We start from the raw sequence: 57,529 nt of genomic DNA on the forward strand, positions 1-57,529 counted from the left end.
CCAGCGTCTATGAACGCACAATGGCAGAGAAAGAACTTATCGTCGTGTCCGAAATTACTTGACCACTACAGTTATTCTCCTGATGCATTCGAATTCCTCGCGCTGGATTTGGCCCGTCGAGCTTGCCCCAGATGATGGCTAGACTGAAGCATCTTTTTATAAGAGCAAGGTGCCGGTTGGATGTTGCTGCGCACTTCTGCACACGTAACCGGTCATGGAACTGCTGAATTGCGTGGCTTGTGATTTCAGCGAGTTTGAGATCACCGAATTCGGGAAGGATGTTGCGCATCCGTCCTTCGTCGTCCTTGGCGCTGCGCTTGGTGGCGTACGCGTGAGGCAAATAGTCCTCGATCACAAATGTTCGGAGCGTCAGTTGTGATACGGCTGCGATCTCGGCCGCTTCTTGCGGATCGGTTCCGTTCGCGATTTGGCTGCGGCATTCCAGCGCACGCTGCCTAGCGTCGGCCACGTCCATCTGCGGATAGTCGCCCAGCTTCATGCTGCGTTTGGAGCCGCCAAACGAATAACGCAACAGGAAGTACTTCCGGCCGCGTCGGTTGACGATGATGCGAAGTCCCGCGACCTCGGTATCCGAGTACTCGCTTTCCTTGGTCTTGGCGTCTTCGGGATGTGGGGGCAGGGCATCGATAAGCTTTTTGTTAAAGCGGAATTGTCTGTTCATGCATTGAAAGTCCTTGTGGGGGGGTGATGCGCTGATCGGGAGCGCGGAAAGCGTTACGGGAAGTTCGAATCCGTGTCTCAGGCCGTGGCAGAGGAGTTCACGGTCCAATGAGCGAGGTCTGGCGATGCACATCAGTTGGTCAGGAACCCTAGCGCCGAGATCGCTGAGCCGTCCGGTCCATTTCCGGTCGTCGTGGCAGTTGGCAAGGACTTTTTGCACAGAGCAAACGGCGTGTCCTCCACACCCGGCACATCGGGAACATCTATTGATGGGAACGGTGAGGGAGCTGCACGCTCAGTACACCCGGCACACTTGTTGATGGGAAGGCGGCGAGGCGGCCAGCACATCCAGCAATCCCATTTGAGGCGAGGGAAGGCGAGCGGCGTGCGCACCCTGCACAGTCAGCACACCTGTTGAAGGACGGTGCGGTGTTGGGACTGGCTAGGTCGACTGAACCAGCGACGCAAAATTTCGCTGCAAGAGACCAGGGCTTCTCGAAGGAGCCCCAGAGGTCGGTGTCAGATCCGGCTGAGGTCAGCTGGCCGAAGATATTTACCGCGTCAGCGTGCTTTGTGGTTAGTGCGGGTTTGTGAAGACCGAAGGGTTTACGAATGTCGCGTTTTCTCTACTTCGGGATTCGACCCATTGCGGACGTGAATTAGCGCCCTCAAGCTGATCGCGTCTGGAGCCACTTTGCAGCGCTCATTCAAATTTTTCTGGACGCTTGTATTGCTGGCAAGCGTATGAGAGGCGCCGACCCCGTCCAGCTAGGTAAAATGGTCGTCTTAACCTATTTAGACCAAATTCTGTGCAACCAATCGAACTTTGGAAGATGCCTGCGCCCCAATTTAACAATTGGCGCGCAGATAACGACATCCCGGCGCTCTTCGAATGCTTTGAGTCCGTGCTACCACTATTTAAAGAGTGGATGGCATCGACGGGCTTAGCCGAGGCTCAGCTTCATCGCTTTGTCCCTTTAAGTGATCTTTTCAAAGGCGATGTAGTCAAGAGCTACTTCCGCAATCCTGAGCCCGAGTCTTTCGGAAACGTCTACCAATGTGTAGAAGACGCTCAGACGCTAGCGCACAGGCTACGCCAGGTCGGCAGAGACATTGTGATCGAAGGACACCTCGAACCATACTTTCATTGGCTTCGCCAGCGCTCCGACACGCAAGGCTATTTCTGCATCGATAAAGTTAACTCCCAATACACGAATACCTTTGTCTATGGAGGCTGGGCAGGCGGCAATGTTTTAATCTCGCGAGCGCTCCTGTTCAGAGGGTATCCTGTGCTGAAGCTCGGAGGGATCGAGCTACCGTCATACACCTCTTTTGACGCACGCAACTTGGATTTCTGTGATCTCGATGGCCTGCAGATTACAGGAGAATGGATCGGCTCAAGAATGAAGCCGATCAACTTCTCATCTTGCCGACAACTGCTGGTGAAAGACGCGGATGCAAACTTCTTTGACCTCTACAAGTGTGTCGTCGAGGACCTTGTCGCTAAAGACTCGAAGTTGTATGGTTGGAACTTTATCCAGTGCTTTGCAGGCACCATGCGTTTTGAGAACTGTACGCTCTCAACGATCACATTCGATAGCACGCATGTCGCGGCGGTCTTTGAACGGTGTCAGGCCCATCAGATTGACTACAGGCCGGATTCGACGGATCGTCGATACACCGCCGACGCTGGCGCCTACCGCGCTATTCGCGCATTGTTCCAGAGTCTAGGAAAGACAGCCGAAGCGGGGCGTTTCTTTTACTTGGAGCAGTGCGCTCAACGCAAGGCGCTTTCGGAACCGTACCTGCAGTTCCATAGCGAATTCCCTGGCCTCCGCATTCCCATGGAGCTCTATCCATCAAATGCCCCGAGGCTCGGCGGCAAGCCCGTGCGAGAACCTCTTATAACGCGCTTGAGAAGGCGTATAGCGTTCCACTTCGAGGCTTGGCTAAGTCCGCGTTATGCCCGCACTACCTTGAGGTTCAAGTTGAAATGGGCCGTGTCGATGATTGACTGGCTCATTTGGGGATACGGCGAGAGGCCTGCTAGAATTTTCAGTGCAGGACTAATGATTGTTCTGGTCTACGCAGCCGTCTTTTTCTCTATCAGGGACCAGATCAGTTTTGGTGAAGGCGGGGCAAATAGTTCTATGAATTGCCTGTACTTCTCAATGGTGACCTTCAGTACGCTGGGTTACGGCGACATACTACCGAAGACATCTCTTGCACGGCTACTCTGCGGCTCTGAAGCCCTACTTGGAGCGTTTACCATGGGATTGGTCGTCGCAGGGTTCTCCAATCGCAATCGCTACTAGGCCTTCTATTCGTTCTTAGATATGCTGCTTGGGACGAAGAAGGCGAATTTGTACGAGGGATAGAGTTGCCACTAGTACACAAAGGCAGTCGAAAGGTCGTTACCGAACGGCGGTTTCGACCGAACTCGGAAGTTCGCCATGACTCAGTGTATGAGAGCGGTTGCCTGCAGGCAAGTTGTAGTTTTCTAGTCGTACGAGCGTGGCGGAATCAGGCCGGGAAGTCTGGTCGTGACGGACCATAACAGGCGTACAAAGTGACTGAAGCAAAAGCGCGTCTTAGAGGTCGCAGGCGGCGAAAGACGAGGGAAAGCTTGGATGGATTACCGGGCCCATTCGGCGCAATTGGTCAGCTCGTCAAACAGGGGTGTTTTTCGCGCGCTATGCCCGATTTAGACCCTGCTAGTTAGAAAATTTTCGACGTCCGCTTGCTCGACGGCGCTCTGCACACCCTGCACACGCATTTGTACGGTGATTCGCCCATCATCGAACTTGGTAGGCCTATGCGGCAACTGCTACCGGACGCGCTGTGTAAGCGATCATTTCGGATGGGGCGACGTTCTTCGCTAGTCTAACCATTTCGGGCAGGGGAAGGACTTTCGTGCCTGTCCATTCCTTAGCCGGCAGCAGCGCTCGGACTGGAGCTTCTGGACCGTTATAGATGACTGATGCCGTGTTTGCCTCGAAGTCTATCGCGAAGAAGAGAAGGTATTCGGCGCATCCCCTGCCCGGTGTAAATGCTGGGCCGGACGTCGGGTTCCCGGTTGCCTTTACTTGGACAGTCTTTCCTAAACGAGTCAAGGCATCGACGCCTCCTATGCGCTTCGACGGAGGCTTCAGGTCGAAGTGGTCGAGTGCCAAGGCTTCGGCGATATCGCCCACCAAGCGGCCATCGAGCGTGAACTTCAGGCCGGTGTCGGCGTAGTGCTTTGCCAGGGCCTGTTGTGCGGCCCAGAGGTCCTTAATAACTTCGGGCAGCGTTAGGGTAATGGCCGTGTCGGACATAATCTTCCTGTTAGTCGAATGGTTGGCTACCACGCAATATATTAGAGTAGTTGCGTTTGTGGCAAGAAGAGTTGCTACCCATAGCGTGGCTGGGTGTGTCAGGATCAGTAGCTAACAGTGTTGAGTGAAACCCTGACCAGATGCCCAAGTGCGTTTTAGCGGTTCTAGATGGGGAAAGACGAGGGAAAGCTCAAACGGATCATAGGGGACCCTTCAGAGCAATTGATCAGCTTGTCAAAGTGGGTCATTTTCCCTGTGCTAAGCCCGATTTAGACCTGCCTAGTCAGAGAAAATCCCGAAGTCCGTTGGTCTCAGAACTAGACGTCTTTCCAAGATGACCAGAGAGGGGTCCAGAAACACAAGGTGTCCACGAACCGAAATTCGCGGGCACCTTGGGAATGCTTGGCAGGCCGGGGGGCGAAAATTAAACTAGGAAAATTTTGATTTATTTTAATTTCTCTAGCTAGATGGGATAGAGCCGAATTAAAAAACTGGGTCTATCCCTTTTTTGACTGCCGCTTGAACTAGTCGATCGTAATACGCGCACACTTCTCTACCCTTATGGGCAATCTCGCCTGCATCCTCATGGATGCGATTGGTGTCGTATTCGGGCGGGACTTCATAGTCACCTATTGAACTTCTTGAACCGTAACTCTTACGTGCCAAAGTCCGAGATAACATTTCTGCTGAAGCTCTCAGTGCTCGACTCATCTCTTCCATCTCGGCATCTTCAAATTTTGCATATGGAGAAGACCAAACGAACGGTAGCGCATGAATTTCGTTGACAACGTTTGCTCTGATAATTCCTAAAAACGATGCTTGCCTAAGGTCTGAAATCAACTGTTCGCTAATTTTTAGCTTTAGATAGTTGTATGCTTTCTGATCTACTGCGCTGGCATGTGATTCGCGAGTATTCAATTTTAGCTTATACAGCCTCAATGCTTTTCTGTCGATCTTGTTTTCATGTGCTAACGTATGATGCATTTCACATAGCAGAATTAGGTTTTCGGGGGCATTGTTTTCGCGATTGTGATCGATGTGGTGTATTTCAAGGCCAACAACTATAGGGCAGCGCGAAATGGAACAGCAATGGCCGGCTTCAACCCTTATCTTGCGATCGATATCAGCAGGGATGTATGGGCGTGGCCCATCGTATTTTTTATTTGCCACATCACACCCTTCTCTTGCAGTAGTGAAGCACTAGTAATCAAATTGACCGGAGACTAAACGTATTTGGGAAATGCAGTTGAATGGTATTCAAATTCCAAACCTATGACCAGGACAGGCAAAGGCTGGATCAAAACTCCGATTTAGAGGTCGTCGTTTGGCGTCGTTTTAACTCGATCATAATAAGGATCGAATTCCTTGATGATATTTGGACTGTAAAACTTCTTTTTCAACCCAGATGGATTCCCTGGGTCGAGCAACCGTTCTCGGCAAAACTTAAGATCAGATTCTAGGGATTTTCGGATTTGATGATACTGGGCATTCGCCTTGAAGTTCGAATAACGCAATGATAAGCGCTTTGATAAGTTGTCGTAGCTCCAAGGATGTGTGTCTCGGATGTCTTTTTCTTCGACACGCATTGCAATCGCATCTGGATCTGCTGACATATTAAATTTCGCACCTTCGGAAGTTTTCGTTCGCTTCATCGAAACTTCTATTGTAAGCGCGACATCGAATGAACGATCTGTCGATACACCGGGGGCTTTCTTCTGTTCAGCAAGAAAAGTCATCAGTTGACGTTCTTCTTGGCTAACTCCGAGGCCATCAGCAATTTTGCTGTTGGAAAGGAAGGCCAAAGGCATAAGAAACATACCTTGTGAACTGATATCTACGCCGAACCATTGCCTCACTGATAGTACGTAGTTTTTTACGGCTGCAGTTCCAATTTCATGAATGGATCGAGCAAAGGTAAAGTCTTTGTTGACAAAGTGGACTGCATTATCTCGAATCTCGACAATTGCTTCTATGTTCGCCTTTAGTGCAGGGCTTAACGGTTCACCATATTTGTTGGCTAGTACGTCAATAGCTTTAAATAAGCCGATTGTAGAAAAATTACCTGCGCGATTCTTTTTTCGATAGAGTTTTTCGGAAGCGGTGCCATCTATTTTTGTTCGATACTCGTAGACTAACAACGTAGATAACTTATTGGAAGCGAGTTGAAGCAATCGCGCTTTAAGTAATAATTCCCAAGCATTTGTTGTGAGAATTGCGAACGATTCTTCTCTATAATCAAATACCGGTTTGTTATATATCTCTATTGCCGCGAGCATTGCGCCTATAGACTTGTCAAGAAAGAGCCTTGAACGTGGTCGCATGTTTTGAATATATTAATTTATATAGCAAAAAGATTGTGGTGCGATCCCACTGGCTAGTACTGAAGATAACTCTCGAGGAGTGCGATATCTGCGCACCTTCTTTACCTTTATTGCGTGAGCAATCTCTTTTCCTTGGAAATACTCGTTGAAGAAACGCTTGGAAATTCCAGAGAGAGTAGCGGTTTCGCTCCAGATGTTACGGGGAGTGTCGCTTAATATTTCAGCGATATCAAACTCTCCAACTATTTTTCCAAGTGGCAGGGTCGCGTAAATAACAACGGTTTTTAGTCCTGGTGCTTTCGGTAGCACTTTTCTGAATTCGTAATGCTTCTGGCCTTGCAAGATCTTTTCCGCGAATTCTGGTTTAATAGACAATAAGACTTTCATTAACTTGACCTCTGGAAGCTATATTGTGAAATTGTTGTGGAGTTAAGCGCAGTATTCCAAAGTACGCGTTTTCGTTAAGGCCACATTCGTCAATCATCGTTCCACGAGTAACACGACGGGGAAGGGCTATGTTGTAGGTAAAGCGGAATACGTATGGATAGCGGCGGCTAACCCAAAAGTTTATCAGTTCTGCTTGGTCGAAAACGCTGTATGGCCGGCAATAGGAGACAAACTCCTCTTGAGACGCGAACGAATTAATGTTGCGGTACTCTTCCACGACGCAAACTGAGGTCGCGACAGAGCGATAACGTGCCGGGCCTTGGTTATCGGTAGTACGGTAAATCAGCAGCACATCCCCAGGGCGGAGCTCTTGTACTCCTTGCATTGCTGCTAAGTACACTTTATGGATGCTGTTGGTGTGCGAAATGTCTTGCACGATACTGGCATCTTCATTGCGCAAAATTGAATCGGGTAAGAGGCGGCTATGCCACTGTGGCATCAGCGAAAGTAAGTAAATGTTATGCCCTGCTACTTGAACCAAAGGATAGCTTTGCAGCGTAGTGGGCCTTAACTCGCGCATGCGCTTTACTAATACCTGCTCAACTCCGTTTGCTGTTGTTTTTGTGGATACAGCAATGAATCCGTAACGGGTTAACAAGGCGATGAGCCCAGCGTGTGCCGCAAAAACCGTCACGTAGACCTCGGAAACGCCTTCCGAAATCGCGTGGTCGAAGATCTTCTTTACAAATCGTTCCCCAAGCTTGGTTCCGTGGGCGTTGATCTTTAGGGTGCCAACCTTAACTCTGCGGGCTGGTGGAAGAGGGGGAACCGTATCGTCAACCGCGCCATCTTCAATTTTTAGATAGAGGAAACCATCGATTGCACCGTCGTCGTCCTGAAAAACATAGGCAGCATCATCCGATGCAGCCTTCTTGGCAAACCAATGAGAAAATTCAGCGTAGTCTGCTTTAAGTGAATCGAAAAACGGATCTGCAAGGTTGATGTTGCCGAAAACTTGACGAGTAAGATTCATATTATCCCTTGATTCGCTGCAATGTTTGCTGCTGACGTTGGGGGATGTTATTGCACTTTTAGTCATAAGGAAAGACTTTGAGTCGATGCACACCAAAATATTTCCTTTGCAAGCTCATCGGTCAACACCGTGCGATAGACTGTGTTTTTGTACAGTATATCGAGGTACTTAAGATATGCCTAGTGGCCTGGGAGCATGGTGTACTGTCGAGTCCAGAAGAGGGGCCGAAGCTTCCGAAGCGACCAGAGAGAGACCAGAACGCAAAAAGCCCCCGCACCGAAATGCGGGGGCTTCCTGGTAATTCATGGTAGGCCGTGCGGGATTCGAACCTGCGACCAACGGATTAAAAGTCCGCTGCTCTACCAGCTGAGCTAACGACCCGAAGAAGCAAGATTATAGGGCGCTGCGGTCCCGCTGTCAAATGTGCGGCGGCCGAATGTTGCCGCCGGGCTTTACTTCAGGACGGCGAGGCGGTCCTTGGCCGATTGGGCGGCTTGCGAATCCGGGAACTTCGAGACCAGGGTCTGCAAGGTCTTCTTCGCTTTCACTTTATCCTTCAGCTCGGCGTAGCTGGTGGCGATGTTGAGCATCGCGTCCGGCGCCTTGGCGCTGCTGGCGTAGGTGCTGGTGACGACTTCCTGGGCGGCGATCGCGTTCTTGTAGTCGCGCTGGGCGTAATAAGCGTTGCCGAGCCAGTATTGGGCGTTGGCGGCATAGGCCGAGTCCGGGTAGCGCTTGACGAAGTCCTGCAGGGCGACCGCGGCGGTCTTGTAGTCGCGCGCGGTGAAGTTCGCCATGGCGGCGTCGTAGGCCTGTTTTTCGGACGGCAGCACTTGCGCGGTCTCGCCGTCGATGGTTTCGGCGCGCGGCTCGAGCTTCTTGATGCGGGCGTCGAGATCGGAGTACAGGGTGCGCTGGCTGTTCTGGGCCTTGCTGACTTCGTTGGCCAGCACTTCGATCTGGCCGCGCAGCTTGGCGATCTCGGCCATGGTCTGCTCGTGCTGGTTCAGCATGTCGAGCGTGGCGGTCTTGTCCGCCTTGGCGTCGAGGCGGGTGGTCAGGTCGCGCGCGATATTGTCCACTTTCGAACGCAGGTCGAGGATGGCGCGGCGCGCTTCGTCGTCGTCCAGCAGGCCGGCCGAGGCTTGCAGCGGCAGCACGAGGGCCAGCAGCAGGGCGGCGAGGCGGGACGGGGTCGGTTTCATCATGTCGAACTCTTTCTGGGCCGGTAGGGCATTGAAAAACGGGGCGGTAGCAGTCTGCACTGCTACCGCCCCGCTGTCAATTCACTGAAGCTTAAGCCTAAGCTTCGGTTCAAGGATTACTGATAGACGATGTCGGCGCGACGGTTTTCAGCCCAGGCGGCTTCGCCCGAACCGGTTGCCTTCGGCTTTTCTTCGCCCAGCGACACGGCTTCCATCTGGCTCTCGGCCACGCCCAGGGTCGACATCGAGCGACGGACGGCTTCGGCGCGCTTCTGGCCCAGGGCCAGGTTGTATTCGCTGCCGCCGCGATCATCGGTGTTACCCTGGATCAGGACCTTGCGGGCCTTGTTCTGGTTCAGGTAGTTCGAGTGGTTCGACACGACCGGCTTGCCGTCTTCACGGACGACGTAGCTGTCGAAGTCGAAGTACACGCTGCGGTTGGCCAGCACGCCTTTCGGATCGTTCAGCGGATCGACGGTGGCGGTTTCGACTGGACGGATGTCGCGGGTGTCGGCGGCGGCGGCCGGGGCTTCCGGGGTGCGCTCGACAACGGTCGGCTCGGCGACCTTGACTGGCGATTTGCAGGCTGCGAGCAGGGCTGCGGTAGCGATGATGAAGGACACACTCTTAACGTTGCGCATTGGTTTCTCTCCTGGTTCTGGTTGGGGTTTACTTAGGGACTAAGTTCTTTACTTCATGAAGGGGCCCCAGCTGGGCTCCCGAATATTTCCTGCGTTGGTGGTCAGGCGCTGCTTGACCCGGCCATCGGTCGACACGACGGCCAGCGAGGCACGCCCGCCGCCCTTGTTCGCATACATGATGTATTTGCCGTTCGGCGAAAAACTCGGTTCGGTGGCCCCATCGGCCAGGCGCAGTTCCTGGCCGCTGGCGAGGTCCTTCGCGTAAAGAGAGTAGCCGCCGCCCTGCTGGGAAATCCAGGCCAGGGTTTTGCCGTCCGGGGAGACACGCGGACTGATGTTGTAGTTGCCGTTGAAGGTGACGCGGGTGGCGTTGCCGCCCGAGACGCTCATCTTGTAGATCTGCGGGCCGCCGCTGCGGTCGCTCGTGAAATAAATGCTCTGGCCGTCGGCCGAGAACTGCGGTTCGGTGTCGATGCCGTTGCTGTTGGACAGGCGGCGCAGGCCGGAGCCGTCGGCGTTGACGATGTAGACCTGGTAGCTGCCCGACTTCGACAGGGCGATCGCCAGCTTGCTGCCGTCCGGCGACCAGCTCGGCGCCGAATTGCTGCCTTTTTCGTTGGCGATCACGCGGCGCTTGCCGGTGACCAGGTCCTGCATGTAGATGACCGGTTTGCGGTCTTCGAACGATACGTAGGCCACGCGGCCGCCGTCGGGCGACCACGATGGCGAGATGATCGGCTCCTTGCCATGCACCGCGACGATCTCGTTTTCGCCGTCGGCGTCGGCCACCGCCAGCGCGTAGTTGCGGCCGGCGCGGTTTTCCTTCACGTAGGCGATGCGGGTCGAGAAGATGCCGCGCACGCCGGTCAGCTTTTCATAGACGTCGTCGGCGATGCGGTGCGCCTGCAGGCGCGTGTATTTCGGCTGCACTTCGCCGCCCAGCTGCGACAGCTGGCTGCCCTTGACGGTGTCGTAGAGTTTATAGCGCACGGCCAGGCGGCCGTCCGGCTGGCGCTGCACGCTGCCGACCACCAGCGCGTCGGCGCCGCGGCCTTTCCAGGCGGACGGATCGATGCTGGCGCTGTCGCTGATGACCTGGCCGGCATCGATGACCTTGAACACGCCGCTGCGCTCGAGGTCGGCACGGATGACGGCCGAGATCTGGCTCGGGGCCATCGACTCGTCGGCAAAGGCGGCCACGGCCACCGGGATCTGGTTGCTGCCGACGCCGGCGATTTCAATTTGCAGCTGGGCATTGGCCGCCGACCCGATCAGGAGGGTGGCGCTGAAGAATAGGTAATGAAGTTTTTTCATGCGTTCTTTTCTCGGCAAAGATTGTTCAGCTCAATGTTCATTCTTGGTCAGTCCAGGTCTTTCATGGAGAAATTGACCACGAGGTTGCGCTCCACCGTACCATCTTTCTTCTTGGGGAGCGGTGACGATTTGTTAATGCCGCGTTCCACCGCTTCGTCGAAGGCCGGCACGCCGCTGCTCTTGCTCAGGCGTACCGACAGGATATCGCCGGTCGGCAGCAGCTCGACCTTGAACACGGCTTTCGGATTGCCCGGCACATCGGTGCTGCCGGCGAAGGTCGTATTGCTCTTGATGAGCGCCGTGATTCGCGCGACATAACCGGCGTCGATCTTCGGCGCGCTCGACTTCTGCGCACTGCCGCTGGTGCCGGCGGCGCCGGTGATGCGATTGAGTTCGGCTTCGCGCAGCTTGTCGAGCTTGGCCTGTTCGGCGGCGTCGGCTTTCGCCTTGGCGGCTTTTTCGGCGGCCAGTTTCTTCTTGTCGGCGGCGGCTTTTTCGGCGGCGAGCTTTTTCTCGGCTTCTTCTTTCTTGGCGAGTTCCTTCTTCTCAAGTTCCTTCTTCTCGCGTTCCTTTTGTTCGGCGAGTTTTTTGTCGGCGAGCTTTTGATCGGCGGCTTTTTTGTCGGCCAGTTCCTTGGCCTTCAGCTCTTCGCGTTCCTTTTTCTCGGCGAGTTCGCGCTCACGCTCTTTCTTTTCCAGCAATTCGCGTTCGCGCTCTTTCTTTTGCGCAGCCAGCTTCTTCTCGCGTTCGAGATTGATGTCGGGCGGGGCCGGTTTTACCGGTTCCGGCTCGGCCACTTTCGGCGTCGGCGGCGGTGGCGTCGGGGCAGGAGTCGGCTCAGGCTGCGGCTCGGGTTCGCGCACTTCGGGCGGTGCCGGCGGCGGCAGCGCCGGTGCAGCGGCCGACTCGACCTTCATGTCCCACACTTCGGCTTCGACCGCGGGCGGGGTCGGGTTCTGCCAGCTGATGCCGATCCACAGGAACGCCAGCAGCAGGGCGTGCACCGCCAGCGCCAGCGCGATGGCAGGCAGGCGGTTCGGTTCCGGCGGCAGGGTGTATTGGGCGCCGTGGGTGGCTGGCTTCATTGGTGACATTACTTGTTGATCATTTACTGGGTCGCGAGACCGACGCGGCTGATCCCCAGCTTCTTCGATTCGGAAATCAATTCGATGACGTCGGCGTACTTGCTCTCGCGGTCGCCGGCGATCATGACCGGGTAGTCCGGGTTGGTATCGTGCAGTTCGCGCAGGCGCGCCAGCAGGGCGCGGCGGTCCGGCATCGTCTCGGCGGCCACGGTTTCCTTGCCGCTGACGCCGATCGCCAGCGTGGCGTCCGGCTTCACGGTGATGTGGATATAGGTGTCCGGCGGCAGCGACGATTTTTCCGCGCTCGGCAGGTTGACCACGTTCGGCGTCACATTGGCCGGCACCGCCATGAAGATGATGAGCAGCACCAGCATCACGTCGATGTAGGGCACGACGTTGATCTCGGACTTCAGTTTGCTGCGGCGGCCGCCGCGCATGCTGCTGGAAAAGGCCATGATGGAATCCTCCGGATCAGCGCGACTGGCGCTGCAGGATGTTCGAGAATTCCTCGACGAAGCTCTCGAAGCGGGTCGCGAGGCGGTCGATGTCGTGGGTGAAGCGGTTGTAGGCGACGACGGCCGGGATCGCGGCGAACAGGCCGATCGCGGTGGCGATCAGCGCTTCGGCGATGCCGGGGGCAACGACGGCCAGCGTCGCCTGCTGCACGCTGGCCAGGCCGCGGAAGGCGTTCATGATGCCCCAGACGGTGCCGAGCAGACCGATGTACGGGGACACTGAACCGACCGAAGCCAGGAAGTTCAGGTGCAGGTCGAGGCCGTCGAGTTCGCGCTGGAAGGCGGCGCGCATGGCGCGGCGCGAGCCGTCGAGCACGGCGCCCATGTCGAGCGCGTCGCGCGAGGCTTGCTTGCCCTTGATGAATTCACCCATGCCGGCTTCGAAAATGCGCGCCAGCGGACCGCTCTGGTCGCGCTGGGCCGAGGCCGACTGGTGCAGCGTATGCAGGTTGCCACCGGCCCAGAAGCTGCGTTCGAACTGCTCGGTCTGGCGGCGCGCGGCGCGGATGGCGAACAGTTTGCGGAAGATGTACGACCAGCTGACCACGGACAGCACGAGCAGCAACAGCATGATGAGCTGCACGATCAGGTGCGCGTTGCTGATCAGAGCCAGGAAGGAGAGGTCGTGGGTTGGTGTCATCGGGATTGAAATATTGTTGAATGGATCAGGCGGCACGCATTTTATCAGCGACGTCGGCGGGGAGCGAGCGTGGGCGTACGGTGGCGATGTCGACGCAGCCGACTTTGACGCCCGCTTCGACGAGCAGCAGGTCGCCTTTATAGGCTTTCTGGGCGAACTGGACCGAGGCGCGCCCGAGCTTTTCGATGGTGAGCGTCAGCGTGAGCACGTCATCGAGGCGGGCAGGGGCGTGGTAATCGATGGTCGCGTTCTTGACGACAAATGCGGCGCCTTCACGCTCGATCAGACTTTGCTGGTCAACGCCGGCGGCACGCAGCCATTCGGTGCGCGCGCGTTCGAAAAACTTCAGGTAGTTCGCGTAGAACACGATACCGCCCGCGTCCGTATCTTCGTAATAGACCCGTACTGTCCAGGTAAAAGGCGAAGGCATCTGATCTGCCATAAATGATAATGGGGAAACATTTTACGCTATCGCGTATATGTACGCTAGCAGACACACCAGCTGGGGCAGCGCAACTGGGGCGGACTCGGTTGAAATGCTGTCAACGCGCGTAGTAGACGAGAGCGGACGCTGTCAGGACAACAACTGTAACACTTTCTCACAATTATCGAAGGCGGGGCGCACGGCGATGTATGCTCGGGAAATTAACGCTGATGCCGGTGCTTGACCCGTGAGGTGGGCGGGTCTTCCCGCCCACGCGTTCAACCAGTGTCGGCATGAAGGAAAACCGATTTCGCATACGTGCGTTGAACGCGTGGGCGGAAGATCCGCCCACCTTACGGGTATGGTTGCAAACGCCGCGTGCTTACACGCGCTTGATGTTGAACGGCGCGAATCCCTGGCAGGTCGGCATCATCTCGATGCTGTTGACGTTGATGTGCGCCGGCAGCGTCGCGATCCAGTACGCGGTCTCGGCGATGTCCTTCGCCGTCAGTGGCGTGGTGCCTTCGTACACCTTTGCCGCCGCCTCGTCGTTGCCTTTAAAACGCACGTTCGAGAACTCGGTGCCGCCGCACAGGCCCGGCGCCAGGTTGGTGGCGCGCACGCCGGTGCCGACCAGGTCGGCGCGCAGGTTCAGGGTAAATTGCTCGACGAAGGCCTTGGTTGCGCCATAGACGTTGCCGCCAGGGTAGGGGTAGTGGCCCGCGACCGAACCGAGGTTGATCACCAGGCCGCTGCCGCGCCCGACCATCGCCGGGAGGAGAGCGCGCGTCATCGTTACCAGGCCCTTGCAGTTGGTGGCGATCATGGTTTCCCAGTCGTCCAGCGGCGCTTCGTGCGCCGGCGCGGTGCCGAGTGCGAGGCCGGCGTTGTTGATCAGCACGTCGATCTGGCGCCAGGATTGCGGCAGCATCGCCAGCGCTTCCTCGATCGAGGCCTTGTCGGTCACGTCCATCTCGACCGGCAGTGCGGACTCGCCCAACTCGGCGGCCAGCGCGTCGAGGCGGTCCATGCGGCGCGCCGCCATCACGACCTGGTGGCCGTTGCGAACGAAAGTGCGCGCCATTTCGGCGCCGAATCCGGCGGAAGCGCCGGTGATGAAAACGATCATGGTGGAAGTCCTCGGGTGGAAGTAGCGTCAAGATTGTAGCCGAAATGACCATCTTGCCTCCGGCTTGCGGCCGTTGCCGGTCTGGCAGGGGCTTTCCTTGCCCTGAGCCGGCAGTTCACATACAATCTCCAGTCCATTTATGTCTCACGTAACTGGCGAAAAACTATAACGCCCACGGCGTTACAGGAAAGGTGGATACCCACCGGGGAACGTGAGACTTCATCCGCCGTTCGCCTGGGCAGCCGACAATGGTTCGCATGCATTGCATCGCGGGCCGGCTGCATTCCGGGCCGCCTGCCGATCCAACACTGCCGTTGTCCGGTTTTCCTTTATCGATTGGAGTTTTGTTCATGTTTGCAAAAGATCACACGCTGGCCAAGGTCGACCCGGAACTGTGGGCCGCCATTCAGAAGGAAAACACCCGTCAGCAAGATCACATCGAGCTGATCGCGTCCGAGAACTACACCTCGCCGGCCGTGATGGAAGCGCAAGGTTCCCAGCTTACGAATAAATATGCCGAAGGCTACCCGGGCAAGCGCTACTACGGCGGCTGCGAATACGTCGACGTCGCCGAGCAGCTGGCGATCGACCGCGTCAAGGAACTGTTCGGCGCGGAAGCGGCCAACGTGCAGGCCAACTCGGGTTCGCAAGCCAACCAGGGCGTGTTCTTCGCCATGCTCAAACCAGGCGACACCATCATGGGCATGTCGCTGGCCGAAGGCGGCCACCTGACCCACGGCATGGCGCTGAACATGTCGGGTAAATGGTTCAACGTCATTTCCTACGGCCTGACCGAGCAGGAAGACATCGACTACGAACAAATGGAACGTCTGGCGCGCGAGCACAAGCCGAAGATGATCATCGCCGGTGCTTCGGCATTCGCGTTGCGCATCGACTTCGAGCGCTTCGCCAGGGTCGCCAAGGAAGTCGGCGCCTATTTCATGGTCGACATGGCCCACTACGCCGGCCTGATCGCGGCCGGCGAATACCCGAACCCGGTGCCCTACGCCGACTTCGTCACCTCGACCACCCATAAATCGCTGCGCGGTCCGCGCGGCGGCATCATCCTGATGAAGGCCGAGTTCGAAAAGCAGATCAATTCGGCGATCTTCCCGGGCATCCAGGGCGGTCCGCTGATGCACGTCATCGCCGGCAAGGCCGTCGCCTTCAAGGAAGCGCTGTCGCCTGAATTCAAGGCTTACCAGCAGCAAGTCGTCAAGAACGCCAAGGCCCTGGCCGACGCGCTGATCGCACGCGGCTTGCGCATCGTATCTGGCCGTACCGAAGCCCACGTGATGCTGGTCGACCTGCGCGCCAAGGGCCTTACCGGCAAGGAAGCGGAAGCCATCCTCGGCCAGGCGCACATGACCTGCAACAAGAACGGCATCCCGAACGACCCGCAAAAGCCGTTCGTGACTTCGGGCATCCGCCTCGGCAGCCCGGCGTTCACGACGCGCGGCTTCAAGGAAGAAGACGCCACCAAGGTGGGCCACCTGATCGCCGACGTGCTCGACAACCCGCACGACGCCGCGACCATCGAGCGCGTCAAGGCGGAAGTCAAGGTGCTGACCGACAAATACCCAGTGTACGCTGCGTAATCGTCATTTCACTGCAAACGTAGTAGAGTTCAGGAACGGCGTGCTCGGTCACCAGCCGCGCCGTTCCTTTTTGCATCACCAGCACCATCGGCGCCCCATGAAATGTCCGTTCTGCCAGCATGAAGACACCCAGGTCCTCGATACGCGCGTATCCGAGGAGGGCGACGCCATTCGCCGCCGGCGCCGCTGCGTGCAATGCGACAAGCGCTTCACCACCTACGAACGCATCGAACTGTCGATGCCGATCATCGTCAAGAAAAACGGCAGCCGCACAGAATTTGCCAGCAGCAAACTGCGCGGCAGCCTGATGCTGGCCCTGCGCAAGCGCCCGGTCTCGGCCGAAGCCATCGACGCCGCCGTCGCCTCGATCCAGGAAAAGCTGCTCACCAGCGGCCGTCGCGAAGTCGATACCGGCTATGTCGGCGAACTGGTGATGCAGGAGCTCAAGCGCCTGGACGAAATCGCCTATATCCGCTTTGCCTCCGTCTATAAAGACTTCAAGGATCTTGCAGAGTTCCAGCAGGCCCTGGTCGAAGTGGGCCATTCACGTAAATAGATCAAACGGCTTCGCACTGCCTGCGCACGCTTGAGCCAGCGCACGGGCACACCATAACGCACTGATAACTTCTCGGTTCCGCGCGAATCCCCGCGCCTGGACTGTGGAGGTCTTCCTTGTTGCGTTGTCGCTGGAGCGGTTTCACGCTCATCGAAGTGCTCGTGGCCATGTTCGTGCTCGCGCTCGGCGTCGTGGGCGCCGCCAGCACGCAGGTGGCCAGCGCGCGCCTGCGCCAGCAGGCCGCACTCGAATCCGAAGCCGTGCAACTGGCCGCCTCGCTCGGCGCGCGCATGCGCGTCAACGCCGCCCAGATGGCGCTGGCCGATGCCGCCAATCCCTACCTTCAGTTCGACTACGATGCCGCCGCCGGCGCGCCTGCCGCGCCGCCGCTGCACTGCTTCGGCAACGCCGATTGCGACCCGGCGCAATTGGCCGCCTACGACCTGTTCGAAGCGGCGCGCAGCGTGCACGCCGCCTTTCCCGGCGGGCGCATCACAGTCTGCCGCGACAGCGGCGGCTGGAATGCGGCGGCGCAGGCTTTCGAGTGGGCCTGCAGCGGCGGCGCCGGGGCGCCGGTCATGGTCAAGCTGGGCTGGCGCCTGCCGGCGGGAGCGGGCACGCCGCTGGTCGCCATGGTGGTGGCGGGATGAGTGCGCACCGTTCCTGCAGGCGGCAAGGCGGCATGACCCTGGCCGAACTGCTGGTCGCGCTGGCGCTCGGCCTGGGCGTGCTGCTGGCCGGCGGCGTGCTGATGATCGGCGCCAACAAATCCTATGTCGCCCATGAAGACGCGGCCGGCATCGACGATGGCGGACGCTATGCGTTGGCGCTGATCGGGCGCGCGGTCAGGCAGGGTGCGTTTGTCGACTGGGAACGCCTGGCCGGCGCGGCGCCCGCCAACGACTTGCCGGCGCCGCTCGCAGGCCTGGACAACCGCTCGCTGGTCAAGACCAGCAACGGCATCGACGACCCGGTCGCCAACGCCATCAACGGCAGCGACGTGCTGGCGGTGCGCTACCCCGGCGCAGGCACCGCGCCCGACGGCGACGGCAGCGTGACCGATTGCGCCGGCTTCCCCGTGCACGAGGCGGAGGAGGGCTGGAGCATTTTCTATGTCGCCCGCAATGGCGATGGCCTGGCCGAGCTGCGCTGCAAATACCGCGGCGCCAGCAACTGGAGCGCGGATGCGGTGGTGGCGGGCGTCGACGGCTTCCAGGTGCTGTATGGCCTCGACACCGATACGCCGCCGGACGGCATGCCTAACCGCTACGTCAATGCAGGCGCACTGGCCGCGCTCGACGCCGCCTTGCCGCTGGCAGGCGGGGGCCAGGCGGCGCTGAACGAAAAGACCTGGTGGAAGCGCGTCGCCAGCGTGCAGGTGGCGTTGCTGCTGCACGGTGAACGGCCCTCGGCCGCGGCGGTGCAGCCTGGCGTGTATGCCTTGTTCGGACCAGCATATGGCGAGGCGCAGGCAGGATCGGATCCCGGTGTGGTGTTGACGGCAGAGGACTTGCGTGGCGCAGGGCCGGCGCCATCGCGCCGCCTGTTCACGGCAGTGTTCGCGGTCGGCGCGGCGCAGCCCTGAGCCGGCCATGCGCGTTATTCACTCCGAGCGCGGCGCGGCGCTCGTCACCATGCTGGTCCTGATGCTGGCGCTGCTGATGATGTCGCTGTCGGCGGCGCGCGCCGCGCTGGCCGGCGCCAAATCGGCGCGCTACGAGCGCGACCGCCAGGTGGCCCATGCGGCGGCCGAGGCGGCGCTGATCGACGCCGAGCGCGACATCGACGGCGCCGCCGGCCCGACCTCGCCGCGCACCGCGATTTTTACCACGCTCGATGCCAGCGCGTTCGACGAGCGCTGCGGCGGCCAGGCCGAAAAGAAAGGCCTGTGCAAGCAGGCCGCGGGCACGGCGGCGCCGGTGTGGCAGGCAGCCGACCTGGCGGGCGCGGCCGGCGTCGAATATGGCCGCTTCAGCGGACGCACGCTGCCAACTGGGGTCGGCACGCTGCCGGCGGCCGCGCCGCGCTACCTGGTCGAATTGCTGGCCGGGGCCCAGCCGCTGTTTCGCATCACCGCGCTCGGCGTCGGCGCCGACCCGAATACCGTCGTCGTCCTGCAGAGCCATTACCGGCGCGCCGCCGGCGGCCAGCCCGGCAAGCGCCTGGGCTGGCGCGAGATCGCCAACTGGCCCGAGCTGCATCGCGCCGCATCCTGACGCACCCTTCAAGGAGACAACCATGGTCCGCAGAAGCGGTTTTACCCTGATCGAAGTCCTTGTGGTGCTGCTGATCCTGTCGGTGCTGGCCAGCCTCGCGTATCCCGGCTATGCCGGCTACTTGGCCAAGACCCGCCGGATGGAAGGCAAGGTCGCGCTGATCACCGCCATGCAGCAGCAGGAACAGCACCGCGCGCTGCACCACACCTATGTCGCGTTTTCGCGGGCAGCGCCGGTGGACGGGCTGCCCTGGTGGTCCGGGAACGCGGCCGCCACCAGCGCCTATGAACTCGAGGCCGAAGCCTGTCCGGACAGCGATCTGCGCGACTGCGTGCAACTGCGCGCCCATCCGGGCACGGCGAACGTCGACGCCCGCTTCGCCGACCCCGAATGCGGCGCGCTCAGCTTGCGCAGCACGGGCGAGCAGGGCGCCAGCGGCGCATCGAAGCGCTGCTGGCCATGAAGGCGCAGCGTGCATTTTCGCTGACCGAACTGTTGATCGTGACGGCGGTGGCCGCCGTGCTGCTGGCCGTCGCCGCGCCCGACCTCGGCGCGCTGCTGCGCGCCCAGCAGCTGCGCACGGCCACGGACGACCTGTTCAGTGCGATCGGCATGGCGCGGGCGCAGGCGATCGCGCGCAACGAGCGCGTCATCCTGACCCCGCGCGATGCGGCCGGCGTCGACTGGGCGCAGGGCTGGATCGTGTTTGTCGACCGCGACGGCGACGGTGCGCCGAGTCCGGCCGACGCCATCCTCTCCGTGCACGAGGCCTTGCCGGGCGGCTTCGAGACCGCCTTTGCCTTCACCAGTCCTGCAGCGCCGTATTACATCGCCTACAATGGCGCCGGGCGCAGCTGCAGCGCCGCCAACAGCGGTGCGGCGCGCTGGGGCACGCTGTCGCTGTTTCATGGCGGCGCGATCCGCCGTATTAAAATCAACATGCTGGGCCGTGCGCGCGCCTGCAATCCCGCGCGCGACGACAACTGCGAATAAAGAAGACTGTGCAGATCACCACCGATACCGAAGGCATGGCGCTGGCCCTGGAATGGGCCGCCAAGGGCATGTATATCACCGCGCCCAACCCGCGCGTGGGCTGCGTGATCGTGCGCGACGGCGTGGTGATCGGCGCCGGCCATACCCAGCCGGCCGGCCAGGCCCATGCCGAGATCCAGGCCCTGCGCGACGCCGCCGCACGCGGCAACGACGTGCGCGGCGCGACCGCCTACGTCACGCTCGAACCGTGCAGCCACTACGGCCGCACTCCGCCATGCTCGAATGCGCTGATCGAAGCGGGCCTCGGGCGCGTGGTGGCGGCGATGGGCGACCCGAATCCGCTGGTGGCCGGGCGCGGCATGGCCCAGCTGGAAGCGGCCGGCATCGACGTCGCCTCGGGCTTGCTGGCCGACGCGGCATATGAACTGAACATCGGCTTTTTCTCGCGCATGCGCAGGCAGCGTCCCTGGGTGCGCCTGAAAACGGCGGCCAGCCTGGACGGCATGACGGCGCTCGAGAATGGCGAGAGCCAGTGGATCACCGGACCGGAGGCACGCCAGGACGGCCATGCCTGGCGCGCACGCGCCTGCGTGATCCTGACCGGCATCGGCACCGTCAAGGCGGACGATCCGCAGCTGACGGTGCGCGGCGTGGACATGGGCACTGCGACGCCGCGCCAGCCGCGCCGCGTGATCGTCGACAGCCGCCTCGAGATCGACCTCGACGCGCGCATCCTGCAGGGCGAACCCTGCTGGATCGTGGCCGCCGTGCCGCATTCCGAAAAAGAAGCGCCCCTGCGCGCGGCCGGGCACGACGTCATCCTGCTGCCGAACGCCGGCGGCAAGGTCGATTTGCCGTCCCTGATGCTGGAACTGGGCCGGCGCGAAATCAACGAAGTGCATGTGGAAGCCGGCTCGAAACTGAACGCCTCGCTGGTGCGCGAAGGCTGCGTCGACGAACTGCTGGTCTACCTGGCGCCCAGCCTGATCGGCGCCGGGCAGGGCATGTTCGCGCTGCCGCCCTTGGGCCGCCTGGCCGACAAGGTCGCCCTGCGCTTCCATGCCGTGACGCCGGTCGGGGCCGACCTGCGCATCCTGGCAAGACTGGATACGAACTAACCTGAACTGAAGGAATCGCTGCATGTTTACTGGAATCGTCGCCGCCGTCGGCAACATTAACGTGGTCTCGCCGCTGGCGGGTGGAGAAGAGGCCGGCGTGCGCCTGCAGATCGACGCCGGCGGCTTGCCGCTGGCCGACGTCGCTTTGGGCGACTCGATCGCCATCAACGGCGCCTGCATGACCGTCGTCGACAAGACCGACTCGGGCTTCGCCGTCGACGTCTCGCGCGAAAGCCTGAGCAAGACCGCCGGCCTCGACGCGCCCGGCGAAGTCAACCTGGAAAAGGCGCTGACCCTGGCCGAGCGCCTGGGCGGCCACCTGGTGTCGGGCCACGTCGACGGCCTGGGGCAGGTGCACAGCTTCGAGCCGGTGGGCGAATCGCGCGAACTGGTCATCGACGCGCCGTGGGAACTGGCGAAGTTTCTCGCCTATAAAGGGTCGGTCGTGGTCAACGGCGTGTCCCTGACCGTGAACCGGGTCGACGACCTGGCCGTCGACGGCGCCAAGGTATGCCGCTTCTCGATCAACCTGATCCCGCACACGATCGAGGTCACCACGCTCAAGCACTTGCGCGCGGGGTCGAAGGTGAACCTGGAGATCGACCTGATTGCGCGCTACGTCGAGCGCATGCTGTCGGCTTCGAAGGTCTGATTGTCGGGCTCCGGCCGGGTCGCTTCCGGGCGGGCCTGCACCGGCGGTACGTCGCGCCGCAGCCCGAAGCGGGTCATGGTGTGCGCCGTCGATGGCCGGTGCAGGGCGATCAGCCGCGCGGCGATGTCGCCGATTGAATCGGAGGACATGCTGGTGCGCTTCAGGTAGCCCTGCACTGTCGCCGTTTGTGCATTGTCGGCGCTGGCGTTCAGCCTTTCCATGAACTGGTCGGCCTTCATCACGCGTGCGCTGTCGAAGCGGCGCGGTCGCTCGATGCGCGCGTGCGGCGCCAGCAGCACCAGCGTGTCGACCGGCGCATCGTCCAGGCCGAAGGGCTCGAGCACGTCGCGCAGCACCGAGACCTGACGCGCCAGGGCGTCCAGCGGCGAGGCCATCGGCTCGAGCGTTTTCGTCGTTTCGTTCCAGCGCAGGAAGTCGCCGTCCTCCGTGATTTTCAGGCCATGCGCGAAATGCCCCGTATCGAGCAGGTAGAACCGGCGCGAGCGGTGGATCAGCAGGTGGTCGATCCGCGCCGCTGCGCCATCGTTCGCCAGCAGGCGCAGGTCGTGCACCACGGCCGTGCGCGTCGAATCCTTCAGGTACCTGTCGATCAGGGCCGTCGCCTCGCGCTCGGCGTGCATCCCGACACGCATCATGCGCAGCTCGCGCTCGATCAGCGGGCGCTTGTCGGGACCGGCCAGCGCCAGCATGCGCTGCAAAATCGCGACGATGGGCATCTTGTTGTCGCTATCCTTGTAGATCATCGTCAACTCCGGCTGAGGTCTAAGTTGCACTCTAGCTCTGCGTCAACAATCCGCCACCGAATTTGTTAAGTGCAAGCAAGATTATTCCGCATGCATGGAAGTTGTTGCGCTCGCGACGCACAAAAAACCACGTAGACTGCCTGGCTATCGAACATAAGCTTGCCCCGATGGATTTTTTTACGACGGCGGCAACATGACCAGGAGATGAGATGAGGGTAGCGAATGTGATGTCACGGGCCGCGCTGGCGGCCTGTTTGCTGGGCGCCGCGCTTGTACATAGTGTCGTGCATGGCAGCGAAATGCGCGAATACCGCCAGGTGGCGATGAGTGGGGGCGGCGAAGCGGTCGTCGCTGTCGAGTGGAGCGATCCCGGCATTCCCGGCCAGCGTCCGCATGGACGCATCGTTGTGCGCGATGCCGCCAGCGGCCGCATCACCGCCGAATACGACCCCTGCGCCGCCTGCAGCTACGATTTCCCGACCTGGTCGCCGGACCGCAAGGCGGTCGCCTTTATCGGCGCCGACCGCGCCGCGGGCAGCGCTACGCTGTGGGTGGCGCGCGGCGGCGAGGTGAGTGCGGCGGCCACCGTCAAGGGCGTGGCAAACACGGCGCGCTGGTCGCCGGATGGCGCCAGCATCGCGCTGCTGGCGACGGTCGACGCCAGGAAGCAGACCGGCGCCGTGGAGGCGGGCGCGCGCCTGGTCGGCGAGATCGGCGTCAGCGAGGACGCGCAGCGGATTGCGCTGGTGCCGAGCAGGGGCGGCGCGTTGCGCCTGGTGTCGCCGCCAGACGTGTACGTGTATGAGTACGACTGGACGCCCGACGGCCGCGGCTTCGTCGCCACCAGCGCCCGGGGCAACGGCGACAACAACTGGTGGGTCGCCACGCTCGGGCATATCGACGTGAACAGCGGCGCGCTGCGCATCGTCGCCGCGCCCAAGATGCAAATCAGCCTGCCGCACGTGTCGCCCGACGGGCGCAGCGTCGCCTTTGTCGGCGGTTTGATGAGCGACTTCGGCTCGGTCGGCGGCGACGTCTTCACGGTGCCGCTGGCCGGGGGCGAACCGGTCGACGTGACGCCGGGCTACGACGGCTCGTTCAACGGCCTGGCGTGGAAGGGCAGCGGCTTGCTGGCCTCGAGCCTGCAGGGCAGCGAGATGGCGGTGGTGGCGATCGATCCGCAGGCGCGCAGCACGCGCACGCTGTGGAGCGGCGCCGTCACCGCGAACGGCTCGGGCGACGGGCGCATCGTGTTCAGCGCCGACGGCAGTTCGGCCGTGTCGGTGCACGAGACTTACGAACAGGCGCCGCGCATCGTGGCCGGACGCCTGCCGACACTCGTGCCGATCACGCGCGAGAATGCCGGTTTTGCGCCGCAGGTGGCCAGCCGCAGCCTCACCTGGACCAACGAGGGCTTGCGCAGCCAGGGCTGGCTGATCGGACCGAGAGAGCCGCGCGCCGGCGTCAAGCACCCGCTGGTGGTGATCGTACACGGCGGGCCGGCGTCGGCGGCGACGCCGCGCTATGTCGCACCCGGCGACTTCGGCAACCCGCTGGTGCGCGAACTGGTCGAGCGCGGCTTCTACGTGTTCCAGCCGAACCCGCGCGGCAGCTACGGCCAGGGCCTGGCGTTCACGCAGGCGAACCGGCGCGACTTCGGCGGCGGCGACTGGCGCGACATCCTGGCCGGGGTCGACGCCGTCGTCGCCCAGGCGCCGGTCGACGGCGAACGCCTGGGCCTGATGGGCCACTCCTACGGCGGCTTCATGACGATGTGGGGCGTCACCCACAGCAAGCGCTTCAAGGCGGCGGTGGCCGGCGCCGGCATCGCCAACTGGATCAGCTACTACGGCCAGAACGGCATCGACCAGTGGATGGTGCCCTTCTTCGGCGCCGCCATGTACGACGATCCCGCCATCTACCGCGCCGCATCGCCGATCGAGTCGATCAAGAACGCCACCACGCCGACCCTGCTGTACGTGGGCGAGCGCGACGTCGAGACGCCGGCGGTGCAGTCGATGGAATTCTGGCACGGCCTGCGCGCGATCGGCACGCCGACCACGCTGGTGATCTACGACGGGGAAGGGCATGCGATTCGCAAGCCCGAGCATCAGCTGGACCAGCGCCGGCGTACGGTGGCGTGGTTCGAAAAATATTTGAAATAAAATCCGCCGGCGTCCGTCCGTTCAATTTGCCGGAACAACCGGCGTTTCTTGCGCGGCGGCCGCCTGCACCGGCGCCTCCGCCTTCTTCTCCGGATACAGCACCACCTGCACGTAATTCTCCGTATTCAGGTAGCGCTGCGCCGCTTCCTGCACCTCGCTGGCCGCCAGCGCATTCACGCGCTCCTCGTGCGTCAGGATCGCGGCCGGGTCGGTCCCGTCCAGCAGCGCCGACTGGATGCGTCCCAGCCAGTAGCCGTTTTCGCGCAGCGCGCGGCGGTAGTTCTGGATCCAGTTCTGCTTGACCTTGGCCAGGTCGGTGGCGCTCGGCCCTTCGCGCTTGAGGCGTTCGAATTCGGCGAAGGTGGCGGCCAACACCTTGTCGACGTTTTCGGGGCCGGTCGGCAGGTTGACCGAGAGCGTGTAGTGGCCATAAGGGATGCGCGCCAGCTGGCCGCCGGCGCTGCCGCCGTAGATCATCGACAGCTGCTCGCGCAGCACCTCGATGATGCGGATGTTGAGCACTTCGACCAGCGCCTGGAGGCGCATTTGTTCGGCTTCGGAGAAGGGCGCCTCGCCGGTAAAGGTGAGCGAGATCGTGCTCTTCGGCTCGGCGCCGCTGTAGACGGCGCGCTTGACCACGCCCTTGACCGGACGCAGGCCGACGTCGCGCCAGGCGGTCGGGATGTCGGGCGTGGGCAGGCTGCCGAGATAAGTCGCCAGCAGCGGCCTGACCTTCTTCGGATCGAAACTGCCGACCATGACGAAGGTGAGGTCCTTGGCGCTCGAGAAGCGCTCGCGGTAGATCGCGATGCTGCGGTCCAGGTCGATCTGCGCGAATTCCTCCGGACGCAGCGGGCGCGGCGCGCGCGGGTGGTTGCCGTACAGCGTGGCGGCGATGGTGTCGCCGAAGCGCGCGCCCGGCTGGGCCAGGCGGTTGCGCGCGGCCTCCACCTGCTTGCCGATGAAGGATTTAAACAAGTCTTCGTCGCGGCGCACGGCGTCGAAGCGCAGCCACAGCAGCTGCAGCATGGTCTCGATGTCGGTCGCGCCCGAGGAGGCACCCACCACTTCGCTGTAGCCGGCCAGGCCGAAGGTGACCGCGGCCGCCTTCCCGGCCAGGACTTTCGACAGGTCGAGCGGCGAAAACTCCTTGAGGCCCATGCTGGCGACGATCCCGTTGGCATAGCGGGCGTTAACGATGTCGGCGTCGCCGTACAGGCTCTGGCCGCCGAAGCGCGCCGCGCTCATCACGACCTGGTCGTTGCGGAAGTCGGTGGGCTTCAGGATCACCTTGACGCCGTTCGACAGGGTCAGGTAGGTCAGGCCGAGGGCCTTGTCTTCGCGCTCGGCGACGATGCTGCCGCTCGCCGGCGGCTGCGCCAGCAACTGGGTGGCGAGCGACTTTTCCTCGTAGGGCGCGACCTCGGCCTGCTCCGCCGCGGCCAGCGCGGCGAGCAGCGATTCGCCGCTCGGCGGTGGGGTGGCGGCCTGCTCGATGCCGGTATAGATCACCAGTTTGCCGGAATCGGCGGGGATGGTGCGCCGTGCATAGGCGTTGATTTCGTCGAGCGTCACGCCGGGCAGCAGTTCGGTGGCGTAGCGGTATTCGGCGGCGATGCCGGGAATCGGCTCGTTCTGCAGGAAGTTGCGCATGTACTCGGCCACGTAGGCGCGCGAGTCGGTCTTCTCGCGCTCGTTGTACAGGCGCTCGTAACTGCGCAGCATGTCCTTGCGCGCGCGTTCGAGTTCGGCCGCGCCGAAGCCGTAGCGGCGCACGCGCTCGTTTTCGCGCACCAGGGCGGCGATCGCCTTCGGTGCGCCGCCGGGGCCGATGGAGGCGCTGGCGTTGAAGGATTTATAGAAGGGCGTGAGCGAGCCGACGCCGCTGCCGCCGCGCAGGAAGGGCGGCTCGGGCAACTGCGACAGCTCCTGCAGGCGCGCGCTCAGCATGCCGCCGAACAGTCCCTCGACCATCTGCTGGCGGTAGCCGCGCACGGTGTCGGGCTCGCGCACCGGCTGCACCGGATAGCGCACCAGGATGCTGTTGCCGCCGGCCTCGCGGTCGGTGACGACCACCGCCTCGGTCTCTTCGCGGCGCGGAATGCCGGCATACACACGGGGGCGCGCCGGCGCCGGATTCTTCAGTTTCGAGAAATGCGCCTTGACCAGGCTTTCGATCGTCTTCGGGTCGACGTCGCCCACCGCCACCACCGCCATCAGGTCGGGCCGGTACCAGTCGCGGTAGTAGCGGCGCAGGGCGTCGGGCTTGAAGGTGCGCAGCACTTCTTCCTTCCCGATCGGCAGGCGCTCGGCATAGCGCGAACCGTTGAAGATCTTCGGGTACAGCCGCTTGCCGATGCGGTCGCCGGCGCCTTTGCCGAGTCGCAGTTCCTCGAGCACGATGCCGCGCTCCTTGTCGATCGCGGCGTCGTCGAAAGTGATGCCGTGTGCCCAGTCTTCCAGCACCCTGAACGCCTGCTTCAGGTTTTCCGGGCGGTCGAGCGGGATCGGCAGGATGTAGACGGTTTCGTCGAACGACGTGGTGGCGTTCAGGTCGGCCCCGAACTTGACGCCGATCGATTGCAGGTAGCCGACCAGTTCGTGCTGCTTGAAATTGGTGCTGCCGTTGAAGGCCATGTGCTCGACGAAGTGGGCCAGTCCCTGCTGGTCCTCGTCTTCCAGGATCGAGCCGGCTTTTATCACCAGGCGCAGTTCGAGCCGGCGTTCGGGGCGCGTGTTCTTCTGGATATACCAGGTCAGGCCGTTGGCCAGTTTGCCGACCTTGACCTGCGGCCCGACCGGGATCGGCGCGTCCAGCTTGAGGGTGGCGCCGGCGACGAAGGAGTGGGTGAGGAGAACCGCGGCGAGACAGATATGACGAAGGATATGGCGGAACATCAGGGTGTCCATGAGAAGGCGTCGAGCGGCCATTGTAACGGCCGCCCGCACCTTCGTGGCGGCTTACACCGCCACGCGTCCCGCCTGCAACAGCAAGGCCATTTCGCGCGCCGGCAGCGGCATGCTGTAGAGGTAACCCTGCAGCACCTGGCAGCCGATCTTGCCGAGGAAGTCGCGCTGGGCCAGCGTCTCGACGCCTTCGGCCACCACCCGCAGCGACAGGCCTTCGGCCAGTGCGATCGTGGCCTGGGCGATGGCCGCGCTGCGCGCGTCGGTGGTGATGTTGCGGACGAAAGCCTGGTCGATTTTCAGCTTGTCGAGCGAGAAGCGCGACAGGTAGCCGAGCGACGAATAGCCGGTGCCGAAATCGTCGAGCGAGAGCGAGACGCCCATTGCGCGCAGCTCGGCAAGCTGGGCTTCGGCCGCGCTGGTGTCGCCCATCATGACGCTTTCGGTCAGTTCGATTTCGAGGTAACAGGCTTCCAGGCCACTTTCCGCCAGCGCCGCGCGCACCACGGCGGGCACGGTGCCGGCCTTGAACTGGTGCGCCGAGACGTTCACCGCCACCGGCACGCGCGGCAGGCCGGCATCCTGCCAGGCCTTGTTCTGCAGGCAGGCCTGGCGGATCACCCAGTCGCCGATCGGCAGGATCAGGCCGGTGTCCTCGGCCAGCGGAATGAAGTCGGCCGGCGAGACGCGGCCCAGTTCCGAGCTGTGCCAGCGCAGCAGCGCTTCCATGCCGAGCACGCGCCCGTCGGCGCAGGCCACCTGCGGCTGGAAGTGCAGCGCCAGTTCGGCCTGGCCGATGGCGCGGCGCAGGCGCGTTTCCAGCGCCAGCCAGCGCATCGCCTGGGCATTCATCTCGCCCTTGAAGAAGCGGAAGCCGTTGCGCCCGGCATCCTTCTGGTGCGCCAGCGCGGCGTCGGCGGCTTTCAGCAGGTCGCCCGGCACGTCGCCGTCGCGTGGGAACACGCTGATGCCGATGCTGCCGGTGACGACGACGTCGTGGCCATCGACCGAATGCGGCTGGGCGATCGCCTCGATCAGGCGCTGGGCCTTGAGGATGATGTCTTCGGTGTCGTCGCAGCTGGTCAGCAGCACGAATTCGTCGCCGGACAGACGCGCGACGGTGTCGGTCGGACCGGCAATCGCACTGGCGCGCCGCGCCACCTCGCGCAGCAGGGCGTCGCCGGCGTTGTGCCCGAGGCTGTCGTTGATGCGCGAGAGACGGTCGACGTTCACCAGCAGCAGGGCCAGCTGGCCGCCGCCGCGCCGCGCCGCGGCGATCGATTGCTGCAGGCGGTCGTGGAACAGCGAGCGGTTCGGCAGTCGGGTCAGGGCGTCGTGGTTGGACAGGAAGTCGAGCTGGTTGTGGGCCGCCTTCAGGGCCGACATGTCGGTCGAGACCGAGACGTAGGCGGTCAGCTTGCCGGCCTCGTCGCGCACGGCGCTGATGCTGGTGCGTTCGGGGTAGACCTCGCCGTTCTTGCGCCGGTTCCAGATCTCGCCGCGCCACTCGCCGTGCTGTTCCAGGTCTTCCCACATGCTGCGGTAGAAGCAGGCTTCGTGGCGGCCCGAGCGCAGCAGGCGCGGATTGAGTCCGATGACGTCGGCCTCGCGATAGCCGGTGATGCGCTCGAAGGCGGGGTTGACCGCGACGATGTTGGCGCAGGCGTCGGTCATCAGGATGCTTTCCTGGGTGCTGTCGAACACCTGGCGCGCCAGTTCGAGGCGGTGTTCGCTCTCGCGCAGGGCGGCGTCGGCCTGGGCGCGCGCGGTCGCTTCCAGCTGCAACTGGGCGGCGTGGCGCTGCACCACGCCGTACAGGTTCAGGCCTTTGTAGGCCACAGCCAGGTGGGCGGCGAGGACCGAGGCCCAGTGCCGATCCTCCGCCGAGAAGGGCACGGCGCTCGGGGCGCGTACGAAGTACAGCCAGCCGTACAGATTATGCAGGCAGCGTACCGGCAGGCCAAGGAAGGAGCCGCAGTGCGGCAGGCCCGAGGGAAGGGTGCCCAGCAGCGGGTCGCCCTCGGCCAGCAGTAAGACTTCGCGCGCGACCAGGAGCGCACCCGGAAGGCGGGCGCCGGTCGCATGCGGCAGCAGCAGGGCATGGTCGAGACCATGCGCGCTCAGGTGGGACACCGTGCGTTCGTCGTTATCGAGCAGGCAGGCGGCCAGCTGGTCGGTGTCGAGAATGCGCGCCGCGGCTTGCAGGAAGATCTCGACCAGGCCGTCGACCTGGCGCTCGTCGGACAGGTAAAGGGACATCTCTTCGAGCACGGCCAGGCGAGAACCAAGGCGGCTGTCGCTGGACGGCGCCGTGGGGCCCGTTAGCAACGCAGTGGCATGAGGCGCGGCGCGTGTCTGGCTCGGGGCTTCATGTGGCGCGGCGGCGCTCGACAGTCCCAGCTCGGCATTCACGGCCGCCATGATGTCTTCCGGGTCGGACGGCTTGGACAGCACCGTCTGCACGCCGCAGCTGCGCGCCATGGCCACCGTTTCGCGCTCGGCGTAGACGGCGGAATAGAAGATCACACGGGTGGCGGCCAGGGCGCGGTCGGCGCGCAGGCGCTGGACGAACTCGTAGCCGTCCATGGTCGGCATCAGGATGTCGGTGATGATCAGGTCGGGACGCTCGGCGCGCACCAGTTGCAGGGCGGCGCCGCCGTCTTCCGCTTCGAGCAGGCGGTGGTCGGTGAAGCCGAGCAGGGCCAGCAGGTAGGCGCGGTTGCTCGGGCGGTCATCGACGATGAGGATGGTGGCCATCAGTGGGTCTCCCGCGCTGCGGCGGCGCACTGACGGACGAATAACGGTACCGGCATGACAACTCCATGAATGCACCAGCGGCAGCACGCCGGCACGTAGACCTGACTGGGATGAATCATAATCCTCTGGATGTCGCAAACACCACAAAGTTGCTTATTAAAACATAATATTTAACAATTGATTTTGAACAATTGTATCTTGTTGCACATGTGCAACGCTGAATGTGTTCGCATGTGTTCAATTACGACTTGCCGCTGCCATTGCCGGGCCGGGTTCCTTGCATCGACTCGGTCGGACGCCGGTAAATCCTTTAAAATAGCGGATTACGCACGCTGCGTCACCGAATCAAGTATCGAACCAAGGAAATCCGCATGTCTATGTCCAGTACCCAGGAAATCGTTGCCGAACTTCGCGCCGGCCGCATGGTCATTTTGGTCGACGAAGAAGACCGCGAAAACGAGGGCGACCTGGTCCTGGCAGCCGACTTCGTCACGCCCGAGGCGATCAACTTCATGATCCGCCATGCGCGCGGCCTGGTCTGCCTGACGCTGTCGGAAGACATCTGTGACCGCCTGGCGCTGCCGATGATGACGACCCGTAACGGTACCTCGTTCGGCACCAACTTCACGGTCTCGATCGAGGCCGCCGAAGGCGTGACCACCGGCATCTCGGCGGCCGACCGCGCGCGCACCATCCAGGTGGCCGTGAATCGCGGCGCTACACCCGACGACCTGGTGCAGCCCGGCCACATCTTCCCGCTGCGCGCGGTGAAGGGCGGCGTCCTGATGCGCGCCGGCCACACCGAAGCGGGCTGCGACCTGACCGAGATGGGCGGCCTGACGCCGGCTTCGGTGATCTGCGAGATCATCAAGGAAGACGGCACCATGGCGCGCCTGCCGGACCTGATCGAGTTCGCGAAAGAACACAACCTCAAGATCGGCACCATTGCCGACCTGATCCATTACCGCAGCGAAAACGAGAGCCTGGTCGAGCGCGTTGCCGAGCGCACGCTGAACACCGCGCACGGCGAATTCCAGCTGATTGCCTACCGCGACAAGCCGAGCGGCAGCGCCCACCTGGCGATGGTGCATGGCTCGGTCAAGCGCGAGGTCGAAACCCTGGTGCGCGTGCACCAGCCGGTGTCGATCCTGGACGTGCTGGAACACCGCGCCACCACCCACTCCTGGACCATGGCCTCGGCGATGGACGCGATCAAGCGGAGCGAATCGGGCGTCGTCGTCCTGCTCAACTGCGGCGAGACGGCCGAGCAGCTGTTCGCGCAATTCACCTCGCTCGACGCGCCAGGCGCACGTCCGACCGGGCGCGCGGCGACGATGGACCTGCGCACCTATGGCATCGGCGCCCAGATCCTGAAGGAACTGGGCGTGGGCAAGATGAAGCTGCTGGCCAATCCGCGCAAGATGCCGTCGATGACCGGTTTCGACCTGGAAGTCACCGGCTACATTGCGAATCCGACTGCTTGAAGCGACAGCATTTACACTTATTCAAACGAACACACAAAGAAGAGGGCAGCCATGACGGTAGGAACTTATGAGAGCAACATGACAGGCGAGGACCTGCGCATCGGGATCGTGCAGGCGCGCTTCAATGCCGACGTCGGGCATGGCCTGCTGTCGTCCTGCCTGGCTGAACTGAAACACCTGGGCGTGGCCGACGAGGACATCCTGCACGTGACCGTGCCGGGCGCGCTGGAAATCCCGCTGGCCCTGCAAAAGATGGCCGAGACCCAGCAGTTCGACGCCCTGATCGCGCTCGGCGCCGTCATCCGCGGCGAAACGTACCACTTCGAGCTGGTGTCGAACGAATCGGGCGCCGGCATCACCCGCATCGGCCTGGACTACGGCATCCCGATCGCGAATGCCGTGCTGACCACCGAGACCGACGAGCAGGCTGAAGTGCGCATGGCGGAAAAGGGCGCCGACGCGGCCAAGGTCGCGGTCGAGATGGCCAACCTGCTGCTGGCGCTGGAAGAGCTGCACCCCGAGGAAGAAGAAGAGTAAACGAAGGACGAACATGACCGACAAGACTACCCACGCCAACCCGAGCAAGAACCGCACCCCGCGTCACCGCGCGCGCGAGTTCGCGCTCCAGGGCCTGTATCAATGGCTGCTGAACAACGAGCCATCGACCAAGGTGGCCAACAACATCCGCGCCGCCCACGGCTTCGACAAGGCCGACGGCGAGTATTTCTCGTCGCTGCTGAACGGCACCATTTCGACCTCGGTCGAATTGCGCGAAGCGATCGCCCCGCTGATCGACCGCGGTGTGGCCGAGCTGTCGCCGATCGAGCACGGCGTGCTGCTGTTGGGCGCGTATGAACTGAAGAACCACCCGGAAATCCCATACCGCGTCGTCATCAACGAAGCGGTCGAGCTGACCAAATCTTTCGGCGGTATCGACGGCCACAAGTACGTCAACGGCGTGCTCGATAAACTGGCTTCGCAGCTGCGTCCGGAAGAAGTTGGCGCCGACGCGCGCCGCTGATTTCCCTCTATATATAGTAGGGCGGCAAAAAAGCCACCACGCTTCGCGGCGTGGTGGCTTTTTTGTTGGCTGTGGCATACGTACGGTGGGCACTCGTGCCCACGCGGTCGTGCTCGCGCGCTGGTATAACGCATCTTATCGGCCGTGCAAGCTTGCATCTGTTGTACCGCGTGGGCACAAGTGCCCACCCTACGAGGATGTGAAAAAATCGCCATGGCTGCGTTGCCTCGTCTCGCCGTACACTCGTACTGTCTTCGACTCGGCGCCGGGCGGCCGTATCCCTTGCCCTGACGTTTTTTTCACACCCTCTGCGGTGCGCGGCAATCTCGATTCCCATGAGCACAACCGTCTCGACTCCATAAAAAAAGCCACCGCGAGGGTGGCTACGAGGAGTGAGCGTTGTGTGCCTACAGCGTCGCCAGCGCTTCCACATGCGCTTCGGCGGGTGCTGCCGGTTCTTCGGCTTTCGGTGCCGGCGCCGCAGGGGCCGACTTGACCACCATCTGCGCCGGGGCGGCGGGGGTGTTGGTCGGTACTTTCTTGCCGCCGGCAACCAGTTTCAGGCGCTTGTATTCGGCCAGCACCTTGGCGCCATAGCCCGAATCGTCTTCCATGTCGGCCGCGCCGACGTAGGTCTTGAGGCCGCCTTCGACGGAGCCGGTGCGCTTGACGTAATCCTTCAGGATCAGGGCGCCGACACGGATGTTGGCGACCGGGTTGAGCGCAGCCTGGGCGCCGCCGACTTGCTGGAACTTGTCGTGGTGGACCTTGGCCATCACCTGCATCAGGCCCTTGGCGCCCATCGGGCTTTCCGCGAACGGGTTCAGGCCCGATTCGATCGCCATCACAGCCAGGATCAGCAGTGGATCAAGCTTGATCTCGTGGGCCGTCATATAGGCCGTCGAAACGAGCATGTTGGCGGCGTCGCCGGCCACCCGGTAGCGCTTGGCGAGCCAGGAGGTGACGTTCTGCTGCTGTTTCGTGTTACCGAGGTGCTTGACGTCGGTACGGTGGTCTTGCGTGGTGTCCAGCGCGACGTCCTGGGTCGGCGCAGGTGCGGCGGTCGCGACGGTGGCACGGACGGGTGCATTGGCGACGGCGGTTTCAGGGTACAGCAGTTCGGAAACCTTTTTTGCTGCATCCGGGTTCGTGTACAGCAGGGCCAGTACCGCCACTGCCGAGAGACCGAACACGGTCAGGGTGTGTTGCATTGTGGTCAGCAGACCACGCGCCGTTTTGCTCACTTGTGCAAACGTGACTGGCTGGCTGGCCAGGGTGTGGACGAGCCTTGCGCTCGTACCGAACAAACGATTGATCATCGAAGTCCCCTTTGTCGCGGCGAAAAGGATCCCGTCGTGGCGCTCCAGGCGCTACGGTGGTTACCAATGCCGTGCATCAGAAAAATCGTCAGGGCTTCCAGTGCGGAAGACCAAAACGCCGTCATTGCTTTGCTTCAGCTGGCCGATGCCCAAGGGTGGGACGGTCCAGTGGCTCAACAACTGTCTCGGGGGTTCAGGCAGACGCCTGGTGGAAACACTCCTTACAAATGTCGTTGGGGCCCCGACCCCGTGAAGTTATGAGAGCAGCTACAATCTGCTTTTAAAATGGCCGTCTCATCAAGTAGGTGCGATTGTAGGAGGTCGTTTATACGGAGTCAATACTAGCACGAACGTCCTTTATAACTTATAGATCTGACTTTTTATAAGCAAGCTCAGCAATACCTTGCCAAATCAAACACTTGGCAGCGCAATTTGATTAACCGCAAGCAATCGAAAAAACAAGCAAAACTTGATGAAATATTCAGATCTCCGGGATTTTATGTCCCAATTGGAACTAAATAACGACTTAAAGCGTGTCACCACCCCGGTTTCGCCACATCTGGAGATGACGGAAGTGGCCGATCGAGTGCTGCGTGCAGGCGGACCGGCACTGCTGTTCGAAAAACCGACGGGTCCGGGCGGCGCTCCGCATACCATCCCCGTGCTGGCCAACCTGTTCGGCACGCCGCAGCGCGTGGCGATGGGCATGGGCGCGGACAATGTGAGCGAACTGCGCCGCATTGGCCACGTGCTGGCGCGCTTGAAGGAGCCGGAGCCGCCGCGCGGTTTCAAGGACATCATGGGCCTGGGGGCGCTCGTGAAAGCCGTGTGGGACATGGCGCCGAAAGAAGTAAAGGGCGCCGCGTGCCAGGAAATCGTCTGGGAAGGCAATGACGTCGACCTGGCGCGCCTGCCGATCCAGCATTGCTGGCCGGGCGACGTCGCGCCGCTGATCACCTGGGGCCTGGTCATCACCAAGGGGCCGAACAAGAAGCGGCAGAACTTAGGCATTTATCGCCAGCAGGTGCTGGGACGCAACAAGGTCATCATGCGCTGGCTGGCGCACCGCGGCGGCGCGCTCGACTTCCGCGAACACGCGATCGCCAACCCGGGTCAGCCATATCCGGTGGCGGTGGCCCTCGGCGCCGATCCGGCCACCATCCTGGGTGCCGTCACGCCGGTGCCCGACAGCCTGTCGGAATACCAGTTCGCCGGCCTGCTGCGTGGCCAGCGCACCACGTTGACCAAAGCCATCGGCAGCGAGTTGCGCGTGCCTGCGTCCGCCGAGATCGTGCTGGAAGGGCATATCTATCCGGATGCGAACCACCCATCGGGTTTCGAGCACGCGATGGAGGGACCCTACGGCGACCATACCGGCTATTACAACGAACAGGACAGCTTCCCGGTCTTCACCATCGACCGCATCACGATGCGGACGGACCCGATCTATCACTCGACCTATACCGGCAAGCCGCCGGACGAACCGGCCGTGCTCGGCGTGGCCCTGAACGAAGTCTTCATTCCGCTGCTGCAAAAGCAGTTCAGCGAGATCACCGATTTTTATCTGCCACCGGAAGGCTGCAGCTACCGCATGGCTGTGGTGCAGATGAAGAAGCAGTACGCCGGACACGCCAAGCGCGTGATGTTCGGGGTCTGGAGTTTCCTGCGCCAGTTCATGTATACGAAGTTCATCGTCGTGGTCGATGAAGACGTCGACGTGCGCGATTGGAAAGAGGTGATCTGGGCAATCACGACCCGGGTCGACCCGACACGCGACACGGTGCTGGTCGACAACACCCCGATCGACTACCTCGACTTCGCCTCGCCGATCAGCGGCCTCGGCAGCAAGATGGGGATCGATGCGACCAACAAGTGGCCGGGCGAGACCAATCGGGAGTGGGGGACGCCGATCACGATGTCGCCCGAGGTCAAGACGCGGGTCGATGCGATCTGGCAGGAATTGGGTTTATAAGAATGCAAGGTGGGTAGGGCGCGAAAAATCCCTGCCCACAAGTTTTCTTGCGTCGGTTATAATGCGATCTGGCGGGCCCCTGCGCATTGTGGCATGGTTTACCTGGTCAGGTCGGGAACGAAGCAGCCAAAGCCGTTCACCGCAAGTGCCGCAGATCAGGCTCGCCTCCTTCTTTTCATCTCCTCGTTCTACCTTGTCCACGACCTCATACGTCGTCCCTTCCCACGTGTATCGCTGGGGATGGTCCATCGACGGCTATGATTCTTGCGCGCACTTCCGTAGTTTCCTCGACACAATAAAGATTCTTTATGGAAAACAATGCTTTCCGTAAATACCTTCTGGTGTAACCTCTCTATCCGGTAGTTTCGACAAATTTGGAGGGGTAGTGAAGACTTTGGATGTGCAAGAAGCATTACGCCAGCACGCGTATAACGCCGATCGCCTGATGGTGGGGATTTTGTGGGCAATGTTCGTTGTTGCATTGGTGTTGTCGCAGATGCACGATACGCTTGTATGGGCCTTGGCGATCGGCGTGCCGACTGCCGTCATTCCTACCTTGCTCATGCTGCGTGCCGGTGGCGCGCGTGTGACGCGCATGGCGGCCACCGCCGGCCTGGTTGTTTTCTGCGCGCTGCATATCCACGAAGGCGGCGGACGCGACGAGCTGCACTTCGGCCTGTTCGTGGCGCTTGCTTTCCTGCTGTGCTACCGCGACTGGACCGTGATCGTGTTCGCCGCCGCCCTAATCGCCTTGCACCACCTGAGTTTCAATTACCTGCAGGAACTCGGTTACGGCGTGCGCTGCATGCAGCAGCCGGGCATCGGCATGGTGCTGGTACATGCGGGCTATGTCGTGGCCGAGGCGCTCGTGCTGTGCTACCTGGCGCGCGTGCTGCACCGCGAGGCGCTGCAGGCGGCCGAATTGCGCGTCAGCGTCGCCTCGCTGCAAGGCGCCAATGGCGCCATCGACTTGCGCGCCCAGTTGCCGGCGCAAAGCGAGAGCGGCCGGGCATTGCAGGAAGTGGTTGCGCTGTTGCAGCGCACTTTGGCCAGCGTCCAGCGCAGCGTCGGCACCACCAGCGCCGCTTCGCGCCAGATCGCCAGTGGCAATGCAGAGTTGTCGCAACGCACTGAGCGCCAGGCTGAGTCGATTCGCGCCACCGTCGCATCGATGGCCGAGCTGACCGAGACGGTGCGCCGGAATGCCGAGCACGCGCGCCAGGCCGACGGGCTGGCCGGGGCGGCGTCGGGTGTGGCCACGCGTGGCGGGCAAGTCGTCACCAAAGTGGTCGAGCGCATGGAAGCGATCGAGGCTTCCTCGCGCCGGATCGGCGACATCATTTCCGTGATCGACGGGATCGCCTTCCAGACCAATATCCTGGCCCTGAATGCGGCGGTCGAGGCGGCGCGGGCGGGCGAGCAGGGCCGCGGTTTCGCCGTCGTCGCCAGCGAAGTGCGCAACCTCGCGCAACGTTCGGCCGGAGCGGCGCGCGAAATCACGGCGTTGATCGAAGAGTCAGTGGCCCAGGTCGGCGCCGGCAGCGCCCTGGCCCAGCAGGCCGGACGCACGATGGATGACGTGGTCGAGAGCGTGCACAAGGTGTCGGGCATCATCGGCGACATCAGCAGCGCCAGCCGTGCGCAGGCGCAGGAAATCGCGTCGGTCAGCGCAGCCATCGCCGCCATGGATGGCGATACCCGCCACAGTGCGGCCATGGTGCACGAGGCGGCGAGCGCCGCCGGCGCCCTCAGCGAAGAAGCGGGCCAACTGGCGCAGGCGGTCGCCGTCTTTCATCTGGAGCAGGCCGGCGCCGCTGACATGGGCAGCCACAGGCGCGCCGCGCTGGCATCGGCCTGAAGCGGAAGAAGGCAGGCGATTTCCGCGCTCTGTCAAGCCGGGTCGGCGAACTTTACCTCGGCCGGTAAAGTTCGCGCCGGCGGCCATCTGCGGTAAAATCGCGGTATGTCCTATCAAGTCCTCGCCCGCAAATACCGCCCCAAGAACTTCGACACGCTGGTTGGCCAGGAGCACGTCGTGCGCGCGCTCACCCATGCGCTCGACACCGGCCGCCTGCACCACGCCTACCTGTTCACGGGCACGCGCGGCGTCGGCAAGACAACGCTCTCGCGCATCCTGGCCAAGTCGCTCAACTGCACCGGCCCCGACGGCACGGGCGGCATCACGGCCCGGCCGTGCGGCGCCTGCGAAGCCTGCCGCGCGATCGACGCCGGCCGCTTCGTCGACTATATAGAGATGGACGCCGCCTCGAACCGCGGCGTCGACGAGATGGCCCAGCTGCTCGAGCAGGCCGTCTACGCCCCGAGCAATGCGCGCTTCAAGGTCTACATGATCGACGAGGTGCACATGCTGACCAACCACGCGTTCAACTCGATGCTGAAAACGCTCGAGGAACCGCCCGAGCACGTCAAGTTCATCCTCGCCACCACCGACCCGCAAAAGATTCCGGTCACAGTGCTGTCGCGCTGCCTGCAATTCAACCTGAAGCAGATGCCGCCCGGCCATATCGTCGGCCACCTGGAAAACATCCTCGGCCAGGAAGGCGTGACGTTCGAACAGCCGGCGCTGCGCCTGCTGGCCCAGGGCGCGCACGGCTCGATGCGCGACGCGCTCTCGCTGACCGACCAGGCCATCGCTTACGCCGCCGGCGCCGTCACGCTGGAAGCGGTGCAGGGCATGCTCGGCGCGCTCGACCAGTCGTATCTGGTGCGCCTGCTCGACGCGCTGGCGAACGAAAACGGCGCCGACCTGCTGGCCGTGGCCGACGAGATGGCCAGCCGCAGTTTGTCGTACAACGGCGCGCTGCAAGACCTCGGCACCTTGCTGCACCGGATCGCGCTGGCGCAGTCCGTCCCGGCCGCCGTGCCACAGGATTTACCCGAACTGGCCGACATCCTGCGCCTGGCCGGATCCTTTGATCCGCAGGAAGTGCAATTGTTTTACCAGATCGCCGTGCACGGCCGCAACGAGATCGGCCTGGCGCCGGACGAATACGCCGGTTTCACGATGACCCTGCTGCGCATGCTGGCGTTCCGGCCGGGGCAGGGCGGCGCCGAGCGCATTGCTGCACCGGCTGCGGCTGCGGCTGCGGCTGCGGCGCCACGTGCGGCGGCGCCGATGGGGCGGGCAGCTGCGGCGGCATCCGCGGCGGCACCGGCACCGGCCGGCGCGCCGCCGCGTCCGGCTGCTCCGCCACCCGCGCCGGCCCCCGCTGCAAGCAACCCGGCGCCGGCCATGAATTCGGCGCGCGCGGCGATCAACGCGGCGCTCGAAGCGGCACGCGCAGCCTCCGGACAGCGTTCGCCGCCCAAGCGTCCGGGCGCCGATGTGCCTGCCGCCAGCGCACCTCCGGCTCCGGCAGCAGCGCCGGCGCGTCCCATCAATGTCGGTCCCGGCGCAGCGCCGGGTGGTCCGGGCGCGCGCATGGCCTCGCCAAGTGCACCTGGTCCGTCCGCCGCTGCGGGTGCGCGTCCCGGCGCCGCGCCGCCCTGGGACCGTCCGGGTGCGCAAGCCGAGGCCCGCCAGCAGCCGCAATCGCGCGCCGGCAATGAAGCCGCGAGCGACGACGGTCCGCCATCGTGGGTCACCGAATTTTCCGACGATACCGCCGTTGCCAACGAATTGGCCACCGACGCGGCCACCGACGCCGTCGCCGCTCCGGTGAGCGTGCCGGTCGCCGCGCGCGCGCCGGCCACGCCGCCGCACGCCTACGTCGTCACGCCCGTCCCGAGCCTCGACTGGGATGGCAACTGGCCGGCGCTGGCGGCAAGCCTGCCGCTGCGCGGCGTGTCGCAGCAGCTGGCCCTGCAGACCGAACTGATCGACTGCCATGCCGATACCCACTCGGCCGTGTTCCGCCTGCGCGTGCCGGTCGACACCCTGCGCGCCAGCGGCAACAGCGAAAAGTTGCAGGCCGCCTTGCAAGACGTGTTTGCCGGCAAGCGCATTACCGTCGAGACCGAAATCGGTCCGGTCTGGTACACGGCCAGTGCCGAAGCGAAAGCCGCGAAGGAAGAGCGCCAGCGCCTGGCCGAAGCGATCGTCGCGGGCGACCCGTTCGTGCAGGAAATGGAACGCGTGCTCGGTGCCTTTGTCGTGCCCGGCTCTGTGCGCCCGCCGGTCTAAAATACCTTTTAACGAATTATTTGGAGAACCGCACCATGATGAAGAACCAGCTCGCAGGCTTGATGAAACAGGCGCAAGCCATGCAGGACAACATGAAGAAGGCGCAGGAGCAGCTGGCCCTGATCGAAGTCGAAGGCCAGTCGGGCGCCGGCCTGGTGAAGGTCACGATGACCTGCAAGAACGACGTCAAGCGCGTACAGATCGATCCATCGCTGCTGGCCGACGACAAGGACATGCTGGAAGACCTGGTCGCCGCCGCCTTCAACGACGCCGTGCGCAAGGCCGAAGCGACCGCCGCCGAAAAGATGAGCGGCCTGACCGCCGGCATGCCTGGCCTGCCGCCCGGCTTCAAGATGCCGTTCTAAATCGCCATTCCCATGTTTATCGTGTCGCTCAGCTATACCGCGCCGCTTGCGAAGATCGACGCGCGCCTGGCCGCGCACCGCGAGTGGCTGGGCACGCAGTACAAGGCCGGCATCTTCCTGATGTCCGGCGCCAAGGTGCCGCGCGATGGCGGCATCATCATCGCGCGCGCCCCCAGCCGTGGGGCGTTGGAGCGGATACTGAGCGAAGACCCGTTCGCGCTGGCCGACCTGGCGCGCTACGAGATCACCGAATTCACCCCGACCATGACGGCCGACGCGTTCGACGCCTGGCGCGGAGTGTAGCGGCATGTCCAAATCCCTCGATTTCCTGACCGAGGCGCTGCGCCGCCTGCCGGGCATCGGCCCCAAGTCGGCCCAGCGCATGGCCTTCCACCTGCTGCAGCACGACCGCGAAGGCGCGGCCATGCTCTCGCGCGCGCTCTACCAGGCGGTCGACTCGGTGCACCACTGCGCCATGTGCAATACCTTCGCAGACACCGAGGTGTGCGAGATGTGCGCCGACGAGGCGCGCGACCGCACGCTGCTGTGCATCGTCGAAACCCCGGCCGACCAGATCATGATCGAGCAGACCCTGACGTATAAAGGCCTGTACTTCGTGCTGATGGGACGGCTATCGCCGCTGGACGGCATCGGTCCGAAAGACCTGCACCTCGACAAGCTGGTCGGCCGCGCCGCCGACGGCGTGGTCAATGAAGTTGTGCTTGCGACCAATTTCACCAACGAGGGCGAAGCCACCGCCCACTACATCAGCGAGATGCTCAAGGCGCGCGGGCTGAAGGTCAGCCGCCTGGCGCGCGGGGTGCCCGTGGGCGGCGAGCTCGAGTATGTCGACGCCGGCACCATCGCGCGCGCCATGCTCGACCGCCGCAGTGCATAATCTTCCGACAAGAACTGAGCCTATCCCGGTAGACCGGGGGAAGCTGCAAACGATGCAGGGCAAGCGCGGGCAAGGCGCGAGAAGGGCGCATGGCGGGCCATGCAACCGACGAGCAACGCAGCACCCGCTTGTCATACGCGTTCGCAGCGACTCCGGGCTACTGCGATAGGCTCCAAGTAGCTCCGAGCGGCGGTGGCCGTTTGCGTGTGCGCAATCGGGATTGGAAGTCCGCTGCTATCGTGGGCTCAATTCAAGCGGACCTGCAAGCATGCACCTCGTCGATATCACGATGTTTTACGCCGCCGAAAGCAACGGCGTGAGCACCTACCTGAATGCCAAGGCGCGCTGGCTGGCCCGGCACGGCCGTGTCCAGCACACCATCCTCAGTCCGAACGTCGACAGCGGCGGCGCGGCGCCGGCGCTGGTGCGCATGCCGGCCGTCGCGCTGCCGGGCATCAACGGCTTTCGCATGCCGACCTCGGTGCGCGCCCCGGTGCGCCTGTTGCGCCAGGCCCGGCCCGACCTGATCGAAGCCGGCGACGCCGGCCACAGCGCCTGGGCGGCCCTGCGCCTGCGCCGCCGCCTCGGCGTACCGGCGATCGCCTTTTATCACTCCGACCTGCCGCGCCTGGTGCGTCCGCGCTTCGGCCAGACGGCGGAGAGCGCCACCTGCAAATACCTGGCCCACCTGTACCGCCAGTTCGACCTCGTGCTCGCCCCCAGCCGCGCCATGGTCGAGCAGCTGCACGCGATGGGCGTACCCGATGCGCACCACCAGCCGCTCGGCATCGACAGCGGCGTCTTCAGTCCGGCGCGGCGGGTCGAGACCCTGCGCGCCCACCTGCGCCTGCCCGAGAATGCGCGCCTGCTGGTGTACGCGGGCCGCTTCACGCACGAGAAAAAGCTGCCGCTCCTGATCGAGGCGGTGCGCAAACTCGGCCGGCCGTATCACTTGCTGATGATCGGCGGCGGCCTCGATTTGCCGCGCTACCCGCAAATCACCTACCTGCCGTTCAAGCGCAACCAGCGCCACCTGGCGCGCCTGCTGGCCAGTTGCGACGTGCTGGTGCATCCCGGCGACTGCGAAACCTTCGGCCTGATCGTGCTCGAAGCCATGGCCTGCGGCCTGCCGGTGGTGGCTACCACCCGGGGCGGCGTGGCCGAGCTGATCGACGAACACACGGGCATTCTGGCGCAGCCGAACTGCGTCGACAGCCTGGCCAGCGCCATCGAAGCGGCCTACGGGCGCGACCTTGGCGCGATGGGCGCGCACGCGCGGCGCAAGGCGGCCGAGTATTACGACTGGAACGAGATCCTGCCGCAGGTGATGCGGCGCTACCAGGCCGTGCTCGGTACGCGCGGCCTGGACGAACCCGGCGCGAGGAGCATCTGTGTCACGGACTGAAGCACCATCGATCAATACACGATCACTGCTGGCCGAGCCACCCATGCTGTGCGTGTCGATCCACGACGTCGCACCCGGGACTTGGGAAGAATGCGCACGCCTGGCGCGCGCCATGCGCCAGGCCGCCGACGTGCGCCTGACCTGGCTGGTGGTGCCGCACTACCACGGGCGGCCGGGCGACGAGCGCGCCGAGCGCGCCATGCGCGCCGGGCTGGATGCGGCGCTGGCGCGCGGCGACGAACTGGCGCTGCATGGCTATACCCATCTCGATACCGGGGAACGGTCGGCCGGCTTGCGCCAGCGTTTCCTGCGCGGCGTCTACACCCAGCGCGAAGGGGAGTTCGCGGCGCTGGCGGCGGCCGAGGCGCGCGAGCGCATCGCGCTCGGACTGGAGTGGTTCCGCCAGCGCGACTGGCCGGTGTCGGGCTTCGTTCCGCCGGCCTGGCTGCTGGGCGAGGCCTCCTGGCGCGTGCTGCCCGAGTTTGCCTTTTCCTACACCACCACGTTCACGCGCTTTCACCTGCTGCGCCAGGGACGCTCGGTGTTCGCGCCTTCGCTGGTCTACACGGCCAGGAACGGGCTCGGGCGCGCGCTCTCGCCCCTCGCCGCCAGCCTGGCCGCACGCTGCATGGCGCAGGGGCCGCTGATGCGCCTCAGTTTACATCCGCCCGACGTGCGCCACCCGCGCCTGGTGGCGCATGCACAGCGCCTGGTCGAGCGCATGCTGGGCACGCGCGAGGCGGTCACGAAAGCCGAGTGCGCGCGCAGGCTGCTGGCACTGTCGCCCGCGCCATCGACTTCAGCCCGGAACGGTGGCGTAACGTAGGATGGGCACTTGTGCCCATGCTGTCGTGCGGGTGCGCGTCGCAACGTGGCCCAAAATGGGGGAACCATCGAATTCCGATACGGGCGTGCGGACCGATCCGACTTCTGCTCACGGTGCGGTACGCCGAGGCACGACCGCGTGGGCACAAGTGCCCACCCTACGGTACCTCGGTGTTCCTGGCTAAAAACAAGACTCGAAGCGTCTATCGCCAGCCACGCCCCCAATAGCCGCCGCCCCAATAGCCGCCCCAAGGGCCGGCATACCCGGGACCGCTCCCATAGCGCTGCACGTCATCCTTCGTGCTCAGGCTGATGATGCAGCTGCGCCATTGGTCGGTTTGCTGGGCATAGCCCAGGCGGTCGCAGGCCGGGCCGTAGATGGCGACCATTTCCGTCATCTCCGCCTGCTTGCGCGCCGCCCGTTCTTGCGGAGTGGCGCAGGCGCTCAGCAGCAGTGCTGCCGTCAATACAATGGTTGTACGCATGGCGATCTCCTTTTTTGCGTGAATTTCACTGGTTTCGAGCTTAGCGCAAGAATCAGAACAGTGCTCGATCCGGCCCAATCGGACACACCCCAGTTCGCCAGGCGAACCGCAGGAATATCGCACTGGCGGCTTTCTCGGGCATGGCTTTTCTGGCAAGATCGACTGGAGAAACTAAGAGCCTATCCCAGTAGGCCGGGGGAAGCTCCGAGCGATGCATGGCAAGCGCGGGCAAGGCGCGAGGAGGGCGCATGGCGGGCCATGCAACCGACGAGCAACGCAGCACCCGCTTGTCAGGCGCGCTCGCAGCGACTCCGGTCTACTGGGATAGGCTCTCAATAACAGGGAGGTGCGATGCACGCAGGCCGCTGGAAAACCTGGACCCGGCGGCTGGCGTTCGCGCTGGCGGGATTCATCTTGCTGACAGCGCTCGCCGCCTGGCTGCTGCTGTGCGCCAGCCTCGCCCAGCTCGACGGCGAGCGCAGGGCGCCGGCACTGGTGGCGCCGGTCACGGTCGCGCGCGATGCGGCCGGGGTGCCGCTCATCCGCGGTAACAATCGCTTCGATCTCGCCTACGCCACCGGCTTCGTGCACGCCCAGGAGCGCTATTTTCAGATGGACTTGCTGCGCCGTACCGCGGCCGGCGAACTGGCCGCGCTGTTCGGCCCGCGCGCGCTGCCGCTCGACCGTGCGCGCCGCCTGCATCGTTTTCGTGCGCGCGCCGTGCGCGTGCTGGCCTCGATGCCGCCGCAAGATCGCCTCTTCATCGACAGGTATGTGGCCGGCGTGAATGCCGGCGTCGACGCGCTCGGCGCGCGTCCTTTCGAATACCTGTTGACCGGCAGTGCGCCGCTGCCCTGGCGTGCCGAGGATTCGCTGCTGGCGGTGTGGGCGATGTTCATCGACCTGCAGGGCAACCAGGCACCGCGCGAACTGGCGCGCGGCTGGCTGCGCGCGCGCAGTGACGCGGCGCAACTCGCCTTCCTGCTGCCCACGGCCTCGCGCTGGGATGCGCCGCTCGACAATGCCGTCGCGCCGCCGGATGCGCCGGTGCCGGCCACGGCGCCGGAATGGTGGGGGACTGCTCCGACGCGGCCTGCGTCGCTGGCCCTGCGCGAGCGCACCGAACTGGTCGGCAGCAACAACTATGCGATCGCCGGCAGCCGCAGCACGACGGGCGCCGCGATCGTCGCCGACGACATGCACCTCGGCCTGCAACTGCCGAACATCTGGTACCGGCTGGCGCTGGCCTACCCGGACGGGCAGGGCCGCGAACGGCGCCTGGTCGGAGTGACGCTGCCCGGCGCGCCGCCGCTGGTGATCGCCGGCAGCAACGGTAAAGTGGCCTGGGGCTTCACCAACAGCTATGGGGATTACCTCGACCTGGTCGAAGTCCGTTTCGACCGCGCGCGGCCCGGCGAGGTGCGGACGCCGCGCGGCTGGGAGCGTCCCGCCGAATACGTCGAGACGATCGAAGTGAAGGGCGCTGCCGCAGAGCGACTGGTGGTGCGCGAGACCGCCTTCGGCCCGCTGCGCGCTGCGGGCGGCGCCACCTATGCGCTGCACTGGGTCGCGCACGATCCGGGGGCCCTCAACCTGAACCACCTGCGCCTGGAGGAGGCGGATACCGTCGAGGCGGCCCTGGCGATTGCCGCCGTCGACGGCATCCCGGCCCAGAATTTCGTCGCCGGCGACAGTGCCGGCAATATCGGCTGGACGATCGCCGGCCGGCTGCCGCTGCGCGCCTCCGTCGCCAGCGCAGCCGACGCCAGTTTTCCCTTGCAGTCCGGCGCGCCGACACCACCCTGGGACGGCCTGCTCGCGCCCGAACAGTATCCGCGCGTGCTCAATCCGCCCGACGGCCAGCTCTCGACCGCGAACAGCCGCCAGTTGCTGGGACTTGCGGGCAAGCTGGTCGGCGACGGCGGTTTCGATCTCGGCGCGCGCAGCAGCCAGCTGCGCGACCGCCTGCGCGCGCTGGGAGCGCGCACCGACGAAGCGGGCGCCTTTGCGGTCGCGCTGGACGACCGCGCACTCTTCATCGCCGGCTGGCGCGCACGCGCGCTGGCCGTGCTCGACCCGGCGGCGCTGCAGCGGCATCCGCGCCGCGCCGCTTTCCGCCACCTGCTCGAGACCAGCTGGAGCGGGCGTGCGGACACCGCGTCGGTCGGCTACCGGCTGGCGCGTGACTTCATGTGGGCGCTGCATGACCTCTGTTTCGACGGCGTCGATGCGCAGCTGGCGGCGCTCGACCCCAAGGCGACGATGGCGCTGGCCAACCCGCGCTGGCCGGCGGTAGTGGCCCGCCTGCTCGATGAACAGCCGCCCGGTTGGCTGCCCCCGGGCCAACGCAACTGGCGCGACGTGCAGCTGGCGGCGGTCGACCGCGTCATCGCCGAACTCGAGCACACGGGCATACCGTTGGAACAAGCCACCTGGGGCGCACGCAATACGGCCGCGATCGTCCATCCGATTGCGCTGGCGATGCCGGCGCTCGGCACATGGCTGGGCGTGCCGCCCGACCAGCTGGCCGGCGACGCCCACATGCCGCGCGTGGCCGGTCCGAAGTTCGGCCAGTCGGAGCGGATGACAGTGTCGCCAGGACGCGAGGAGGCGGGGCTCTACAACATGCCGGGCGGGCAGAGCGGCCACCCGCTGTCGCCGTACTTCCGCCATGGGCATGACGAGTGGGTGCGGGCGCGCGCGCTGCCGCTGCTGCCCGGGCCGGCGCGTCATACGCTGACGTTGACGCCGTAGGGTGGTCGGCTCCACCTCTGTGCGTGATTGTCCGTCGACGCATGCGCCGCCCACGCGTGACGCCGGCGCTGCGTTGGCGGTTCCTGGCCGGTTAGCGTCACGCGTGGGCGGCGCGGCGGCCGCGTGGTTTCAGATATCGGGGTGGAGCCGGCCACCCTACGGCCCGCGTGGCCAAGTCAAGGCGCCGGCAAGGCCAGGCGCAACGGCCCCAGCATTTCGGTGATGGTCTCCGCGCTCGACGGGTGGCCAAGAAAGAAGCCCTGCACCAGGTCGCAGCCGTACTGCTCGAGCATCACCAGCTGCTCGTCGGTCTCGACCCCTTCGGCCACCACCGCCATTTTGAGGCCGTGGGCCATGGCGATGATGGCGCGCGTGATCGCCGCGTTTTCCGAGTCCTGCGGCAAGCCGCAAATGAAGCTGCGGTCGATTTTCAGGGCGCGCACGTCGAAGCGTTTCAGGTAGTTCATCGACGAGTAGCCGGTGCCGAAGTCGTCGATCGAGAGATACACGCCGATGCCGCGCAACTGTTCGAGGGTGGCCATGGTGGCGCGGGCGTCGTCCATCAGCGTGCCTTCGGTCAGTTCGAGTTCCAGCAGCTTCGGGTCGAGTCCCGTTTCGTCGAGCGCGGAGAGCACGATCTGCGACAGGTTCTCATCCTTGAACTGCTTGGCCGAGAGGTTCACCGCCACCCGCACCGAGCGGTGGAAAGCGCGCTGCCAGAGGCGCGCCTGGTTGCAGGCGGTACGCAGCACCCATTCGCCGATCGGCACGATCAGGCCGGTCTCCTCGGCCAGCGGAATGAATTCGGTCGGCGAGATGATGCCGCGCTCGGGGTGGCGCCAGCGCACCAGCGCCTCGACGCCGACGATTTCCAGCGAGCGCACGTCGAGCTGCGGCTGGTACAGCAGGTAGAGTTCGTCGTTCTGCAAGGCCTTGCGCAAGCCCACTTCGAGCTTCACGTGGCTCATGATCTGCATCGTCAGCGAAGAGCTGTACAGCTTGGCGTTGTTCTTGCCGCAGTTCTTGGCGTGGTACATGGCGGTGTCGGCGAATTTCAGCAGCGAATTGCAGTCGTCGCCGTCTTCCGGGAACAACGAGATGCCGATGCTGGCGGTGACGAAGATCTCGTTGCCGTCGATGAGGAAGGGCCGGCGCATCGCTTCCTTGACCCGGTGCGCGACGTTGAGCGCATGCTCGACCCGTTCCAGGTCGGGAATCAGGATCGTGAACTCGTCGCCGCCCAGGCGCGCCAGGTTGGTGGCCGAGGTCTCGGCGACCATGGCCTCGCCGGGCAGTGCTTCGCTCCTCGACACCAGGTCGCTGGGGCGGATCGTCTCGCGCAGGCGTTCGGAAACGATTTTCAGCAGGTGGTCGCCGACGTTGTGCCCGAGCGTGTCGTTGATGCGCTTGAAGGCGTCGAGGTCCATGAACAGCACCGCGAACTTCTTGTTGCCGACTTTCGAGCGCTGCAGTTCGCGTTCCAGTGTCTCGAGAAAGGCTTGGCGGTTGGGGATGCCGGTCAGGCTGTCGCAATAGGCCAGGCGCCGGATCTGCTCTTCGCTGCGTTTGCGCTCGCTGATGTCGCGCACCAGGCCCAGCACTTCGGACGGGCCGGTGGCCACCAGGCGCGCCTCGAAATGCTGGGTGTCGCCGAAGCGCAGCAGCTCGTATTCGATCGAGCGGATCTGCTGGGTGCGCAGGACTTCGCCCAGCTGCTCCATGACGCGCGTGGCGATGTCGCGCGGCAGCACCTCGCTGATGTGGCGGCCGACGCAGCGCTCGCTGGTGAAGGGCACGGCGCCGTCGCGCTCCCGGCTCGGAAAGCCGCGGCCCGGCTCATAGTCCAGATAAAAGCCGTCGCGGTTCATGCGGAAGAAGGTGTCCGGAATCGCGGCCAGCACGGCGCGGTTCTGGGCGTCGGCAATGCGCAGGCGCGCGATGGCGTCGCTGGCGCGCAGCACGTACAGCACGCGGTGGCCGAGGATCGGCCAGTTGATCGGCTTCGAGACGAAGTCGGTGGCGCCGGCCTCGTAGGCGCTGGTGACGGCTTCGATGTCGTCGCCGCCGGTGACCATCACGATCGGCACCGAGGCCCCAGGACCCTCGCTGCGGCGGATCGCGCGGCAGGCGCCGAAGCCGTCCAAGTGCGGCATCTCGACGTCCATCAGGATCAGGTCGGGGCGGCGCTCGCGCGCGAGACGCAACGCCTGGCGCCCGTCCTCGGCCTCGATGGCGTCCAGCCCGACCTGCTGCAGCATCTCGAGCATCAGCAGGCGCATGACCGGATCGTCGTCGGCGACCAGCACGACACCGCGTTGTGTGGATGGGGAGGGTGACATGGGCTTCCTTCTCTAGACGAGCATGGCATTTAGTGACTGCTGCACCGCCTGGAACTCTTCTTCCATATCGGCGAGCAAGGTGGCCGCACCCGTCACGCTGGCGTTGCGGCCCATTTGTTCGAGGTCCTTGCACAGGCGCGCCAGCGTCTCGGCGCCGACGTTGGCGCTGGCCGACTTCAGGCTGTGCGCGACGCGGCGCACGGTCTCGGCGTCGTGCCCGCCGACGGCCTGGCGCAGCGTGCGCAGGTGCTGCGGGGTGTCGCCGACATAGGCTGAAATCACCTTCTGCACCAGCGCGTCGCCGCCGCGCTGGCTGAGCGCGCGGATGTTTTCCAGCGCGCGGGCATTGATGACGTCGCGCTGGATCACGTCGCGCATCGCCTGCGGCAGGGCCGGCGCGGCGTCGTCGTGGTGCACGCTGCTGCTGAGCGGCATGGCGATCCAGCGTCCGACCACGCCCGCCAGGTCGGCCTGGGTAAACGGTTTCGACAGGTAGTCGTCCATACCGGCGGCAAGGCAGGCTTCGCGGTCGCCCTGCAGCGCGTTCGCCGTGATCGCAATCACCGGCAGCATGCGCGGACGGCCGGCGTCCTGTTCTTCGCGGCGGATGGCGGCGGTGGCGGCAAAGCCGTCCATCACCGGCATCTGGCAATCCATCAGCACCGCCTCGAAAGTCTGGCTGCGTACCGCTTCCAATGCTTCGAGTCCGTTCTGGGCCACCTGCGCCTGCAGTCCCAGGCTCTCGAGCATGGCCTTGGCCACCTCGACGTTGACCGGGTTGTCCTCGGCCAGCAGCACGCGCCGGATGCGCGCGGTCCGTTCGCCGCGCGGCGCCTGCGGCGGCGGCAGGAACTGGGCGGCGGGGGCGGTCAGCCCGCGCGCGCGCGCGCCGAGGCAGGCGAACAGGTCGGCCGCGCGTGCCGGTTCGATCAGCTGGTAGGCGACACCGGCTTCGCGCCGCTGTACCGGATCGGCTGCCAGGCGTTCGGGACTGAGCAGGATCAGGCGCGTCGGGCGCGTCAACGGGTCGGCCTTGATGGTGGCCGCCAGCAGCAGCCCGCTCGACTGGCGCAGTTCCATGTTGAGGATGGCGGCGTCGAATGGCGCGCCCGCGCGTGCCTGCGCCGCCAGCAGCTCGAGCGCGGCACGCGCGCCGTCCGCCTGTTCGCAGGCGAGCTCCCAGGCCGACAGGTGGCGCGCCAGGGCGATGCGCGTGGTGGCGTCCTCGTCGACCACCAGCACGCGCATGCCGTTCAGGGTCTGCTGGCCGCCAGGCGCCGCCGCGCCCGGCGCGTCCGGGTCGACGCGGCGCTTGTCGAAGCTGACCGTGAACCAGAACACCGAGCCCTGCTTGACGCCGTTGTGGGTGCCGTTGTCGACGCCGATCGCGCCGCCCATCAGTTCCACCAGTTGCTTCGAGATCGCCAGCCCGAGGCCGGTGCCGCCAAACTTGCGGGTGGTCGAATCGTCGGCCTGCGAAAAGGCTTCGAACAGGCGCCCGCGCGCCTCGCGCGCGATGCCGATGCCGGTATCGATCACCTCGAAGCGCAGCACCACCGCCTGGCTGTCTTCGCTCGCCACGCGCACCCGCGCCACGATGCGGCCGCGCTCGGTGAACTTGATCGCATTGCCGAGCAAGTTGGCCATGATCTGGCGCAGGCGGTTGGGGTCGCCGCAGATCGCCACCGGGATGTCGTTGGCGATGTCGAATTCGAAGGCGATGCCCTTGTTCTGCGCCTGCGGCGTGTAGACGGTGTGGATGTCTTCGAGCAGGTCCCACAGGTTGAAGTTGATGTATTCGATGGTCAGCTTGCCGGCCTCGATCTTCGAAAAGTCGAGGATGTCGTTGATGATCACCAGCAGGTGTTCGCCGGAGCGCTTGACCAGGCGCGTGTAGTTGCGCTGGGCTTCGGTGAGGCTGGTACCAAGCAGCATCTCGGTCATGCCAAGCACGCCGTTCATCGGCGTGCGGATCTCGTGGCTCATGGTGGCCAGGAAGGCGCTCTTCGCCCGGCTGGCCGCTTCGGCGGCATTCTTGGCGCGCTCGAGCTGTTCGGTGCGCACCGATACCTGGCGTTCGAGCTCGTCGCGGTGCGTGGTCAGCGCCGCGCCGCGGCCCTCGATCTGGGCCAGCATGTCGTTGAAGCTGTCGATCAGCGTCCCCAGTTCGTCGCGGCGCGTGTGCGCCACTCGCAAGGTGGTGTTCTGGCTTTCCGACACCTGCTGCGCGGCCGCGATCAGCTTCGTGACCGGATCGGTGATGCTGCGCGTGAAGCGCCGCGCCAGCACCAGCGACACCAGCAGCGAGACGCACATCGCGCCCGCGAGCACGCCGACGCCGCGCAGGATGTCGCGCCACATCGGCAGCAGGTCGACTTCGATCACCAGCACGCCGACCTGGGCCGTGCCGCCGATGACCGGCCGGTACAGGCGCAGCTGCGGCGAGGTGATCCGGCTGCCTTCGAGGTTGGCCGCGGCCAGCGCTTCGGCGTCCATCGCATCGAGCCTGGCCGGCGGCGCCGCGGCGGCACGCCCGGGTGCCTTATAGGTGGCGAACAGCATGCCCTTGCGATCGTAGAGGGCTGCGCGCGAGATTTCCTGCTTGGCTTCGAGCGACACGAGCAGGGTCAGGGCCAGGATGCGGTCGTTGAAGACCAGTGCGTCGGCGCTGCTGGTGGCCACCACGCCGGCCAGCGAGGACAGGTGGCGGCCTTCGTTCTCGCGCTTGCTCAGGACCGAGGCGCTTGAGAAGGCGACGAACACGCACAGCAGCGCGGTGGCGGTCGACAGCAGCGACATCGTCGTCAGTTTGCGGTACAGGCTGGAACGCGCGAAGTTCGGCATGGCGGCAGATGTGCAGGAGCGGCATGGCAATACGGGCCGGCGCCAACCAGCACGCGCATGCCCTCCTTGCAGAAATGCAAATTCCTGCAAGAAAAAATATTACGTGGGAGGGGAGGGGGTGGCTTTGCGTTGCCGCAAAGCGGGGGGCGTGGGGTGGCGTGGGGTGGACACGGCTGTGCCGCCCACGCGTTCCGTGCACGGGGTGAAATGTGCGTTGGCTTTATGCGGCCTGTCTTCCGTGGGCACAAGTGCCCACGCTACGCGCGGAGGATGTTGCTGACGCTTCGCGTCAGCAACATCCTCCGCTTCGCCCCGACCCATAGCGCGCTTCCTGCCGCTCGCGGAAAAACTCCTCGTACGTCATCGCCGGCTTGTCGGGATGCTCGCGCTCCATGTGCGCCAGGTAGGTGTCGTACTCGGGCAAGCCGACCATCAGGCGCATGCTTTGCCCGAGATAGCGGCCGGCCTGGGCGAGGGTGGAGAACATTACGGCACCTGTGGCGTCGGCGCAGCGACGAACGGCGATTCCTTGACCGTCGGGTTGCTGTTGTTGCGCGCATTGATCACCGTGCGGATGCCGTAGTACAGCACGGCGATCACCACGATCATGAAGAAGCCGGCCAGCGCGGCGTCGACGTAATCGTTGAAGATGATGCGGCGCATCTCGCCGAGCGACTTGGCCGGGGCCAGCACCTGGCCCTGGTCGAGCGCGGCCTGGAACTTCTGGGCGTGGGCCACGAAACCGATCTTCACGTTTTCGTGGAAGATCTTTTGCCAGCCGGCGCTCAAGGTGCAGATCAGCAGCCAGATGGTCGGCAGCACGGTGACCCAGGCGTATTGACCGCGCTTCATCTTGAACAGCACGACGGTGCCCAGCATCAGCGCGATACCGGCCAGCATCTGGTTGGCGATGCCGAACAGCGGCCACAGGGTGTTGATGCCGCCCAGCGGATCGACCACGCCCTGGTACAGGAAGTAACCCCAGGCCGCCACGCACAGGCCGGTGGCCAGCAGGTTGGCCGGCAGCGATTCGGTGCGCTTCAGGGCCGGGGCGAACGCGCCCAGCAGGTCTTGCAGCATGAAGCGTCCCGCACGGGTGCCGGCGTCGACCGCGGTCAGGATGAACAGCGCTTCGAACAGGATCGCGAAGTGGTACCAGAAGGCCATCATGGTCTTGCCGCCGACGACGTTCGAGAGGATGTTGGCCATGCCGACCGCCAGCGTCGGGGCGCCGCCGGCGCGCGAGATGATGGTGTGCTCGCCGACGTCCTTGGCCATTTGCGTGAGCGCATCCGGCGTCACCACGAAGCCCCAGTTGGAGACGGCCGCGGCCGCGCTTTCGGCGGTGGTGCCGAGCAGCGCCGCCGGTGCGTTCATCGCAAAATAAATGCCCGGGTCGATGGTCGATGCGGCCACCAGCGCCATGATGGCGACAAAGGATTCCATCAGCATGGCGCCGTAGCCGATGAAGCGGGCGTGGCTCTCGTTCTCGATCATCTTCGGCGTGGTGCCCGAGGAGATCAGCGCGTGGAAGCCGGACACGGCGCCGCAAGCGATCGTGATGAACAGGAAGGGGAACAGGTTGCCCGACCAGACCGGACCGGTGCCGTCGACGAAACGCGTCACGGCCGGCATCTGCATGTGCGGCGCGACCAGCAGGATGCCGATCGCCAGCGCCACGATGGTGCCGATTTTAAGGAAAGTCGACAGGTAGTCGCGCGGCGCCAGCAGCAGCCAGACCGGAATGACGGAAGCGACGAAACCGTAGCCGATCAGCATCCAGGTCAGCTCGGTACCGGTGAAGGTGAACATCGGGCCGAGGGTGGGGGAGTCGTGCACCCACTGGCCGCCGATGATGGCGAGCATCAGCAGGATGAAGCCGATGAAGGAAATCTCGCCAATGCGGCCGACGCGGATGTAGCGCGAATAAATGCCCATGAAGAGCGCGATCGGAATCGTCGCCATGACGGTAAAGCTGCCCCAGGGTGAGCCGGTCAACGCCTTGACGACGATCAGCGCCAGCACCGCCAGGATGATAACCATGATCATGAAGGTACCGAACAGCGCGATAATGCCCGGAATCTCGCCCATTTCAGACTTGATGAGGTCGCCCAGTGAGCGACCGTCGCGGCGCATCGACATGAACAGGACGATGAAGTCCTGCACCGCGCCGGCAAACACGACGCCGGCAAGGATCCACATCATGCCCGGCAGGTAGCCCATCTGGGCGGCAAGCACGGGGCCGACCAGCGGGCCGGCGCCGGCAATCGCCGCGAAGTGGTGGCCGAACAGGACGTACTGGTTGGTCGGTACGTAATCGAGGCCGTCGTTGTATTTATAGGCCGGGGTCTGGCGGCTGGGGTCGAGTCCCATCACCTTGGTGGCGATGTACAGGCTGTAGAAACGGTAGGCGATCAGGTAGACGCAGACGGCGGCCGCCACCACCCACACGGCATTGATGGACTCGCCGCGGCGCAAGGCTACGTAGGCGAGCGCACCGGCGCCGAGGAGTGAGAGCGCCGCCCAGCCGAGTCGATTTCCGAGACGATTCATGGTGGCTCCTTGAAGTTATTGTTGGTATGGGCGCGGCGTATCCGCTACGCTGATGGGGCTGACAGCGTGGCTGGAAGGGTCCGACCCCGGACTTTCGTTATTATTGCCCTATTATGTAAAAGGCAAGCGCATGATTCTAACTGTCAGGTGTGGCAATTTCGCTACGTATTATCCCGTAGTGCTTTTGTCATGATTGCGGGATGAAATGTATCTTTGTGGAAACATTTCGATTGCTTTTGGTCATCTGCTCGACTAATATTGTCTGACTACCTATTCCGAAGACGCCGATGGCTTTGCTGGACTTGAAACATCTGCCGCTGGTGCGCCTGCGCCCGGTGGCGAACAGCCGCAACGAATGGGTGGCGCTGCGCATGAACCTGGGGGATGGCGAAGTGCCGGTGTTTTTCGGCGCGCCCGATCTGCTGGCGGCGATCGCCCCGCTCGACTGCGTGCTGCACCTGGACGACCCGGCCCGGCTTACGCCCAAGCTGCTGACCCTGCTGCCGCCGCAACGCATCGTACTGTCCTTCCCCGCCGGCGCGCTGGCGCAGGAGGGCAGGGCCCAGCGCCTTGCCGCGCTGGCCGATGCCAGCTACCGCCTGCTGCTCGACGGCCCGCTGCCGTTTGGCATGGCACGTCCGGCAGGGGTACGCGCCGTCTCGCTCGATTGCCGCATCGGCGCACCCCTGGCCGGCAGCCTGTCCGCGGCCTTTGGGCCGCACCTGGCGCACGGCGTCGACAGCGCGGCGCGCCTGGCCGACTGCATGCGCGCCGGCTTCGCCCTGTTCAGCGGCGACTACCCGCTCGACCGGAGCGCCGCGCGGCCGCAGGACGCCACCTCGCGCCGGCGCATCCTGGGCCTCCTGGCCTTGCTCGCGTCGGACGCCGATGCGCGCGAACTCGAACTGCTGCTCAAGCAGGACCCGGCGCTTTCCTACCATTTGCTCAAACTAGTCAATTCGGCCGCCTTCGCGGTGAACACCACGATTACCGGCTACGCCCAGGCGATCGCCGTGCTGGGCCGGCGCCAGCTGCAGCGCTGGCTGCAATTGCTGCTGTATGCGCGCAGCGAAGCCGACGGCTTGCCGAACCTGCTGCTGCCCCTGGCCGCACTGCGCGCCGGCCAGCTGGAAATGCTGTGCAGGCGCGAGGGGGGCGAGCGCGACGCCCAGGACCTGGCCTTCATGACCGGCGCCTTTTCCCTGCTCGACCGCCTGCTCGGCATGCCGATGGCCGAGATCCTCGCCGAGCTTCCTTTGCCCGCGCACGTGACGGCGGCGCTGCTGGCGCGCGAAAGCGTACTGGGCCAGCGCCTGGCGTTGAGCGAATCCGGTCCCGACGCCGCGCTACTGGCGAGTGCCGAGGTCGATGCCGCAGCCTGGTGGGACAGCCAGCTGCACGCGCATCACTGGGCGATCCAGGTGGCCCGCAATGTCTGACGCACTGATCCTGTCGACCCACGATTTCGTCGCCTGCAGCGCCGCGCTCAGCCAGGCCGTGCTGCGCCTGCGCGGCGAGGCGCTGAGCGCGGAACTGGGCCGCATCGCGCGCGCCCTGCTGGCCAGCCCCGAGGGACGTTTCCTGCCGGTCGACCCGATGGCCCCGAACGGCGCCGAACCGTGCGTCGCGCCCCCCAGCATGCTGGTGCACGAAATCCATACCGACGGCGCCTATTACGGCTGCTACGAAGTCGGCGGGCGCGGCGACTACGACGAGCACGACCGGCGCAACCTGGCCGGCCTGGCCACGCTCACCGGCACGCTGCTGCAGGTGCACTCGCTGGCGCGGCACGCCACCCACGCCTATGCCGGCATCGAAGCGCAACTGGCGCGCCAGTCGCAAATCCTCGACCAGATCCACGAATCGGTACTCACGCTCGACCTGATGGGCTACATCACCAGCTGGAACGGCGGCGCCGAGCACCTGTTCGGCTATTCGTCGCTGGAAGCGGTGGGGCAGAGCATCCTGTTCCTCTACGTCGACGAAGACGAAAGCCTGCCGGATGCGTTCGCCGAAAACGGCGGGCGCATGATGGAGGTGCGGCGCCGTAAAAAATCGGGCGAGGTATTCTGGGCCAGCCTGTCGCTGTCGCCCTTGCGCGATATGGAAGAGCGCCCGGTCGGCCTGATCGCCTACCTCACCGACATCACCGAGCGCAAGCTGGCCGAAGAACGCCTGCATCACCTGGCCTATTACAACGAACTCACCGGCCTGCCGAACCGCACCCTGTTCGCGCGCCTGGTCGACCAGGCGCTGATGGTAGCGCAGCGCAACGTGGGCACCGGCTGCGTGCTGTTCATCGACCTGAACCGCTTCAAGCTGGTGAACGACACCCTCGGCCGCCGCGTCGGCGACGAATTGCTGCGCCAGGTCGCGGCGCGCTTTCGCGCCACCCTGCGCGAAGAAGACGTGGTCGCGCACCTAGCCGGCGACGAATTCGCGGTCGGCCTGTTCGACATCCGCCAGCACTTCGAGGCGACCACGGTCGCCCAGAAGCTGCAGGCCGCGCTCGATGCGCCTTTCCTGGTCGACGGCCACGACCTGCGCGTGGGCGCCAGCGTCGGCATCAGCGTGTTCCCGCAGGATGGAGTGGAAGCCGAGACGCTGCTGCGCAACGCCGACATTGCGATGGCGCGCGCCAAAGAGGGCCACGCGAATCCGGACAATAGTGTCGCCTTCTACAGCATGGACATGAACCAGGGC

At 63.9% G+C, this 57,529-nt stretch carries 48 protein-coding genes, 1 tRNA gene, 1 other RNA gene and 1 riboswitch (1 of these 51 cut by a window edge); of the genes, 26 read left to right on the forward strand and 24 right to left on the reverse strand.

Annotated elements, in window-relative coordinates; genetic code table 11:
• Positions 1 to 7: 7 nt before the first annotated feature.
• Positions 8 to 682, reverse strand: coding sequence for a tyrosine-type recombinase/integrase (locus tag IFT60_RS19995; protein ID WP_192054889.1), 675 nt, complete (start codon positions 680 to 682; stop codon positions 8 to 10).
• A gap of 808 nt (positions 683 to 1,490) precedes the next feature.
• On the opposite strand from IFT60_RS19995, the gene IFT60_RS27105 reads away from it, so the two are divergent.
• Entirely contained in the window at positions 1,491 to 2,996 is a 1,506-nt protein-coding gene (locus tag IFT60_RS27105; RefSeq protein WP_192054892.1) for a potassium channel family protein, read from the forward strand.
• 498 nt (positions 2,997 to 3,494) lie between these two features.
• On the opposite strand, the gene IFT60_RS20005 is transcribed toward IFT60_RS27105, so the two are convergent.
• The 14 genes from IFT60_RS20005 to IFT60_RS20070 form a co-directional block, all read right to left on the reverse strand.
• Complete coding sequence (locus IFT60_RS20005; protein WP_192054894.1) at positions 3,495 to 3,998, reverse strand: DUF6998 domain-containing protein; 504 nt, start codon at positions 3,996 to 3,998, stop codon at positions 3,495 to 3,497.
• A gap of 483 nt (positions 3,999 to 4,481) precedes the next feature.
• Positions 4,482 to 5,168 (reverse strand): HNH endonuclease signature motif containing protein, encoded by a 687-nt coding sequence (locus IFT60_RS20010; protein ID WP_192054896.1) that lies wholly within the window; start codon positions 5,166 to 5,168, stop codon positions 4,482 to 4,484.
• A 140-nt stretch (positions 5,169 to 5,308) separates the two neighbouring features.
• Positions 5,309 to 6,319 carry a DUF3644 domain-containing protein gene (locus tag IFT60_RS20015; RefSeq protein WP_192054898.1) on the reverse strand — a complete coding sequence of 337 codons (1,011 nt, stop codon included), beginning with the start codon at positions 6,317 to 6,319 and terminating at the stop codon, positions 5,309 to 5,311.
• A gap of 12 nt (positions 6,320 to 6,331) precedes the next feature.
• Positions 6,332 to 6,706 (reverse strand): ASCH domain-containing protein, encoded by a 375-nt coding sequence (locus tag IFT60_RS20020; protein WP_192054900.1) that lies wholly within the window; start codon positions 6,704 to 6,706, stop codon positions 6,332 to 6,334.
• A complete protein-coding gene (locus IFT60_RS20025; RefSeq protein WP_192054903.1) occupies positions 6,684 to 7,739 on the reverse strand; it encodes a GNAT family N-acetyltransferase in 1,056 nt (351 codons plus the stop codon). The genes IFT60_RS20020 and IFT60_RS20025 overlap by 23 nt, the downstream gene beginning before the upstream one ends.
• 305 nt (positions 7,740 to 8,044) lie before the next feature.
• Positions 8,045 to 8,120: transfer RNA gene (locus tag IFT60_RS20030), tRNA-Lys, on the reverse strand.
• A 71-nt stretch (positions 8,121 to 8,191) separates the two neighbouring features.
• Positions 8,192 to 8,947 carry a tol-pal system protein YbgF gene (gene ybgF / locus IFT60_RS20035; protein ID WP_192054905.1) on the reverse strand — a complete coding sequence of 252 codons (756 nt, stop codon included), beginning with the start codon at positions 8,945 to 8,947 and terminating at the stop codon, positions 8,192 to 8,194.
• A 113-nt stretch (positions 8,948 to 9,060) separates the two neighbouring features.
• On the reverse strand, positions 9,061 to 9,585 hold the full coding sequence (pal, locus tag IFT60_RS20040) for a peptidoglycan-associated lipoprotein Pal (RefSeq protein WP_192054907.1): 525 nt from the start codon (positions 9,583 to 9,585) through the stop codon (positions 9,061 to 9,063).
• A gap of 48 nt (positions 9,586 to 9,633) precedes the next feature.
• Complete coding sequence (gene tolB / locus IFT60_RS20045) at positions 9,634 to 10,899, reverse strand: Tol-Pal system beta propeller repeat protein TolB (protein ID WP_192054909.1); 1,266 nt, start codon at positions 10,897 to 10,899, stop codon at positions 9,634 to 9,636.
• A 47-nt stretch (positions 10,900 to 10,946) separates the two neighbouring features.
• Positions 10,947 to 11,984 carry a cell envelope integrity protein TolA gene (gene tolA / locus IFT60_RS20050; protein ID WP_192054911.1) on the reverse strand — a complete coding sequence of 346 codons (1,038 nt, stop codon included), beginning with the start codon at positions 11,982 to 11,984 and terminating at the stop codon, positions 10,947 to 10,949.
• A 23-nt stretch (positions 11,985 to 12,007) separates the two neighbouring features.
• Complete coding sequence (locus IFT60_RS20055) at positions 12,008 to 12,439, reverse strand: biopolymer transporter ExbD (protein WP_229511028.1); 432 nt, start codon at positions 12,437 to 12,439, stop codon at positions 12,008 to 12,010.
• A gap of 16 nt (positions 12,440 to 12,455) precedes the next feature.
• A complete protein-coding gene (tolQ, locus tag IFT60_RS20060; protein ID WP_192054914.1) occupies positions 12,456 to 13,139 on the reverse strand; it encodes a protein TolQ in 684 nt (227 codons plus the stop codon).
• Positions 13,140 to 13,164: 25 nt separating this feature from the next.
• Positions 13,165 to 13,569, reverse strand: a complete 405-nt coding sequence (ybgC, locus tag IFT60_RS20065; RefSeq protein WP_192054916.1) for a tol-pal system-associated acyl-CoA thioesterase — start codon at positions 13,567 to 13,569, stop codon at positions 13,165 to 13,167.
• Between the two features lie 376 nt (positions 13,570 to 13,945).
• Entirely contained in the window at positions 13,946 to 14,692 is a 747-nt protein-coding gene (locus tag IFT60_RS20070) for an SDR family oxidoreductase (RefSeq protein ID WP_192054918.1), read from the reverse strand.
• 138 nt (positions 14,693 to 14,830) lie between these two features.
• Positions 14,831 to 14,939: riboswitch (ZMP/ZTP riboswitch) on the forward strand.
• Between the two features lie 103 nt (positions 14,940 to 15,042).
• Between IFT60_RS20070 and glyA the strand changes: the two genes are divergently transcribed.
• The 9 genes from glyA (at position 15,043) to IFT60_RS20115 (ending at position 21,825) form a co-directional block, all read left to right on the forward strand.
• Positions 15,043 to 16,290, forward strand: coding sequence for a serine hydroxymethyltransferase (gene glyA, locus IFT60_RS20075; RefSeq protein ID WP_192054920.1), 1,248 nt, complete (start codon positions 15,043 to 15,045; stop codon positions 16,288 to 16,290).
• Between the two features lie 97 nt (positions 16,291 to 16,387).
• Positions 16,388 to 16,846, forward strand: coding sequence for a transcriptional regulator NrdR (gene nrdR, locus IFT60_RS20080; RefSeq protein ID WP_192054923.1), 459 nt, complete (start codon positions 16,388 to 16,390; stop codon positions 16,844 to 16,846).
• A 116-nt stretch (positions 16,847 to 16,962) separates the two neighbouring features.
• On the forward strand, positions 16,963 to 17,496 hold the full coding sequence (pilV, locus tag IFT60_RS20085; protein WP_229511030.1) for a type IV pilus modification protein PilV: 534 nt from the start codon (positions 16,963 to 16,965) through the stop codon (positions 17,494 to 17,496).
• 32 nt (positions 17,497 to 17,528) lie between these two features.
• A complete protein-coding gene (locus IFT60_RS20090) occupies positions 17,529 to 18,431 on the forward strand; it encodes a PilW family protein (protein WP_192054925.1) in 903 nt (300 codons plus the stop codon).
• Between the two features lie 7 nt (positions 18,432 to 18,438).
• The gene (locus tag IFT60_RS20095) at positions 18,439 to 19,062 is read left to right on the forward strand and encodes a pilus assembly protein (RefSeq protein WP_192054927.1); all 624 of its coding nucleotides are present in this window, start codon (positions 18,439 to 18,441) and stop codon (positions 19,060 to 19,062) included.
• Positions 19,063 to 19,084: 22 nt separating this feature from the next.
• Positions 19,085 to 19,525, forward strand: a complete 441-nt coding sequence (locus IFT60_RS20100) for a type IV pilin protein (protein WP_192054930.1) — start codon at positions 19,085 to 19,087, stop codon at positions 19,523 to 19,525.
• A complete protein-coding gene (locus IFT60_RS20105) occupies positions 19,453 to 20,055 on the forward strand; it encodes a GspH/FimT family pseudopilin (RefSeq protein WP_229511032.1) in 603 nt (200 codons plus the stop codon). The genes IFT60_RS20100 and IFT60_RS20105 overlap by 73 nt, the downstream gene beginning before the upstream one ends.
• Before the next feature lie 8 nt (positions 20,056 to 20,063).
• Positions 20,064 to 21,173, forward strand: coding sequence for a bifunctional diaminohydroxyphosphoribosylaminopyrimidine deaminase/5-amino-6-(5-phosphoribosylamino)uracil reductase RibD (ribD, locus tag IFT60_RS20110; RefSeq protein ID WP_374001211.1), 1,110 nt, complete (start codon positions 20,064 to 20,066; stop codon positions 21,171 to 21,173).
• A gap of 22 nt (positions 21,174 to 21,195) precedes the next feature.
• Positions 21,196 to 21,825 carry a riboflavin synthase gene (locus tag IFT60_RS20115; protein WP_192054932.1) on the forward strand — a complete coding sequence of 210 codons (630 nt, stop codon included), beginning with the start codon at positions 21,196 to 21,198 and terminating at the stop codon, positions 21,823 to 21,825.
• Here the strand turns inward: IFT60_RS20115 and IFT60_RS20120 are convergent.
• Positions 21,789 to 22,589 carry a nuclease-related domain-containing protein gene (locus IFT60_RS20120; RefSeq protein WP_192054934.1) on the reverse strand — a complete coding sequence of 267 codons (801 nt, stop codon included), beginning with the start codon at positions 22,587 to 22,589 and terminating at the stop codon, positions 21,789 to 21,791. The two genes, IFT60_RS20115 and IFT60_RS20120, sit on opposite strands and share 37 nt — an antisense overlap.
• A gap of 209 nt (positions 22,590 to 22,798) precedes the next feature.
• Between IFT60_RS20120 and IFT60_RS20125 the strand changes: the two genes are divergently transcribed.
• Entirely contained in the window at positions 22,799 to 24,754 is a 1,956-nt protein-coding gene (locus IFT60_RS20125; RefSeq protein ID WP_192054936.1) for a S9 family peptidase, read from the forward strand.
• 21 nt (positions 24,755 to 24,775) lie between these two features.
• Here the strand turns inward: IFT60_RS20125 and IFT60_RS20130 are convergent, their stop codons facing one another.
• Both IFT60_RS20130 and IFT60_RS20135 read right to left on the reverse strand, forming a co-directional pair.
• Entirely contained in the window at positions 24,776 to 27,652 is a 2,877-nt protein-coding gene (locus tag IFT60_RS20130) for a M16 family metallopeptidase (protein WP_192054938.1), read from the reverse strand.
• 63 nt (positions 27,653 to 27,715) lie between these two features.
• Positions 27,716 to 30,418 carry a two-component system response regulator gene (locus tag IFT60_RS20135; protein WP_192054941.1) on the reverse strand — a complete coding sequence of 901 codons (2,703 nt, stop codon included), beginning with the start codon at positions 30,416 to 30,418 and terminating at the stop codon, positions 27,716 to 27,718.
• 371 nt (positions 30,419 to 30,789) lie between these two features.
• Between IFT60_RS20135 and ribBA the strand changes: the two genes are divergently transcribed.
• Genes ribBA through nusB form a run of 3 tightly spaced genes read left to right on the forward strand, consistent with a single transcriptional unit; the run spans position 30,790 to position 32,923 of the window.
• Entirely contained in the window at positions 30,790 to 31,902 is a 1,113-nt protein-coding gene (gene ribBA / locus IFT60_RS20140) for a bifunctional 3,4-dihydroxy-2-butanone-4-phosphate synthase/GTP cyclohydrolase II (RefSeq protein WP_192054943.1), read from the forward strand.
• 51 nt (positions 31,903 to 31,953) lie between these two features.
• Entirely contained in the window at positions 31,954 to 32,439 is a 486-nt protein-coding gene (gene ribH / locus IFT60_RS20145; RefSeq protein WP_056339428.1) for a 6,7-dimethyl-8-ribityllumazine synthase, read from the forward strand.
• A 13-nt stretch (positions 32,440 to 32,452) separates the two neighbouring features.
• Positions 32,453 to 32,923 (forward strand): transcription antitermination factor NusB, encoded by a 471-nt coding sequence (gene nusB, locus IFT60_RS20150; protein ID WP_192054945.1) that lies wholly within the window; start codon positions 32,453 to 32,455, stop codon positions 32,921 to 32,923.
• 407 nt (positions 32,924 to 33,330) lie between these two features.
• Here nusB and IFT60_RS20155 read toward each other — a convergent pair whose 3' ends face one another.
• Positions 33,331 to 34,134, reverse strand: coding sequence for a transglycosylase SLT domain-containing protein (locus IFT60_RS20155; RefSeq protein ID WP_229511034.1), 804 nt, complete (start codon positions 34,132 to 34,134; stop codon positions 33,331 to 33,333).
• A 580-nt stretch (positions 34,135 to 34,714) separates the two neighbouring features.
• Here IFT60_RS20155 and ubiD point away from each other — a divergent pair.
• The 9 genes from ubiD to IFT60_RS20200 all read left to right on the forward strand — a co-directional run bounded on the left by ubiD (position 34,715) and on the right by IFT60_RS20200 (position 43,852).
• Entirely contained in the window at positions 34,715 to 36,214 is a 1,500-nt protein-coding gene (gene ubiD, locus IFT60_RS20160) for a 4-hydroxy-3-polyprenylbenzoate decarboxylase (protein ID WP_192054948.1), read from the forward strand.
• 70 nt (positions 36,215 to 36,284) lie between these two features.
• Positions 36,285 to 36,383, forward strand: an RNA gene (gene ffs / locus IFT60_RS20165) — signal recognition particle sRNA small type.
• Between the two features lie 216 nt (positions 36,384 to 36,599).
• Entirely contained in the window at positions 36,600 to 38,072 is a 1,473-nt protein-coding gene (locus IFT60_RS20170) for a methyl-accepting chemotaxis protein (RefSeq protein ID WP_192054951.1), read from the forward strand.
• A gap of 105 nt (positions 38,073 to 38,177) precedes the next feature.
• Positions 38,178 to 40,358: a DNA polymerase III subunit gamma/tau gene (locus IFT60_RS20175; protein WP_192054953.1), complete on the forward strand. Its 2,181-nt coding sequence runs from the start codon at positions 38,178 to 38,180 to the stop codon at positions 40,356 to 40,358.
• A 35-nt stretch (positions 40,359 to 40,393) separates the two neighbouring features.
• Entirely contained in the window at positions 40,394 to 40,723 is a 330-nt protein-coding gene (locus IFT60_RS20180; protein WP_056339437.1) for a YbaB/EbfC family nucleoid-associated protein, read from the forward strand.
• A 12-nt stretch (positions 40,724 to 40,735) separates the two neighbouring features.
• Entirely contained in the window at positions 40,736 to 41,026 is a 291-nt protein-coding gene (locus IFT60_RS20185; RefSeq protein ID WP_192054956.1) for a YciI family protein, read from the forward strand.
• Between the two features lie 4 nt (positions 41,027 to 41,030).
• Entirely contained in the window at positions 41,031 to 41,621 is a 591-nt protein-coding gene (gene recR, locus IFT60_RS20190; protein ID WP_192054958.1) for a recombination mediator RecR, read from the forward strand.
• A 268-nt stretch (positions 41,622 to 41,889) separates the two neighbouring features.
• The gene (locus tag IFT60_RS20195; protein ID WP_192054960.1) at positions 41,890 to 43,026 is read left to right on the forward strand and encodes a glycosyltransferase family 4 protein; all 1,137 of its coding nucleotides are present in this window, start codon (positions 41,890 to 41,892) and stop codon (positions 43,024 to 43,026) included.
• A complete protein-coding gene (locus IFT60_RS20200) occupies positions 43,013 to 43,852 on the forward strand; it encodes a DUF2334 domain-containing protein (RefSeq protein WP_374001205.1) in 840 nt (279 codons plus the stop codon). Before IFT60_RS20195 ends, IFT60_RS20200 begins: the two co-directional genes overlap by 14 nt.
• Positions 43,853 to 44,054: 202 nt before the next feature.
• On the opposite strand, the gene IFT60_RS20205 is transcribed toward IFT60_RS20200, so the two are convergent.
• Positions 44,055 to 44,336, reverse strand: a complete 282-nt coding sequence (locus tag IFT60_RS20205; protein WP_192054962.1) for a hypothetical protein — start codon at positions 44,334 to 44,336, stop codon at positions 44,055 to 44,057.
• Positions 44,337 to 44,687: 351 nt separating this feature from the next.
• On the opposite strand from IFT60_RS20205, the gene IFT60_RS20210 reads away from it, so the two are divergent.
• Complete coding sequence (locus tag IFT60_RS20210; RefSeq protein WP_192054964.1) at positions 44,688 to 47,090, forward strand: penicillin acylase family protein; 2,403 nt, start codon at positions 44,688 to 44,690, stop codon at positions 47,088 to 47,090.
• Between the two features lie 176 nt (positions 47,091 to 47,266).
• Here the strand turns inward: IFT60_RS20210 and IFT60_RS20215 are convergent, their stop codons facing one another.
• The 4 genes from IFT60_RS20215 to IFT60_RS20230 all read right to left on the reverse strand — a co-directional run bounded on the left by IFT60_RS20215 (position 47,267) and on the right by IFT60_RS20230 (position 54,826).
• Entirely contained in the window at positions 47,267 to 49,429 is a 2,163-nt protein-coding gene (locus IFT60_RS20215) for a putative bifunctional diguanylate cyclase/phosphodiesterase (protein ID WP_192054966.1), read from the reverse strand.
• A gap of 12 nt (positions 49,430 to 49,441) precedes the next feature.
• Entirely contained in the window at positions 49,442 to 52,273 is a 2,832-nt protein-coding gene (locus IFT60_RS20220; protein WP_192054968.1) for a response regulator, read from the reverse strand.
• Positions 52,274 to 52,562: 289 nt separating this feature from the next.
• Positions 52,563 to 52,760: a YbdD/YjiX family protein gene (locus tag IFT60_RS20225; RefSeq protein WP_192054970.1), complete on the reverse strand. Its 198-nt coding sequence runs from the start codon at positions 52,758 to 52,760 to the stop codon at positions 52,563 to 52,565.
• Positions 52,760 to 54,826, reverse strand: a complete 2,067-nt coding sequence (locus IFT60_RS20230) for a carbon starvation CstA family protein (RefSeq protein WP_192054972.1) — start codon at positions 54,824 to 54,826, stop codon at positions 52,760 to 52,762. The genes IFT60_RS20225 and IFT60_RS20230 overlap by 1 nt, the downstream gene beginning before the upstream one ends.
• Positions 54,827 to 55,113: 287 nt before the next feature.
• On the opposite strand from IFT60_RS20230, the gene IFT60_RS20235 reads away from it, so the two are divergent.
• Complete coding sequence (locus IFT60_RS20235; protein WP_192054974.1) at positions 55,114 to 56,265, forward strand: HDOD domain-containing protein; 1,152 nt, start codon at positions 55,114 to 55,116, stop codon at positions 56,263 to 56,265.
• Positions 56,258 to 57,529: the 5' portion of a putative bifunctional diguanylate cyclase/phosphodiesterase gene (locus IFT60_RS20240; RefSeq protein ID WP_192054976.1), read on the forward strand. The gene runs 786 nt beyond the window's last position; only the first 1,272 of its 2,058 coding nucleotides appear in the window; its start codon is at positions 56,258 to 56,260; its stop codon lies beyond the right edge, outside the window. Before IFT60_RS20235 ends, IFT60_RS20240 begins: the two co-directional genes overlap by 8 nt.

This window comes from Massilia sp. CFBP 13721, assembly GCF_014842025.1.
Taxonomy (GTDB): domain Bacteria; phylum Pseudomonadota; class Gammaproteobacteria; order Burkholderiales; family Burkholderiaceae_D; genus Telluria.

What these genes read in the sequence shown, in the direction of transcription:
- IFT60_RS19995 (WP_192054889.1), bottom strand. Translation starts at nt 682, where the DNA reads ATGAACAGACAATTCCGCTTTAACAAAAAGCTTATCGATGCCCTGCCC.
- IFT60_RS20005 (WP_192054894.1), bottom strand. Translation starts at nt 3,998, where the DNA reads ATGTCCGACACGGCCATTACCCTAACGCTGCCCGAAGTTATTAAGGAC.
- IFT60_RS20015 (WP_192054898.1), bottom strand. Translation starts at nt 6,319, where the DNA reads ATGCGACCACGTTCAAGGCTCTTTCTTGACAAGTCTATAGGCGCAATG.
- IFT60_RS20020 (WP_192054900.1), bottom strand. Translation starts at nt 6,706, where the DNA reads ATGAAAGTCTTATTGTCTATTAAACCAGAATTCGCGGAAAAGATCTTG.
- IFT60_RS20025 (WP_192054903.1), bottom strand. Translation starts at nt 7,739, where the DNA reads ATGAATCTTACTCGTCAAGTTTTCGGCAACATCAACCTTGCAGATCCG.
- ybgF (WP_192054905.1), bottom strand. Translation starts at nt 8,947, where the DNA reads ATGATGAAACCGACCCCGTCCCGCCTCGCCGCCCTGCTGCTGGCCCTC.
- pal (WP_192054907.1), bottom strand. Translation starts at nt 9,585, where the DNA reads ATGCGCAACGTTAAGAGTGTGTCCTTCATCATCGCTACCGCAGCCCTG.
- tolB (WP_192054909.1), bottom strand. Translation starts at nt 10,899, where the DNA reads ATGAAAAAACTTCATTACCTATTCTTCAGCGCCACCCTCCTGATCGGG.
- tolA (WP_192054911.1), bottom strand. Translation starts at nt 11,984, where the DNA reads ATGAAGCCAGCCACCCACGGCGCCCAATACACCCTGCCGCCGGAACCG.
- IFT60_RS20055 (WP_229511028.1), bottom strand. Translation starts at nt 12,439, where the DNA reads ATGGCCTTTTCCAGCAGCATGCGCGGCGGCCGCCGCAGCAAACTGAAG.
- tolQ (WP_192054914.1), bottom strand. Translation starts at nt 13,139, where the DNA reads ATGACACCAACCCACGACCTCTCCTTCCTGGCTCTGATCAGCAACGCG.
- ybgC (WP_192054916.1), bottom strand. Translation starts at nt 13,569, where the DNA reads ATGCCTTCGCCTTTTACCTGGACAGTACGGGTCTATTACGAAGATACG.
- IFT60_RS20070 (WP_192054918.1), bottom strand. Translation starts at nt 14,692, where the DNA reads ATGATCGTTTTCATCACCGGCGCTTCCGCCGGATTCGGCGCCGAAATG.
- glyA (WP_192054920.1), top strand. Translation starts at nt 15,043, where the DNA reads ATGTTTGCAAAAGATCACACGCTGGCCAAGGTCGACCCGGAACTGTGG.
- nrdR (WP_192054923.1), top strand. Translation starts at nt 16,388, where the DNA reads ATGAAATGTCCGTTCTGCCAGCATGAAGACACCCAGGTCCTCGATACG.
- IFT60_RS20090 (WP_192054925.1), top strand. Translation starts at nt 17,529, where the DNA reads ATGACCCTGGCCGAACTGCTGGTCGCGCTGGCGCTCGGCCTGGGCGTG.
- IFT60_RS20095 (WP_192054927.1), top strand. Translation starts at nt 18,439, where the DNA reads ATGCGCGTTATTCACTCCGAGCGCGGCGCGGCGCTCGTCACCATGCTG.
- IFT60_RS20100 (WP_192054930.1), top strand. Translation starts at nt 19,085, where the DNA reads ATGGTCCGCAGAAGCGGTTTTACCCTGATCGAAGTCCTTGTGGTGCTG.
- IFT60_RS20105 (WP_229511032.1), top strand. Translation starts at nt 19,453, where the DNA reads ATGCGGCGCGCTCAGCTTGCGCAGCACGGGCGAGCAGGGCGCCAGCGG.
- IFT60_RS20115 (WP_192054932.1), top strand. Translation starts at nt 21,196, where the DNA reads ATGTTTACTGGAATCGTCGCCGCCGTCGGCAACATTAACGTGGTCTCG.
- IFT60_RS20120 (WP_192054934.1), bottom strand. Translation starts at nt 22,589, where the DNA reads ATGATCTACAAGGATAGCGACAACAAGATGCCCATCGTCGCGATTTTG.
- IFT60_RS20125 (WP_192054936.1), top strand. Translation starts at nt 22,799, where the DNA reads ATGAGGGTAGCGAATGTGATGTCACGGGCCGCGCTGGCGGCCTGTTTG.
- IFT60_RS20130 (WP_192054938.1), bottom strand. Translation starts at nt 27,652, where the DNA reads ATGTTCCGCCATATCCTTCGTCATATCTGTCTCGCCGCGGTTCTCCTC.
- IFT60_RS20135 (WP_192054941.1), bottom strand. Translation starts at nt 30,418, where the DNA reads ATGGCCACCATCCTCATCGTCGATGACCGCCCGAGCAACCGCGCCTAC.
- ribBA (WP_192054943.1), top strand. Translation starts at nt 30,790, where the DNA reads ATGTCTATGTCCAGTACCCAGGAAATCGTTGCCGAACTTCGCGCCGGC.
- ribH (WP_056339428.1), top strand. Translation starts at nt 31,954, where the DNA reads ATGACGGTAGGAACTTATGAGAGCAACATGACAGGCGAGGACCTGCGC.
- nusB (WP_192054945.1), top strand. Translation starts at nt 32,453, where the DNA reads ATGACCGACAAGACTACCCACGCCAACCCGAGCAAGAACCGCACCCCG.
- IFT60_RS20155 (WP_229511034.1), bottom strand. Translation starts at nt 34,134, where the DNA reads ATGCAACACACCCTGACCGTGTTCGGTCTCTCGGCAGTGGCGGTACTG.
- ubiD (WP_192054948.1), top strand. Translation starts at nt 34,715, where the DNA reads ATGAAATATTCAGATCTCCGGGATTTTATGTCCCAATTGGAACTAAAT.
- IFT60_RS20175 (WP_192054953.1), top strand. Translation starts at nt 38,178, where the DNA reads ATGTCCTATCAAGTCCTCGCCCGCAAATACCGCCCCAAGAACTTCGAC.
- IFT60_RS20180 (WP_056339437.1), top strand. Translation starts at nt 40,394, where the DNA reads ATGATGAAGAACCAGCTCGCAGGCTTGATGAAACAGGCGCAAGCCATG.
- IFT60_RS20185 (WP_192054956.1), top strand. Translation starts at nt 40,736, where the DNA reads ATGTTTATCGTGTCGCTCAGCTATACCGCGCCGCTTGCGAAGATCGAC.
- recR (WP_192054958.1), top strand. Translation starts at nt 41,031, where the DNA reads ATGTCCAAATCCCTCGATTTCCTGACCGAGGCGCTGCGCCGCCTGCCG.
- IFT60_RS20195 (WP_192054960.1), top strand. Translation starts at nt 41,890, where the DNA reads ATGCACCTCGTCGATATCACGATGTTTTACGCCGCCGAAAGCAACGGC.
- IFT60_RS20205 (WP_192054962.1), bottom strand. Translation starts at nt 44,336, where the DNA reads ATGCGTACAACCATTGTATTGACGGCAGCACTGCTGCTGAGCGCCTGC.
- IFT60_RS20210 (WP_192054964.1), top strand. Translation starts at nt 44,688, where the DNA reads ATGCACGCAGGCCGCTGGAAAACCTGGACCCGGCGGCTGGCGTTCGCG.
- IFT60_RS20215 (WP_192054966.1), bottom strand. Translation starts at nt 49,429, where the DNA reads ATGTCACCCTCCCCATCCACACAACGCGGTGTCGTGCTGGTCGCCGAC.
- IFT60_RS20220 (WP_192054968.1), bottom strand. Translation starts at nt 52,273, where the DNA reads ATGCCGAACTTCGCGCGTTCCAGCCTGTACCGCAAACTGACGACGATG.
- IFT60_RS20225 (WP_192054970.1), bottom strand. Translation starts at nt 52,760, where the DNA reads ATGTTCTCCACCCTCGCCCAGGCCGGCCGCTATCTCGGGCAAAGCATG.
- IFT60_RS20230 (WP_192054972.1), bottom strand. Translation starts at nt 54,826, where the DNA reads ATGAATCGTCTCGGAAATCGACTCGGCTGGGCGGCGCTCTCACTCCTC.
- IFT60_RS20235 (WP_192054974.1), top strand. Translation starts at nt 55,114, where the DNA reads ATGGCTTTGCTGGACTTGAAACATCTGCCGCTGGTGCGCCTGCGCCCG.